Raw genomic sequence first — 41,258 nt, 5'->3', positions numbered from 1 at the left:
CGGAGGATCCCGTGATTCATTCCACCTCTCTGACCAAGTTTCGTAGACTTCGTCTAGTGGATAAGACGGTTGCGTTAGCATTGGAACATGAGGTGTTGGCAAGCCATACCTTAATCTTGGATGCCACCCATTCGGCGTCCCGTTTTCATGCGAAAACAGCGAAAGAATATGTACAGGAGAAATCCAAGTCATTACGAAAAACAGTCTATCAGTATAAGGAAACCATCAAAAAGCAGTTCCCAACCAAGCCAACGACCAACTCACTAGAAGATGAAATTACATATACCAATGCTTTACTTGATGTCATCGATCAAGAAGATAACCTAAAAAAGATGCCTGCCATTAAAGAGAAAATGAATAGGGTAAAAGAAGTCATCGATGATATTGAAGAAGAGGCGAATTATGGTGGAGATCCCGATGCGCGAAAAGGTTATAAATCAGCAGACTATTCTTTCCTAGGATATAAAACACATATGGCCATGTCGGATGAACGAATTATAACAGCAGCGGTGGTAACATCTGGTGAAAAAAGTGACACGAAGTATTTAAAGGAATTGGTGGAATCAAGTAAAAAGAGTGGGATGAAGGTAGATACGGTTTTAGGAGATACGGCTTATTCTAGTAAGGAAAATATACAGTACGCAAACGAACAAGAAATGAAATTGGTATCTCGTTTACACCCTGTGATAACCAATGGAAACCGCAAAGAAGGAATGGAATTTGAATTTAATAAAGATGCAGATAAGTATGTATGCCCTGCTGGACATTTAGCGACAAAAAAAGCCATTAAAAAGAGAAAAGATTCTTCTCAAAATCCCCAATTGAAATATTATTTTGATGTGGAGAAGTGTAAAGTGTGTCCGCTACGTGAGGGTTGTTACAAGGAAGGAGCGAAAACAAAAACCTATTCGGTAACGATCAAATCTAATGAGCATATCGAACAGGAGAAATTCCAAGAAACAGAGGAATTCAAACGATTAGCTAAAGAGCGATACAAAATCGAAGCAAAAAATAGTGAAATCAAGCACAGACACGGGTATGAAAGAGCAAATTCCTCGGGTCTATTTGGAATGAAAATTCAAGGAGTAACCACGATATTCGTGGCCAATATGAAAAGAATAATCAAACTAATGAATGAAAAGTAGGTGGTAATACCCTACAAAATAGAAAAAGAGGAGTGATTTTCTCTCAAAAGTTACGAAAATTACTCCTCTTTTTCTATTTTATTTTTAATCTTTTAAAAAATATGAGGTTTTTCAGCAGCCTCGAGAAGGAGCTAGGCGAGACCCCACAGGGAGTGTCAACGACCGAGGAGTCTTGCCAGTTCTCCCGCAGGAAAGCGAGTTGTTTCAAAGCCACCCCTATCCCTTATATGGTAACGAACCCCATGACCTCGGAATTGGGTCTTCAACAATCCTGCTACGTTTGTTTAAGTGCATTTCTTCAAAATCTCTATATCAAGTTTTACATATAACCTAAACTGCCTAACAAATTGCATATCAATTTGTTAGGCAGTTTAGGTTATATTTTCTTTGTTTGAGATAGGTAACGAAACCCCTTAGAACTCATCGTTACATTATGAATTAAAATTCAAAGCCCAGCTACCTTTGCGCATAACTGGTTCTTTCGTTCCGTCTTCTAAAATGCCATCAATATCAATCTGGTCAGAACCCATCATAAAGTCCACATGACTCAAACTATGGTTCACCCCGTTTTGATCTAACTCATCTTCACTCATATCAGATCCACCCTCCACATTATTCGGATAAGCTTTTCCTAGAGCTAAGTGACATGAAGCATTTTCATCATAAAGTGTATTATAAAAAATTAATCCAGATTGAGAAATTGGTGATTCATGAGGAACAAGGGCTAGTTCACCAAGATGCTTAGAGCCTTCATCCGTATCTAATAAGTGCTTCAACGTGTCTTCCCCTTGCACAGCTTTGTAATCGACGACTTTTCCTTCTTTAAAAGTCAGAGTGAAATTATCAATTACGTTTCCACCATAATTGAGTGGCTTCGTGCTTGAAACAGTGCCATTAACCCCATACTTATGAGGGGCAGTAAACACTTCCTCCGTTGGCATGTTCGGATTAAAGTTAATCTGACCGGTTACGGTTTTAGCGGATCCACCTTTCCAAACATGACCTTTTGGCAGCTCTACTTCAAGGTCCGTCCCTGGAGCTTTATACACAAGCTTATGATATTTCTTCTTGTTTAAAAATTCACGCGCTTGACGTAATATACGATTATGTTCTTCCCATGCTGCCAAAGGATCCTCTTGATCTACACGAACAATGCTGAAGATCTGCTCCCATAGTTTGTCGACAGCTTCTTCTACAGTCTCATCTGGAAAAATCTTTTGAGCCCAAGCAGGGATTGGAATACTCACGATTGACCATTGAATCCGATCATTCATCGTAAAGTTACGGAAATTGGTCATCGCTTCTGAGCGAGATTTGTTAGCTGCTGCAACTTTAGCTGGATCAATCCCTTTTAGTAAATCAGGGTCTGTTGAACGAACAGATAAAATAGCCGCTCCTTCTTCTCCAAAATAATCAAACATTTTCTGTTGCCATTCCGGTACTTCTTTTAAAACCTCCACATCAGCATATTCATAACGCAAGCGTGTCAGTTCATCATCGCCCCAGACGATGTAAACGTCTTTTGCACCCGCTTCATATGCTTTCTTTGCAATAATACGTGTGAATGGTGCACCTTCTACAGTAGAATTTATCATCAAACGTTGATCTTTTTGCAAGTTAACACCGGTTTTAAGTGCCAGTTCTGCATACTTTTCTAACTTTTCTTGGCTAGGAAATTTCATGTGAAACCCTCTCCTCTTCATTAAATATGTGCATGTATCCGTTATCAATTATTTCATAACTTCAGTATGAATACAAAAGGAAACCTGAGCAAAAATACCGACAAATCTGCTCAGGTTTAACATCATTCATTTTCTATTTCTTCAACTATCGTTGATAATTCTTCCCAACGCTCCATCTTTTGTTCTAATTGAGTTTCAAGAGATTCCTTATCATTAGATAGCTGTTCTACCTTACTATAATTAGTTGCTGAAGCTACCATTTCAGAATCAATACCCTCTATTTGTTCCTCTAATTTTGAGATTTCATTTTCAATGCCATCCCATTCTTGTTTTTCTCGAAATGATAACCGGCGTTTTCGGTTAGATCGGCGAGTTGATTCTTGCTCAGAATCTAATTCATTTGAGCTTGTTCTTTCCATTTTGTGTTGTTGGAGATGATCCAAATATTCTGAGTAATTCCCATAGAAACGTTCAGTACTACCTGAACCATCAAAAGTTAATAGCTTGTCAACCACTCGATCTAAAAAGTAACGGTCATGGGAAACAGTAATAACAACACCAGGAAACTGATCTAAATAATTTTCTAGAACACTTAACGTTTCGGTATCAAGGTCATTGGTCGGTTCATCTAGAAACAACACATTTGGTTCTTCCATAAGAACGCGTAATAAATATAATCTTCGACGCTCTCCACCTGATAGACGTTCGATATAAGTCCACTGCTGAGATCGAGGAAATAAAAATCTCTCCAACATTTGTTCAGCCGTGATCTCATCTCCATCTGCTGTTGAAATAACCTCTGCCACTTCTTTAATGTAATCAATCACTCTAAGAGAACCATCTAAGTCTTCATGATCCTGCGTATAATAGCCTATTTTAACAGTTGATCCTATTGTAACCTCGCCAGCATCAGGTATAAGTTGTTCTGCCATTATATTAAGCAAGGTCGTTTTCCCTGAACCATTCGGACCGATGATCCCAATACGCTCCTCTGGAACGACTAAATAGTTAAAATCATTGATCATTATATTCCCATTAAAGGCATGAGATATTTGCTTTAATTCAATGACTTGTTTTCCTAATCTTGTTGATCCAATCGCCATATCAACATTCTGCTTTTTCGTTTCGTAACTTTGCTCCTGCATCGTCTCTACACGCTGCTTTCTTGCCTTTTGTTTCGTCGTTCGAGCTTTGGCCCCACGCCTTAACCAGGCAAGCTCACGTTTGAGTGCATTTTGGTGTTTTTGCTCTGCTTGATGCTCCCATTCCTCACGATCAGCCTTCTTTTCAAGAAACGTTTCATAATTTCCCCCATATATGTGTAAAGTTCCACGATCTAATTCATAAATTAAATTCGTCACTCGGTTTAAAAAGTACCGATCGTGTGTGACTACCATTAACGAACCTTTATATTGAGCCAGATACCCTTCAAGCCATTCAATTGTCTCATTATCAAGATGGTTGGTCGGCTCATCTAATAACAAAAGATCCGCAGGTTGAATTAGTGCTTTAGCAATCGCCACACGTTTCTTTTGACCACCAGATAACTCCCCGATTTTTTTATCGAATGATTCAATTCCTAATTTAGTCAATATGGTTTTTGCCGTAGTATTTGCTTCCCAAGCATTTTTTTCATCCATTTGTTGCTGTAATTTCAACATTCTTTCCTGGACTTTTGTGTTCTCCGGTTCATTTTCAAGCAGTTGCAGCACCTGTTCATATTCTCTAATAGCTATCATAATATCTGAATCGCCATAATAAATTTGCTGTAAAACAGTTAAATCGGGATCCAGCAAAGGTTCTTGAGATAAATATTCTATTGTAAAGTCTTTCGCATGCTGTTGAGTTCCAGAATCACCCGACTCAATATTAGCTATAATCTTCATCAAGGTTGATTTTCCCGTTCCATTAACCCCAATCAGACCAATTCTCTGACCTTTCGAAATCGTGAAAGATAATTTATCAAATAACGTTTTATCTCCATAACTCTTACTTATATTTTCAACAGATAAAATACTCATCCTGCACACCCTTTTATCATCAATCTACATCTACTTTATCATAAGATGAAACTTCATACAGGGGGAAGGGTTTTCTACCTGATTGCTAGGTTGACGAATCGGACGTTTTCGTACGCTTAAATCCTTCGATTGCTCCTATTTAAATATAAAAAAATCAACACTGCTTTTTTTAAAGTAGTGTTGATTCCTTATAGTTATGACTCTTTTTCGGATGATTGCTCACGTTTCCAATATTCCATCCCCGTTACCCCTGGCAGGTGATCACGGTAAAATACTGGATCCTTCCCTTGTTTTCGTTGGATTCTATAATCTTTTAAGGCGGCATAAGCAACTTTAGATAACATAAAGATCGCAAACAAGTTGATTAATGCCATAATCCCCATAGTTAAATCAGCAAGAGACCATACGAACCCAAATTCTGCTATTGCACCAAATAGAACCATAGCTAAAACTCCTATACGATATATGAAAATATTAGTGGCACTTTTTTTTATAAACTCAATATTTGTTTCTCCGTAATAATAATTTCCAATAATAGAACTAAACGCAAATAAGAAAATGGCTATCGCTATAAATATAGCCGCCCATGTCCCTAACTCTGTTTCGAAAGCTAATTGAGTGATTTGTATTCCCTCAAGGTCTGTATTCATATATTCACCAGAAAATAGGATGATAATGGCTGTAGCACTACAAATCATTAATGTATCTGTAAATACCCCAAGAGTCTGGATTAAACCTTGCTTTACAGGGTGTGTAACCTCTGAGGTAGCTGCAGCATTTGGCGCACTCCCCATCCCCGCTTCGTTTGAGAATAAACCACGTTGAACACCAATTAAGATCATTCCACCAAAGGTTCCTCCAGCAAATTCCCTAAAACCAAACGCTCCTTGGAAAATCATTGCGAACATTTCTGGAATTTGAGCTATGTTACCAAAAAAAACATAAAGAGCTAAGATAATATAAAAGAAAGCCATAACCGGTATTACAATTTGTGTAATTTTAGCAATTCGTTTCAGTCCACCAAAAATAACTATAGCTACTATCGCAGTTAATATGAGACCCATAGCCCACTTTCCTATATTAAAAGATTCCTCAAATGCTAAACGAATCGTGTTTGACTGGACAGAACTGAAAACGAGACCATATGTAAACGTAATGGTGATCGCAAATATAATTCCTAGTTTGCGATTATTCAAACCTTTTTCCATATAGTAGGCAGGTCCACCTCGGTACTGGTCTTTTTCAGGAATTTTATAAATCTGAGCTAATGTACTCTCAATAAAACTGGAGGCTCCACCGAGAATAGCGACCATCCACATCCAAAACACCGCGCCAGGTCCACCGATAGAAATAGCTGCAGCTACACCCGCAAGGTTTCCGGTTCCAACACGTGAAGCCGTACTAATTGTAAAGGCCTGAAAAGGAGACGTTCCCTTTTTCCCTCTTGCTGAAATTGAACGTTTGTCAAAAAGAACGCGAAACATCTCAGGAATGTAAGTAAACTGCGCAAACTTTAATCGAATACTAAATAATAGACCTAAACCAAGTAATACAAAGATTAGTATGTATTCCCAAACCAAATCGTTTAAAAAACTTATGATAAATTCCAATTCGTACACCTCCAAATTATATAAAAAGATCCTTTTGCAAACTTCATTCCCTTCACTCACAGTATTAAAACTAGCCTCCCTACCACGAACAACTTTACCACCTTACGGGAATAGATCAACCAATATTTCAGTTTATAATTCTCCTGATTTTATAAAAACATTAAAAAGATGTTGACTTCTGTTTCAATTTCAGTAAAATATTAAATGATATTGAAAATCATTTTCAACTATCAAAAATACATATGAGGTGATTAACATGAAGAAATGGTTTTTGTATAGTTTCCTTCTGATTTGCTCAGTTTCTTTAGTTGCGTGCGGAAGCAACAAGGAAGGTAATGCTTCTTCCGATTCAAATGGTGAGGGTAAAGTCGCAACTGGAGAGATTAACTTATATACAGGGCGCCATTACGACACAGATCAGGACCTGTATGACAAGTTCACTGAACAAACAGGTATTGGAGTAAACGTGATAGAAGGTAAAGATGACGAGTTAATTGCTCGGATGGAACGTGAAGGAAAAGCATCAGAAGCAGACCTTTTAATTACAGCTGATGCCGGGCGATTACATCGTGCAAAAACTCAAGAGCTCCTGCAAGAGGTCGATAGTGAAGTACTGTCTGAAAATATTCCAGACAATCTTCGTGATGAAAATAATGAATGGTTTGGTCTAACAAAACGCGCACGTATCATTGCTTATAATAAAGAAACTGTTAACCCTGAGGATATTAACAACTATGCGGATTTAACTAAAGATGATTGGTCGGATAAAGTGCTCATTCGCTCCTCCCAAAACATTTATAACCAATCTCTAGTTGCTTCTTTGATCGCATTAGATGGAGAGGAAGAAGCTAAAGAATGGTCTCAAGGGATTGTAGACAATATGGCACGTGATCCCAAAGGCGGTGACCGTGATCAAGCAAAAGCCATCGCAGCCGGCGAAGGTGACGTTGCCGTTATGAACACGTACTATCTTGGAAAGATGTTAAATTCCGAAGATGAACAAGAAGTTGACGTTGCTAAACAGTTAGGTGTAATTTTCCCTGATCAACAAGGAAATGGCACCCACATTAACATCAGCGGAATTGGAATGGCTGCTAGCAGCCAGAACACAGAGGAAGCTCAAAAATTCATGGAATTCTTAACAGAAGAAGAATCTCAAAAACAATTCGCTGAAGCCAACTATGAATATCCTGTAAATCCAAATGTTGAACCGACAGAAATTCTAAAAGAGTGGGGAGAATTTGAGGAGCAAGACTTAAACCTAAGTGAGTTGGGTGAAAACAACAAAAATGCAATTAAACTTATGAATGAAGTAGGTTGGAAATAACCCAACCTTAAAATGCCCCCTCTTAAGGTAGAGGGTGGCATTTTGGTATATATACAATTAACTAGGTGATATGCGGTATTTTCCTACATTTCAGGGTTTATCAATAAAAGGACGTGTCGGCTTTGAAGCTGTTTCGAAAACTACCAGAGTATATGAATACTTGGTCATTACTTAGTATGATTATCGTGGTCCTCATTTTACTACCCAATCTAACAATATTAATCAACTTCTTTACACAACAAGCAGAAAACTGGGCGCATATCCAAGAGTTTATTCTTCCTAATCTTATTAAAAGTACAGGTTTATTAATATTATGTACTGGTATCCTAGCGATTATTATTGGTACCAGTCTGGCCTGGCTAGTTTCAGCTTATGATTTTCCACTTAAAAATTTTTTCAAGTGGGGGTTAATCCTACCACTAGCCATACCACCCTACATTGCAGGGTATACGTATAACGGAATTCTCAATTATACTGGGGCTATTCAAACCACACTTCGTAACAAGTGGAACATTGAAATTAATCAGACCTATTTTGATATTTTAAACCTGCCGGGGGCAGTGTTTATATTCACACTATTCCTATTCCCCTATGTGTATATGATTACTAGAGCCTTCTTACAAAACCAATCGGCATCTCTAATCGAAAATGCACGATTACTCGGTCGAGGTCCTTTGGAAATTTTTTTTCGTGTTGTCTTACCTATTTCAAGAGGAGCTATAGTCGGTGGTGTCAGCCTTGTACTTTTGGAAGTTTTAAATGATTACGGAGTCGTTCAGTATTTTGGAGTCCCAACATTCAGCACAGCAATTTTTCAAACATGGTTTGGCATGGGTGACTTAAATGCAGCGATTAAGCTCTCTGCGACCTTGATGTTCATTGTCTTTGCTATTCTTGTATTAGAAAAATTTCTAAGAGGTCGTAAAAAATATAGTTATACAACAACTAAAATTCGTTCCCTACAACCGATAAAATTAACAAGATCCAAAGCATGGACCGCTTTCAGCTATTGCACTTTTATATTTTCGCTTGGTTTCCTTATCCCACTTGTTCAACTCATCTCTTGGATGTTGTTAACTTATGAGAAAATAATATCCCTTGAGTTTTTAGAACTTATTTGGAACTCACTGCTCGTATCCATTGTCGGTGCAGCAATGATCATTGTTTTTGCGGTGATTATTGCTAACTTCGCAAGGATGCACGAAAGCTTTATATCAAAAGCCTCTGCAAGGATAACGATTCTCGGTTATTCCATTCCCGGTGCCGTAATCGCTGTCGGTATTAGCACAGTTTTCATTCAAATAGATAACCTGCTCTTTGAATTTTATGGGCTGATTGGACTGGACGCATCATTATATATAAGTACAAGTCTATTTATGTTAATATCTGCTTATGTAATTCGATTCCTTGCTATAGGATACAATTCCCTCGAAGCAGGATTCGATAAAGTTGGAAATAAATTCACCGAAGCCTCTCGAATGCTCGGAATGAATATAACAGCAACTTTTTTCAAGGTAGACTTAAAAATGGTTAAAGGCCCCCTTATAAGTGGGTTTATCCTCGCATTTATTGAGATCATTAAAGAACTTCCACTTACATTAATCTTACGGCCATTTAACTTCAATACGTTATCAACCAAGGCTTTTCAATACGCAAGTGACGAACAAATACATGAAGCTTCACTTGCTTCTATTATGATTGTCATTATTAGTGCCCTTGCCATTTATATTTTCCATCAAGTTTTAGAAAAGGAGTCGAACTAACATGTTCATTCAAATCGAAGACCTCTGTTTCAACTATCGGAATGCCAAAGAAAATATCATCCAGAACTTTAACTTATCGATAGATCAAGGTGAGATCATCTCTATACTTGGGGAAAGCGGAAGTGGAAAAAGCACAATTCTACGTCTCCTATGCGGACTTGAAACCCCGAGTTGCGGAACTATTAGAATTAGTAACAACATCATGACCGACGACCATCACTTCGTCCTCCCAGAAAAGCGAGGGATTGGCATTGTCTTTCAAGATTATGCCCTCTTTCCTCACATGACTGTTTCCGAAAATATTAAGTTCGGGTTAAAAGGGTATGACCGAAAAGCAAGAAAAAAACGCATTGAAGAAGTGCTCGATCTCGTGAACATGATGAATTTTATGAAACGTTATCCACATGAGCTTAGTGGTGGTCAGCAACAGAGGATTGCCCTCGCCAGAGCGCTCGCTCCAAAACCAACCCTGCTATTACTCGATGAGCCATTTAGTAACCTCGATGCTGACTTACAAATCAAAATACGTAGGGAATTGAAAGACATTATAAAAAAAACTGGTACCACTTCGATTTTCGTTACACATGATCATGAAGACTCCCATGCAATCGCCGATCGAATCATTACAATGCGAGACGGTGCTGCCTATGACTGGGAATCCATTTGTACACTTCGTAGAGAACAAGAACACCTCGTCTAATTTGATTCGCAAACGTTCGTCAAAGCTTTTTATATCCTAGGCGATTTACAACTTCTAAAATAATATTAAACATATTAAACAACGATGATGGTGAGCAAACGGCTCATCATCATCGTTGTTTAAGGTATATTGATGTGGAGCATTCGTGTCTTCTAGGCCACTTTCGCTTTTCTTACTTCCAAGGGAGTTTAGTTCCGAACATTTCGGCGAGTTCTTTTGATTCTTTTCGTCTATTTCTTCGTTGTTCATGGCGTTTTTTGGCGCCGTCGTGTAGCCATTTTTCTTCATCTGATTCAGGATAGACGGGTGGTACTTGAGCCGGTTGATTATTTTCATCTACTGCGACCATGGATAAAAATGCAGTCGTACAAAGTTTCCGATCTCCAGTAAGTAGGTTTTCTGTTACTGCCTTTACGAAAACTTCCATAGAAGTATTATGAGTGTATGTCACAAAACCTTCTAGACAGATAGTATCACCTTCAAAAACGGGTTGGAGGAAGTCAACGGAGTCAGTAGAAGCTGTAACGACAGGCTTGCGACAGTGGCGAACGGACGCAATGGCTGCGACATCGTCTATATAAGCCATCAATTTGCCTCCGAAAAGTGTTCCATGACTGTTTGTATCTGGTGGAAGTACATGTGAATTTTTAACGGCTAATGAATCTATGCATGGTTTAGCGTCCATAATCATCATTCCTCTCTTTCTTATGGAATCGTTCTCTAACTATTGTATCATTAATTTTCTTGCTCAAACCTTTTCGGTAAACTAATTTCAAAAGTAGCCCCTACACTTCCAACATTATTTTTAGCACGAATCGTTCCACCACTCCGCTCAATAATCGCTCGAGAAATGGCTAGTCCTAATCCTGTTTCTCCGCCTTTTCCTTTAATAAATCTTTGAAAAAGCTGAGGCATTAATTCGTCTGGTATACCTGATCCATCATCAACAACTTGTATAGAAATAGTTTCTGAAGATACTTTAGATACAATTTCGACTTGCTCCTCAGCATGTCTTACACCATTCCCTATAATGTTAATGAATGCTTGCAATACTCGTTCAGGATCGACATAGCTGTAAAAATTTTCATCTGAATGAAAATGCAATTTAATACCTTTATCATTTGCTAAAGGAAACAAGCGATCTTTTGCTTGTCCTGCTAATTCTACGAGGTTCACCTCTTTTGGTTGATAAACGTCTTCACTACTATCTAATTTAGCTAATAAAATCATTTCGTTGACGATTTTTTTCAACCGCTCCGTTTCACTCACCATTACGTCTAATCCTCGATCTGCATCATGACCTTTAAAAATACCATCGCGAATTCCCTCGGCATAACCTTGAATCGACATAAGAGGTGTTTTCAATTCATGGGAGGCATTTTGGAAAAACTGCTTCTGACTGTTGATATAACGTTCTAGTTCTTCTGCCATATGACGCACACTTTGCTCAACTTCTTTGATTTCGCCACTTGATTTGACGGGTTTAACCTGGTCAAATTGTCTTTTTTCTATTTTCTTAACTTCTTGTTTGAGTCGGCTTAATGGAGTTACTAAACGATTGGTCATGAAATAACTCACACCTAACGCTAGCAACAATCCGATAATGATAACGTAAATCATCCGTTGCGCAAATGCATTCTGAACAGCCTGTAAATCATCTAACGGTGTAGCCATGACTAAAATACGCTGGGAGCTATTTGGCGCGAAGGGAATAGGATAAACTACATAACTTTCCCCCTGACTTTCCCACACCTCTTCACTGGCAAGTTCATCTTCAAACCTCTCCATCCAATCAACCGCTGTTGCAGAAGGTAACGTACTGAACAAAACTTCTTCTTGTCTCAAATCAAAAAGTAATAGCGGATAATCTTGATCTTGAACGAGGCTAGTAAGCTGAGGTAATCTAACGGACGGATCTTGCTCCTGGGATATTTGGCTTAGTAACTGTGCCCGATCTTCTAATTGTGCACGTTCATCCTGTATGAGCATGTCCATAAGTAAGGAATAAATATAAAAGCCTGTAATTGCCATTATGATAAGAATTAGTGTAGCAAACGCTGCATTTAACTGAGATTGTAGTTTCATGAAGAACCTCTGTTAGCACGAAGACGATAGCCATGTCCCCAAACTGTTTCAAGTGGTAACTCTTTCATTTTTTTTCGCAATCGTTTGACGAGGTCATCCACCGCACGATCACTTCCAAAATAATCCTCACCCCATACCTTCACTAATAACTCTTCCCGACTATACGCACGGTTTTCATGCTGTGCTAAAATCTTTAATAACTCATATTCTTTTGTTGTTACTTCTACTTCATTGCCTTGAAAGTAAGCACTACGTTCGGTCTCGTTTAATCTTAATTCCCCTGCTTGAATTAGCTCATTTTCTTCAGAAGGCTCTGTTTGCATGACACTCCAACGTTTGAGTTGTCTTTTGACGCGCGCTACAAGTTCGCGAGGACTAAAAGGTTTCGTTAAGTAGTCATCCCCACCAAGTTCAAGACCTAGAATTTTATCCACTTCTTCATCTTTAGCCGAGATAATAATAATAGGAACTTCAGACGATTGCCTTATCCTTTTACAGAATTCGTAACCATCAATCCCAGGAAGCATGATGTCAAGAACCCATAAATCTGGAGGAGATTGTTGAAAGACTTCCCACGCTTTTTCAGCTGTATCCAAAGCCTCTACTTGATAACCTTCCTTATCTAAGTATGCTTTTACGATGTCACGTATATTCGCATCATCTTCAACCAAACCGATACTCCGCTCCATAAAAAGACCTCCTTTCTCCATATAATACTTGTACCCATTTTCGCATATTTTCATGTGCTAATGGTGCTTTACACACTTTTTACATACTTCCTCCAAAGTCTTACCATATCTGATCAATATACTATAAATTGTACAGTCGTTATCCAATAGATTGTGGCATTTGATCAATTTTAATTAAGAAAGGGGTCTTTGATCACAAATGAATGATGAGCAAAAAACAATAAAACAAAGTAAAAAGCGATCAGGTTTTGCTTATGGTGTTTTAGGAGCTATTCTTGCTACCTTTTTAATAACAGCCGTTTTTCAATGGAAGGGAATTTCGATCACGATAAATACAGACGAACCTACTGCACAAGCAGACGAACTAAACATTGGCCAGAATCAAGGTAATGTAACTCAGGCCATTAATGAAACATCAGAATCAGTTGTAGGAATAAGCAATAGCCAGCAAGGAATTCAAGGAAGCCAAAAAGCCGGCACTGGATCTGGGGTCATTTATAAGAAAGATGGCAATCAAGCTTTTGTCGTAACTAACCATCACGTTATTGAAAATGCCTCCTCCCTTGAAGTGATATTACACGATGGGACAAAAGTTGAAGCCGAAGTAAAAGGTAGTGACCCACTGACAGATCTAGCCGTTTTACAAATAGATGGCGAACATGTAGATAAGGTTGCGAAGTTAGGATCAGCTCAAGATGTTGAAGTTGGTCAAACAGCCATAGCTATCGGCAACCCACTCGGCATGAAATTCGCCGGATCAGCCACAAAAGGAATAATTAGTGGTCTCGAACGTAATATCCCAGTAGATATTAATGGAGACCAGCAGCCAGATTGGCAAACCGAAGTCATTCAAACAGATGCTGCCATTAATCCCGGCAATAGCGGGGGAGCGCTGATCAATTTACAAGGGGAAGTCATAGGTATTAACTCTATGAAAATTGCCCAAGAACAAGTAGAAGGCATTGGTTTCTCTATCCCAATGGATACAGCAAAACCGATCATTGATGATTTAGAGAAAACTGGAGAAGTAACTCGCCCATACATGGGTGTACAATTGCAGGACGTAAGCCAGATTCCTAGTCCAGTTCTTGAAGGGGAATTGAATTTGCCTAATGATGTTACCCAGGGCGTACTCATAGGCAGTGTGGAAGAAGGCTCTCCAGCAGCTGATGCCGGATTAGAAAAATATGATGTGATTACTAAAATTGACGACGAAGAAGTTGACTCACTTATGAGCCTTCGCCAGTATTTATACAATGATGTTAAAGCTGGTGACCAAATAAACTTAACTATTTACCGTAATGGTGAACCGACGGAAGCTTCGCTCAAGCTTTCCTCCCAATAATTATATTAAAAATATAACCTCTCTTATTTGAGTGTCCTACAAGCTTCGGCTTTAGTGACACTCTTTTTTTATTCAATGATTTAAGTGCGTGTTCAAAAAGACGCCAAATTAGAAGCAAGAAGGTCGAGGCGGCGAAGAGATGCGCCGCTTATCATTTAGTGACTTTTCGAACATCCTCTTTAAGGTTTTGTATAGGTCATTACAAAGTGCAATACTGCTATAGATTCCTTGGGATTAATATACGCATGCTTTCGGTCGCCATTAAATTTTATAGAATCATATTCAAAAAGATGGTAAGTATCATCTTCCACCTTTACCTTTAACTCGCCCTCCATTACAGTAACGTACTCAAAAACTCCAGACTGATGGGCATCTGGCGAATATTCACTTTTAGGCTCAAGAAATGCTCTGTGTATTTCTATTGAACCATAATTTGAAGTATCAAATATGGGTTCTAATGTGCAGACCTCATTAGCACTGATTATTTTATTTCCCATGTTCTTTCGAGAAATCAATACTTCCTGGTTTTCATTAAGCAATGCGGAAATCGGGATGGTCAGACCATTAGCTATTTTCCAGATAATGGTTAGTGATGGGTTGGCTTCTCCTCTTTCAATATTCCCTAAGGTTAATTTGCTTACTCCTGTCATGTCTGCTAGTTCTTGCAAACTAACATTACGTTCCTTCCTTAGTCTTCTTAGAGTTTCTCCCACTTGTTTAGCTAATTTCTCAGCTTCAGTCATATGATGTTTATTATTCATGAGACAATCTCCTTTTAATTTTTGTACACACCAATCAGATAATATATAGTATAGTGAACTTATGGTTAATTATATCATACCTAATATTAGGTCAGAAAAGGTGTGTAGTTATGATAGAACTATTCATTGGTATTTTAGCTTCTATGTTTTTCGCTGTCACTTTTATATTAAATCGTTCCATGGACCTCGCAGGCGGAAGTTGGATGTGGAGTTCGTCATTAAGATTCCTATTTATGTTACCTTTCTTACTGTTAATTGTACTGTTCAGAAACAATCTGAAACAAGTGATTTATGAAATGCTGAAACAACCTTTTCAATGGTTAGGGTGGAGTTTCATTGGTTTTGTTCTATTTTATGCTCCTTTAACCTATGCAGCTTCCTATGGCCCCGGCTGGTTAGTTGCAGGAACTTGGCAAATAACCATTGTTGCTGGGACGTTATTAGCTCTGTTATTTTCCAATACCAATTTGGAACAATCTGGTCAATTTAAAGTCAGGAACAAAGTACAAGTCAGAGCTCTTTGTATTTCTTTACTCATATTATTAGGAGTCATTCTCATTCAACAGCAAAAATCATCAAGTTTAACTTTTCACGACTTGACGGCTGGTGTTTTACCCGTTGTATTTGCTGCATTTGCTTATCCTTTAGGTAACCGTAAGATGATGGAGGTCTGTGGGGGAAGGTTAGATACATTTCAAAGAGTATTTGGCATGACATTAGCTAGCATTCCTTTTTGGTTAGTTATAAGTATTTTCGGCTTTATTAAAGTGGGTTCTCCTTCTTCAGAGCAACTCTTACAATCCTTCATTGTAGCTGTCTGCTCGGGAGTTATAGCCACTACTTTATTTTTTATAGCTACGGATAAGGTGAGAGATGATCAAGGGAAGTTGGCTGCTGTTGAAGCAACACAATCCATGCAAGTTTTATTTGTGATTATTGGAGAGGTTCTACTTTTATCAACACCTTTGCCAAGTGGTTTGGCTTTGCTTGGTCTGTTTATTATAATATTAGGTTTGATTCTTCATAGTTATTTTTCAAAAAAGGTAACCACGAAAAAAATTAAAATACAATGGCAAGAAAGAAAAAATCATGGGTGAAATTTAAAACAAGACTCGATTCTGAGATGATTGTGTGGAAAAAGAGGCGGTGGGGAAGGGGGTATTCATCTATTTCAACCTTGCAGAAAACGATAAATTGGTGAGACCCCGAAGAGCTTTAGGGGGGCCATTGAAAAACTAATAATTTAAGAGAATAAGAACCAAACCAATCAAAATATAGCACAAAACAAGGGAACAACCTAGATATTTGTAGGTTGTTCCCTTGTTTTTACTTTGTAAAGCTACTGAATTACTTAGCGATCCTAGAATAACGTCGCAAATGCCCTATAAAATTGGGGATAATAAACGAGCGACGGCCTCTTTAAACCTAATCCAAAGAGAACGCTTTTTATAAAGTTTATATGTTAGTTCTGTAGAATCAACTGTATCTTCGTGAAAACGATCCGCTAGCTCATGAGCAATGTCTGGATGATAAAGAAATGCATTCACTTCAAAATTAAGACGGAAGCTTCGTACGTCAATATTAGCAGTTCCTACTGAAGCAATATTGCCATCAACCACAATCGTTTTGGCATGCAAAAAACCTTTTTGATACACATATACAGTTGCTCCAGCCTTTAATAAGTCACCAATGTTTGAAAAAGTGGCCCAGTAGACAAACGGATGGTCTGGCATTCTCGGGATCATAATACGAACATCGACTCCCGATAATACCGCAATCCGCAAGGCATCAAGCAAACTATCATCTGGGATGAAGTAAGGCGTCTGAATATAAATATATTCTTTGGCAGAAAGAATCATCTTGATATAACCATGTTTAATTTGTTCCCATTCTGAATCAGGACCACTCGAAACAATTTGCATGGCGACATCACCTTCAGCTTCCGCCTGGTAATAACGTTCCTCGTAATGTATATCCTGAGAAGAAGCCTGGTTCCAGTCAAGAATAAAACGGGTTTGCATATTATTAACCGCCCCACCCTTGACTCTAAGATGTGTATCACGCCAATACCCGAACCGTTTACTAAAGCCTAAATATTCATCTCCAACATTAAATCCACCGATATAGCCCACTTTCCCATCAATAATCGCTAACTTTCGGTGATTTCGATAATTAATTTTCATATTTAGTTTTGGAATGAGTGGAGGGAAGAATGACTCAACTACCCCTCCTGCTTCTTCAATAGACCTTACAAATTTTCTACTAATCATGCGAGAACCCATATCATCATACAAAAGCTTGACCTCTATATTTTGCTTTGCCTTGCGAATCAAAGCTTCCGCCAATCGTTGACCGAGTTGATCATCCCTAACAATATAGTAAAGCAAATGAATATGGTCTTCCGCTTCCTCGATATCTTCTAGTAGAGCATGGAATTTTTTTTGACCGTCTGTAAATACTTCTACTTCGTTGTCCTGAGTAAGTAATGCATCATTATTTTTTAAATGCATAAAGATTAAATCTTCATATGTAACAATGTCTTTATGCAGAACCGTTAAGGTACGATCCTTGATTGCTCGCAGCTGATCTTGAACAGCTGTCAGCAATCCAAGACGACTTTTCTTATCCCATATAAAAATTTCTTTATTACTTAATCGACGTCCAAATACTAAATATAAAAAGAATCCGGCTACCGGTATAAATAGTAAAACCATCAGCCAAGCCCAAGTGGAACTTGCATCTCTTCGTTCAAGGAAAATAATTGCGAGTGCCAGAAGAACGTTCAAAACAATGACGGTACTAAAAATATATGGAATAATGTTCAACTTAAGGCACCTTCCTTTTCTTAACGACTATCTCCTGTCCACTATAGCATAATCAACAAAAATCCATACATAGCAAAACTTCAACTAGAAAAAACCAAAAAGGAGAAGATTCCATGAACCCTCTCTTGGTTAATTACGAATCGAGTAATATACCTTTTTTAGCAAGTTCTTCCACGGCATCATGCAAAGCTTCTTGTTGACTAGCCGCAATCGTATGTGTATGTATTCCTCCCGTTAACTCAAGTAAGAAGGTAGCTTCTGAAGACTTCACTCGTTCGATAAACTTTTTTACATCACGGCGATTGGAAACGCCCAGACGAGCTTTTAAGTCACCATAAACAGGATGTTCTACGATAACATCAAGAACATGAACACCATGATCAACAAGAATATTCAATTCTTCTTCCGTTTGCTCAGCTTCATGACGACACACAATTGACTGTTTATAGGGCAAATGATCGGTTGAATCTGTTATATAAACATACCCCTGACTTGTAGCTATAATTGGTTCTCCACTTGCCTTTAATAGCGAGACATCACCAACAATAACCTGTCTTGTCACTTGCATTTGTTCCGCAAGTGAACTTCCCTTCAAAGGTTCGTTGCTTCTTTTTAAATGAAAAAGAATTTGTTCTCTTCGTTCATTGGCCTTTATTTTTGAATCGCTCATTTCTATACTCCTTCGTCTATATTCCATGTCACTATATTACCATAATCACGTATAAATATAGCCGTTTAACTTCCACTGTTCCACAGAAAATGTACTGGTGCCTAATGAAGTAAACAATATATCACTATCTTCTAGTTGAGGATAAATTCTACTTGTGAATACTTCTTGTCCGTCATTCACAAAAATCTCAATGGATGAAGTATCAATAAACAAACGAAGCTCTTTTAAGTCGTCTTTAATGACAGTACGGCGAAACTCTGTCTGACTTTTATCTTCTAAATGTGGGCGTGACAATGTAAGAGTATTATCACTTTTTTTATAACTGAACGATACGTAATGAAAGATTTCTAGAGCAAACTGATCTTCCAACTTATCAAATTCAATGTTCAGTTCAATCGGTCTGCCTTCAATTCCTCGAATCGCCTTTTGATCGTTTGAAATCGAAATTTCAGAATGAAGCAAAACGTTCCCTCTCATTTCTTCTAATTCTGACACAGGTTTTTGAATGATTTGAGAACCATTCCATTCTAAAACACGAGGTATAGTTAATCCGTGAATCCAATGATTAGCAATAGTAGGGTGTGCTTGTTCATATTGATCTGGCACGCCCATCCACCCAAACAATATTCGACGTTCTTTTTCATCAAGCATCGTTTGTGGCGCATAAAATTCAAACCCTCGATCAAGCTCCTTGAACTCTCCATGTTCTAAACGCGGCTCGTCCTTGAATAATTGACCAGCGAAATAGCCGCTTTGGTAAGTATTTTGATACTTCATACCATCAGGCTGTAATCCTTGAGGTGATACAAGGAGAATGTCTTTATCCTCTAGTTTAAAAACATCTGGACATTCCCACATATACCCGAAATCACCCAACTTGTTTTCATATGAACCAGCAATAGGTCCAACAAACTCCCACTCCATTAAGTTATCCGATCGGAATAAAAGGACCTTGCCTTGTTTAGATTGATTTTTGGCTCCAACTACCATCAGCCACTGCTCTTCACTTTTCCACACTTTAGGATCTCGAAAATCACTTGTGTAGCCAGCTGGCACATAAGCTACAGGTCCTTTTTTCTCAAAATGCACTCCATCTGTTGAAGTAGCTAAACATTGGTACTCCTCGTGCTTTCCCTGTTCGTTAAATACATTTCCTGTGTAAAAAAGGTATAGGGTGTCTTGATAAGCAATTGCACTTCCGGAGAAGCAACCGTCTTTGTCAAACCATTCGGAAGGTGTTAGAGCAATACGTTCATGCTTCCATTGAACCAAGTCCTTTGAAACATAGTGCCCCCAAAACTTTTCCCCGTGGTCCGTTTTAAACGGCATCCATTGATAAAAAAGGTGGTATTCTCCCTTCCATTCGATTAAACCGTTTGGGTCATTCATTAAACCCACTGGCGGCATATGATGAAATTTTAATCGATAAGGGTCAGCGTTCACCTCTTTTTGATGTTTTTCTATTTCGTCTAACGCTGAATTTCTTAACTGGTCATCTATTGAAGACATATTTGGCCTCCTTCTATTTAATGGTAAGACTGTATTAAATTTTGTTGTTGATTTCTGTTACAAAAAGTATTGATTTCTTTATGAAGTACATTGCTTATTTTATTCCGTTAAAATCCCAGATTATTTAATAACAAGAAGTTCCGTTTGCCGTATGGAGTTTGGGAGGGCAGGGAAAACAGCTCGCTTTCCGCGGGCAGACGCCGAGCCTCCTCGAGCTTCGCTCTCGGGGTCTCGTCTAGTCCGCTTTTCCCGCAGGAGTCTCCCAGTTTTCCCTGCCCTCCCTGCTTCATATTTCAAGAACGGACCCGAGTAGCAGGCCTTCATCCATTCATGAAACCAGAGGATAAAAGTGCCGTTATATCAATGGCTACGTGCCGACTTCTAAGATTCGTGGTGTTTCGTAGCTCTTCTTCATGGCAAGGTGGTCGGGGGAAATGATGAGACCCTTCTCCCCATACCAATGACGGAACAGCGACATAATCTTGGAATCGAGTGTTCCACTATCCTACCCTATAACAGAATAAGCTTGACTCTTCATTTGGTGAATTTTAATGGTCATCGCTTTAATTGTGTAACTGGTAACACACAATTCTAATATCTAAATCTGGCCATCACATCCGTTTTGTATCAATTTATCTAAGTGACTCAATAGATCTGTGTGTTGGCAATATCCACTTTATGTAACAGGATTCAATTGGCTTTACAACAGATATCTTATACTTTAACAGGGACGAGAGAACGGTAACGACTCCGATGGAAACATACGGCAAGGGGCGGTGGGAAAGGGGGAGACTCCTGTGGGATACGCGGGTTAGATGAGACCCCGGAAGGCGCCAGCCTGAGGAGGCTCAGCGCACGCCCACGGAAAGCGACTCCTTCCCCACCGCCCCTTTCTCCACACAATCATCTCGGAAACGAGCCTTCAACAACCTGCCCGATGGTCAAATAAACCTCCGCCCTTAAATCGGTTATATAGAACTATTACGCTTAACATAACCAATGGTAAAAGAACCTAACGTTTCGGTAACGTCAGGTTCACAAATGTTAAACTATGTTTATTTCGTTTGTAGGGTCATAATATTGGTTTCTCCTGCTTTAGCTGCCTCTTCATAAACAGGTTCAAAACTTTCTACAATATCATCGTAATTTGTAATAACGATTGGGGTGATCGTACTTTTCGCTTTTTCTTTTACTAAATTAATATCAAATGTAACTAAAGGATCGCCAGCCTGTACCTTGTCACCTGTTGTTATGTGACCTTCGAAGCCCTCTCCTTCCATCGCTACTGTTTCGAGTCCAATATGGACTAAAACTTCGACACCTGATTTTGTTTTAATTCCTACTGCATGATTGGTTGGGAAAAGTTGGACTATCTCTCCATCTATCGGGCTTACTACTTGTCCATTATCAGGTTCTATCGCTACCCCGTCACCCATCATTCGCTGGCTAAAAACAGGATCCGGTACGTCATCTAGAGATACAACTTTACCACTTACAGGAGCAAGGATCTGTTCCTCCACACTTTTTTTACCAAATAGTTTCTTAAACATTTATATCCTCTTCCTTTCAATGTCTCTTGCCTATTTTACTAAAAAAATCTTTATCTTCCAACTTCCCTTAATTGGTAACGATAAACCTTAAGATATGTAGAGCTGGATTTTCCATCCAGCTACTCATCTATATTTTTGTTAAACGATTTAATGATTGTTCTAAGTCTAGCCAGATGTCTTCCCATTCCTCTAGTCCGACCGATAGTCGTAGTAAGGAATCATCAATTCCCATTTTGATTCGTTTACTTTCAGGAATGACGGCATGGGTCATTGTGGCAGGGTATTGTATTAATGTTTCAGCATCTCCAAGACTAACAGCAATCTTCACAAGGTTCAATGAATCCATCATGCTCATTACATCTTCCTTCCCCCCTGTGAGTCGAAAAGAAATTATACCGCCTCCCATACTCATTTGCCTCTGTGCTATGGTTCTGTCAGGATGAGTCAGATCATTCGGATACAACACTTCTTTTACCATAGAATGCTGTTTTAATTTTTCAACGATTTTCTCAGCACTGCTACTATGTCTCTTCATCCTAATTGGTAATGTCTTCATTCCCCGGATTAACAACCAAGCATCAAAAGGTGACATGATGCCCCCCATATCCTTTTGAACCCTCAATACTAATTTTTCAATAAAAGATTTCTTTCCAACTACTAATCCACCGATCACATCACCATGTCCACTTAAGTATTTTGTAGCGCTATGGACAACAATGTCTGACCCAAGGGATAGGGGTTGCTGTAAATAAGGCGATAAAAATGTATTATCAACAATTACAGGAATTTGATACTCACGAGCAACTTTAGAAACCATTGCTATGTCAATAACCTTCATCGTTGGATTTATAGGAGACTCGATAAAAATACAAGCAGTTTGTGGTTTAATCATAGACCGTAATTTTTCCACACTACTCATGTCGCAAAAATCATGAGTGATGCCGTATTTCTCCTCTAATAGTTCAAGCAAGCCATATGTGCAGCCATATATTCCATTTGCACAAAGAATTTGATCTCCTGTTTTAGTAAGTGAGGTCAGTACTGCGGAAATGGCCGCCATTCCTGAAGCGAAGGCTAGCCCTCTTTCCCCTCCCTCAACAGCTGCTATTCGTTCTTCCAGTACGTTAACGGTTGGATTGCTTAAACGCGAGTAAATATATCCCTTTTCTTCTCCTGAAAATCTTCGCTCCCCTTCTATAGCCGTTTCAAATGAGAACGTAGATGTTTGAAATATAGGTGTGGATAGACTTCCATGATGTGAATTGTCTTTCGTTCCTCCATGTATATACTTCGTATCCTCTCGATAGTTCATCTCAATTCCTCCTCCCCCTTCATCTTATGCAAAGATAACTGTTCGCTTGTAACCGTTATATTATTTTTCTGCAAAAAAAGAAGAAGGAATAACCCTTCTTAGTTAGGAAGTATATTCTATTTCTGCTTGATGGTTCGATCTCTTCTTTTTACCATGAAGCCACATGTATAGAAACACAGCACTAAACACGACAAAAGAACTATTAAAATATAGGGAAGAAAAACCAATTCCTGTTGCGGCCACTCCTACAATATAAGATCCAAACCCAACACCAATATCAAATATCGTAAAAAAGGTAGCAGTAGCTGACCCTGCTCGCTCAGGTACTTTTTGCAAAGCAATTGTTTGCATACTAGGTACCATTGTCCCCCACCCCAGTCCAATTAATCCACCAGAAACGAGTAGCATAATCGCTGAGTTTGCCATGCTTAACACAATTAAACCTATCCCAAAAGTTACAATGGCCGGAATCACAATGACATTTTCACCATATTGATCAAACCAGCGACCTGTAAACGGACGTGAAATTAATAAAACAATGGCATACACCATAAAGAAATAGCTTGCTGCTTGTCCTAATCCTAAGTCAGTGGCGTATACAGATACGAAAGATAACACCCCAGCATACGCTAATGCAACAATCGCACCTGTCACCGCGATAGGGATTACACTTTTCTCAAATAAACCATCTAGTTTAGGGATAACACTTCCCCGGTCTACAGTAGCTCCAGTGCGGGTTCCGGGAACACGGATGGTCACTCCTGTAAGCAGAGCAACTACTGCGGCTATTGCACAACTTAAGAACATGATGGTGTAGTTAAATGACTGGAGCAAGGTTAACCCAAGAAATGGACCAATCACCATAGCAAAATTCATTGACATTGCAAAATATCCCATGCCTTCTCCTTTTCGTCGATCAGGTATAACATCAGCCGCTAACGCTCCTAAAACGGTTGTAGCCATTCCAAAGCCTATACCGTGAAGAAAGCGAATAAGGAGAATAAATGGTAAGGCTTCCGTTAGAAGGTACAAAGCAGAACTAACGAAGAAAATGATAAGAGCTGTAATAAGAATCGGCATACGCCCCAAGTTTTCTACCCAGTGTCCTGACAGCGGCCTAATTAAAATAGCTGATAAAAGAAATATAGTGATCACAAGGCCGGCCGCTCCTTCACCTGCTCCCGTATCAATAATAAAAATAGGCATCGTAACAAAAAGTAAATAAAAAACGAGAAATACAAAGAAATTACTCAGCCATACATTCACAAAACTCCATGTCCATAATTTTTCATTTGTTGTGTTCAATTTACTTCCCTCCTTGCTTGCGTATTATTGAGGATAAGAGGAGAGTAAGTTGATCTAGCTCTTGTTTACGATCCGACCCAAATTCTTCTATTAAACAATCCTCCGCTTGCTGAATAGCACGTTGCCATCTTGTATAATTAGCTTTTCCCTTAGACGTGAGGACTATATTATTGGTGCGTTTATCTATACTGCTAAACTTATGAACATAACCAAGTTCTTCTAATCGAGTTAAAGTTCTCGAAAGAGGTGGCGCCTCAATATTTAACTGTGCCTTTAACTCTGACTGCGTCATTTGTTCATTTATATGAAGTTGAAAAATAACAGACCAGTGAGACATAGAGATATTCTCATCTTTTAAGGCTTCATTTAAGTATTGATTCACATCTCGTGATAGTTGTTGAATATGATGAAATACTAGTGATTCCATTGGTTCCTACCCCCCCCAATCATTACCTAGGTAATGATTATTATAAAAAAATAAGCTCACCGAAGCAAGCTTTGAATATTATAACAGTTCTTTTTATAGGGGTCTATTTAATTTCTTCTGCTGATGCAAAATGATCATTATACAATTGCTCTGTCCAAGCGATCGCCTGACCATAAATCTCCAATAATTTACTTACTGAAAGCTTAATATCATGAATCTGCGGCTCTATTAAATCGAAATCTGCCTTTTCTACAGCAATAACAAGATCTAGTATGAAACGGTGCGTATTTTCTTCATGATTCAGTGCTCGTTTAATTTCAAAGTCAAGCGGCAAACTTTCAATTACTTCATTTTTAGGTCGTTGCATTATCTCGTCTATGGAAGACATCAAACCTGTTAGAAAATACTCCTCACCTAAACGGTTGTGACCCAGACTTATTCCTATTTGTTCACACATCTTAGCTCGTTGCAAACTTAATTTCATCGCTTCCTGTGAAGCCGGACCTGGGCCGCCTTCTTTTACAGAAAATACGTACAACCATTTTCGGAGAGGTTCGAAACCAAGAATCATAACTGCTTGTTTAATTGATTGAACAGGCTCTGAAAGTTGGCAGGAGAAATTAATAAGACGTAACAGCTTGTAGGTGAGAGCTAAATCACCTTCGAATATTTTAATCACTTTATCCTTATTAATTTGGTCATCTTTAACGGCAAGTTCTTTGAGAACTTGAAAATAAGCTGTACTATATATCGGAAGATCTACGGCAGAAATAACAACAGGCCTACTATAGTAGTAGCCTTGAAACAGTTCAAATCCTTCCCTCACACACTGAAGGTGCTCATCGACGGTTTCGACCTTCTCTGCTAGCAAGGTTATACTTTTACCTTTGACAATTTCGTTGATTTCTGCACGATTTTGACAGGAAGTTTGACGTATATCTACTTTTATAATATCTACATACGTAAGAAGTTCTTGAACATTGGTATGCTCTAGGCTAGTTACATCATCTAAAGCAATGGAAAACCCTTTTTTCTTTAATTGACGGCAGACATCAATTAAATCCCCTGTCCACGAGACATCTTCAAGAATTTCAACAATCAATTTATTAGGATCGAAGTATTCAGGAATTTTTTTCATCAAAAGTTACTCTGTAAAGTTAATAAAGCATGGTCGATTATGAGACAAACGTTCAATGCCAATTGTAATAAAGCTATTAATTAATACTTCTTTAGTTGCTTTATTACCATCAGTACAGGGGAATGTATTGTCTTTACTATTCCGATATAAAAGTTCGTAACCGTAAATATGATGTTGAGAATTGAATATTGATTGTCTAGCAACAAAAACTTCCACTCGCACTCCCCCATTTCCATCGACTTCATCTGTACAAGTATACTATACATAAAGCATGATGTTAATCTCACTTACATGATATCCCCTTCTTAGGACAAACTGTAGAAAAGCGCCCAATAGGAGGATGACAATGGACAAAAAATTGGATTGGACCCACCCAGAACCCTTATGGAGGAAGAATGATAACCTTCCTTCTTTCGATAGTCTAAGCGAGTCAGTTGATACAGAAGTAGCGATAGTGGGAGCTGGAATCACTGGAATCACGACCGCCTACTTGTTGGCAAAAGAAGGAAAGAAGGTCACATTAATAGATGCTGATCGCATCTTAAACGGTACCACCGGACATACAACAGCCAAAGTAACGGCCCAACATGGATTAATTTATAATGAATTGATAGACCACTTTGGTGAAGACCAAGCATCATTATACTTGCAAGCTCAAACGGATGCCATTAAATCAATAGAAAACACTGTTCTAGATCTGAATATTGATTGTCAATGGTCAACACAGGATGCCAAACTTTTTGCTACAACACCCGAAGGAGCAAAAAAACTTGAAAAAGAAAGAGAAGCTTACGAGCGATTGGGAATATTAGAAACGGTCACAAAATCCCTGCCATTCGAAGCAGACTCCACAGCCGTTTTATCCATGCCAAACCAAGCACAGTTTCACCCTCTGCTTTATTTATCTGCACTTATTGATGAATTCATAAATTTAGGCGGGAAAGTTTATGAAAATACAAAAGCCACTAAAGTTAAAGAAGAAGATCGTGTGGTAATTGAAACAGAGCAAGAAGCTTCTATCTCTTGTGAAAATCTTATCATCTGCACACACTTTCCCTTTCATGATGGAAGAGGCTTTTACTTCAGTAGAATGTATGCTGAACGATCTTATGTCATTGCTATTGAACCTGAAAAACAATGGGAAGGTGGCATGTACCTATCTGTTGATGAACCCAAACGGTCTATTCGCTCTGCAGAGTATGAAGGAAAAGATATACTTTTAATCAGCGGAGAAAATCATCGCACGGGAGAAGGTGGCGAGCATTCTTTCCATTATAAAGCTCTTGAGGAGTTTGCAAGTCGGACATTCGGAATCAAGTCCAAACTATTCCAGTGGTCTGCTCAAGATTTAACGACATTAGATAAACTTCCTTATATCGGCCCGATTCAAAAGGAAAATAAACGAATCTATTTAGCCACAGGGTACAGAAAATGGGGAATGACCAACAGTAGGGTAGCAAGTGAATTGATCACTGATTATGTTATGGGACGTGAGTCTCTTTATCATAATTTATTCACTCCCTCAAGATTCAAAGCAGACCCTAGCATGAAGGCATTTATGAAGAACAATTTGAATGTCGCATCTCATTTCATGGAAGGTAAACTTGAACTTGTAGGTACACGACCTGAGGCCTTGCTCAAAGGAGAAGGTGCAGTCATCCAGTGGAAAGGGGAACGGGCGGGCGCCTATAAAGATGATTCTGGAGAATTATATGTATTAGATACCACCTGTACCCATATGGGGTGTGAAGTGGAATGGAACAGTGGTGAACACAGCTGGGATTGCCCTTGTCATGGTTCACGCTTTTCTTATGATGGGCATGTTATGGAAGGTCCAGCCAAGCAACCCCTTAAGAAGATTGCGTATAGTGATACAAACGAAGTCCGACATCTTCCTGATACTGAAGAAAACTATGATGAACAAACCGATCACCAATAAGGCGGCAATTTTTAACACTGGCTTTCGTCACCTATCGCAAACATTAAAAATGTAATATAAAACGCCCAACAAATTGTATGCTAATTTGTTGGGCGTTTTTTGTTGGTGTAACAGTATTTCATTTATAATATACATTAAAATTGGAGTGTAATTTGTACCTCTATTTGTTATATGACAATAGCCAGTGTATGTCTAATTTTAACCTAAAAATTCGTCTGCAAATTGACCTACATAAATTCACCAATAAATATTCCGTCATCGGTAGGAGGAGAAGGAGGTCGGGGAAATAACTCGCTTTCCGTGGGAGTACGGTGAGCCTCCTTGGACTTCGTCCTGCGGGGTCTCACCATGTCCTCTAATCCCACAGGAGTCACGTCATTTCCCCGACCCCCTTGCCATGAAGAAGAGGGACGGAACATCTACTAATCTAAGAAGTCGGCACGTAGCTATTGTTTTAACAGCATGTTTATCCTCTATTTTCATTATGAATGCCCCCTATTCGGGTCCGTTCGTGAAAATAAAGCAGAGAGGAACGGGAAAAGCGGACTAGACAAGCCCCACAGAGCAACGTGAGGCCACCAAAAAGTCTTTACAAAGAAAAATACAATGAGACCACCCACTATATCGATGTTTGTCTTATTTATATTGATTGATTTAGTTCTTTTTCTCTTATATTATCAATTTTTCAGTGTCTCAACGATTCTCTCGCATAAGGCGTTTTGCCCACGTGAAGTAGCTTAACCGATGCTTCCGTTCTCCTTACGAAAGCAAGAAGGTCCGGGAAATTGTGAGACTCCTGTGGGATGTACATGATCGGTGAGATCCCGCAAGGCGTAGCCTGAGGAAGCTCACCACATACCCACGGAAAGCGAGTGATTTCCCGGACCTTCTAACGCCATTCTTTGTAACGGAAACCACTGTAATGTCTCGAAGCTGTCTTCCACAGTTTTAAACATTTCCCTTTCCTTCACCTCTTTATTTGGCTAAAATTACAATAGTGCAGAGGAGAGGATTTTGAATCATGATCGATGAAAATAAATTAGGTGTCATGTATACTACAGGCGCCTATATCCTATGGGGATTCTTACCTATCTATTGGAAATTACTACAGCATATTTCCCCTTTTGAAATTTTAGCCCATCGCATCGTTTGGTCAGCTGTGTTTATGGCTATCATTATTTTTTTATTAAAAAAGAACCGTCGATTTATTGAAGAAGCCAAACAAGTATGGCGAAATAAGCGGAGTCTTATCGGGATAACACTAGCTTCGATCATGATTAGCATAAACTGGCTAACATACATATGGGGGGTAAATAATAACCATGTAGTTGAAGCCAGTCTCGGATATTACATTAATCCTCTAGTCAGTATACTTTTAGGGATGATCGTTTTAAAAGAAACATTTTCACGGCCGCAGTGGATTGCTTTTCTATTAGCTGGTAGTGGGGTCACCTATATGACTGTCAACTTTGGCTCGGTGCCTTGGATAGCGTTATTGCTTGCTTTTAGTTTCGGAATGTATGGATTGCTCAAAAAGTTAGTTCCTCTAAATGCGATGTTTGGTTTAATGATCGAAACGTTAATTGTTTCTCCAATCGCCTTAGTCTATTTACTCAGTATTCAAAATTCTATCCAGCAAGTTGAATGGCTAAACTGGACTACGGTTCTTGTCTTTGGAGCTGGAATAGCAACAGCCATACCATTGCTTTTATTCGCTGCTGGTGCCAAGCGCATTCCACTATCAATGGTTGGATTTTTGCAATATTTTGCTCCTACAATTATGTTATTTCTCGGGGTATTTATGTATGATGAGCCCTTCACAGAAGTTCATGCCGTATCCTTTTCACTAATTTGGGCAGGTTTAGCCGTCTACACGTTCTCACGAGTGAAACGTCTTAGAAAATACGAAATTAAAGCAAGTTAACCCATATAAAAAAGAAAAGATGATCGGGAGAAATTTACGAAATAGCATACTAATTATGCTATTTGCTATGTTGATTTTTTAGACCAAGTAGATAATTGTAATTTCATGTTAAAATAATTGTAGAATCTGTGAAGGATTGTTGAAAACTCAATTCCGATATGATTGTTGGAGAGAGGGTCGTGTGGGGAAGGAGCCGCTTTCCCACACGACCCTTTCCGTATATTTTCCATCAGAATCGGTTCAACGGCCTTATCTAGAGATGTGAGAAAATGAAAGTGGATAAGTTTGCCTCATTGTTTCTTCTTAGCCAAACTATAGACAATTATAGTAAACGCCTGTGTTATAAGTTATTGTCTAGGCTCCTCCTGCAATAGAGCGCCAGCTACATCATACCCTGATATGAAAGCACTCTCCATGCGCGTTCTTCCTGATGAGTCGTCTGGACGAAGAAAGGCATCTCCGGCAGTGTACAGAGTTTGTTTTTTATTTAAAATACAATAGGAGTGCGGATAAGTGCTGACTGCCTGTGCATACTTCCAAAGTTTCAACTGTTTTGAAACAAGGTTTTCATAATTAAAATAGTCTGTGACCTTTTCCATAACCTTAATTAATATTCCCTCATGGTCATAGTGGTCAGAGGACCATTTTGCCGTCATATAAATACTTACTATCACGTCTTTAGATATTCCTTTTTTATAGTGATCAACCACTCTTTCCACCCCATGCGGAAGTGAATGATCCAAGTGACCTGATAGCGGCAAAGAAGTCATTCCATCAAAGTGAAAAATACCCACATATGTAGGTTGAAATTTAATTTTTCTTAATGGTTCAATATAATCATCAGAAACACCGCTACCTTTTAAAAGTTCCAGTGTTTGTGGAACGGGGGTTGTAACGATGACTTTGCGACTCCTCCATGTAGACTGATCCGTCATTTTTAACTCGTACTCCCCTCCTTTTTCCAGAATGCTAGCTACTTTTGCATGTAAGTGAACATTTATACCTTGAGCTATCTGCTGGGCTAGACGATTCATTCCGTTCACAGCTGTATAGCGCGGATAATCATTTCCAAACCAGTGCTTAATCCAACCACTTTCTAGCCAATGATCGACTTCTTTTTGTAATTCTTTTGTTCGAACAGTGAAAAATTGTGCACCGTTGTCTGCTTTCCCTTCTGCTACACGTCTCGTGGCCAGTCGTCCACCCACACTTTTCCCTTTATCAACGAGAACTATATCTTGTCCAAACTGTTGCAACCTTCGAGCAGCAGTGATTCCTGATATACCTGCACCAATAATCGTGACATCATAGGTTTTAATACGCTCATCCCCTTTGATCATCTTATTCACTCTATTCCCCTTCTTCACAAAAAAATACCCCAAATTAATGATAGGAATCATTAAAAATCGAATCGACTAGGCTACCGAAATCTAAGCACTACTTTCGCTAGTAGTGACTGTCTAACATGTACGTCATAACTCCTATTTAACGACTTAAGATGCCTATTGCCTCTTTAAACGAATGTGGTTTTCTGCTTTCGTTCCTTGGCTAGTGCGGCCTATTTAAGAATATCATTTTCGGAAAATTACTGCTGTATCATTACGTGACTACCTATATTTTAATTTCTTGTTTCTTATGAAAATTTTACCACTTACAAAATTTAAACCGTAGAGCTTAACGTTGTAAAGGCACACAAAAACGCTTGGGTTTAAATACAACCCAAGCGTTTCGTGTGTAATTTATTTGCTATTTACATTATTGTTGAACCTGATTTTTAATGTTTTCTCAACAGTATCGGAACAATTTAGCCCAAATGGCTGGTGTTTCTTAATCTTATTATTCTTTTACAATATTTACGCTTTCTTTTTCTTAAATTTACTTAGAAATTCATAAGCAAGCGGTACAATAAGGAGCGTGAGTAACGTTGAGCTGGCTAGTCCACCAATTACGGTTACACCTAAACCTTTACTTATAATTGATCCACCTTCAAATCCTAAGGCTAATGGTAATAACGCTCCAATTGTAGCAAGAGCTGTCATTAAGATCGGACGAAGTCGAGTAACTCCAGCATCTAGTAGAGCTTCCCGTGTAGACAATCCTTCGTTCTCTTTATGAATGACTCGGTCAATTAACACAATAGCATTTGTTACTACTATTCCGATCAACATAAGTGCGCCTATCATAGCAGAAATGCTTAGAGTTTCTCCACTTACTAGTAAACCGAGCACACCACCAATAATTGTAAATGGCAACGAGAACAGAATAGCAAGTGGCGCAAGTGCTCCTCCAAAGAAAACTACTAGTACCAGGTAGACAATTGCAATCGCAGCCAACATAGCTAACCCAAGCTGAGTGAACGATTCTTCAATATCTTCGGTTACACCGCCTAACGTGATCTCCATTCCTGATGGTACTTCAATACGGTCAATTTCCTCTTGAATTTCAGTAGAAACTGAACCCACATCGTCTGTTGTTACAGAAGCACTAACACTTGCATAAACTTGGCCATCTCGACGACTAATTGTGTCGGCGGTAGTTCCTTCTTCCACATCGACGACTTCACTGATCGCAACTGATCCACCTGTAGCAGTTTCTAGTTTATGATCTGTCAAGTCTTCAATTGCTTGATATTCTTCCTCGTCAGAAGCTACATAAACATTCAGTTCTTCTGATTCTTCCGTAACAGTCGTTACAACTGACCGTTGCGGATTTTGATTTAACTCCATTCCTACCTGACCTGCAGTCAAGCCTAATTCACTTAACCGATCATGATCAATAACCAGTTGGTATTCTTCGTATGATTCAGAAACACTGGAATCTATACTCGTCAAATCATCCCTATCATTTAGAATGGATTGAACATCACCAACAAGTGGTTTGATTTCATCTATGTCTTCTCCATAAATTAATAGTTCAACCGCACTACTTGAGCCTGTTGATGAGAAATTCTGAGAGGCCCATTCTCCTGTTTCAGTTTGCTCCTTCAAGTCTTCAATTACTTATTCACTTTCACTTGCAAAGTTTTCCGTATCACTAGCATATTCCACGTTGAAGGCTGCTTGGTTCGAAGCTCCCGGGCTCATAGGGTTTTCTCCCCCAACAGAATACTGAATGTTCTCAGCACCGTCTCTTCCTTCAAAGTATTCTTGAGCTTCTACTGCAATTTCTTCTACATCTTCAGACGTCTGCCCTGGCTCTGGACTGTAAGTTGCCATAACAACCTTTTGCTCCTCGGCAGGTAGAAAACTCACCCCTACTAAAGGTACGAGAGCTATACTTCCTACTAAAATACCTATTGCCACCACAGAGGCAATAATCTTATGATTTAGTGTTTTGGTTAACACTGACTTATACCAGCTACCTAGTTTACCTCCAGATTCATCATGCTGCGTCTTCTTAATTTTTGAAGGCTTCAGTAGCGAATGAGACATCATTGGCACAATAGTTACAGCTACTATAAGTGATGCTAATAAAGCAAACACTACAGTTAAAGCAAATGGCAAGAATATTTGCCCTACCATGCCTTCAACTAAACCTAATGGTAAGAACACAGCAATCGTTACAATTGTTGAAGACAGTATTGGCATAAACATTTCTCTTGTCGCTGATCGCACGAGATCTTTACCTTTTAATTTCTCATCCGGTAGCGACATTCGCCTATATATATTTTCAACCACAACAATTGAGTCATCAACCACACGGCCAATAGCCACCGTCATAGCACCCAGTGTCATAATGTTCAATGTAATGCCCATTTGATTTACTACAATAATCGCCATTAATAATGATAATGGGATAGAAATAACTGAGATTAATGTCGTTTTTACATTTCTCAAAAATAAGAGAATGACAATAACCGCAAACAGCCCACCAAATAGTGCTTTATTTAACATGGTGCTCACAGATTCCTCGATAGGCTCGCCTTGGTCGAAGGAACTAATAAATTCAATGCCATTCAGCTGTTCTTCAAATTCAGCTGTCTGGTCTTTCACCAAATTAACAACATCAACTGTATTGGCTTCTTGAGACTTAACAATTTGCAAGGAAATGGAATCTTGACCATTAGTCTTAGAAATTGATTCCGTTTTCCCAATCACTTCAATTCCAGCCAGTTCATCAAGGGCTACAGTTGGAAGATTAGCCTGCGCAACTTCCTCTGTACTTGGAACCTCTGTTGTACCTTGCTCAGCTGGCATTTGTTCATTACTAGAAGGAGCTTGTTGTGATTGACCTTGACCCTGTGAAGAAACAGCAGGAATTTGCAGATTACCCAATTCATCAAGGCTTTCTAACTCTCCATCAATCACTACCGACTTTTCCGTTTGATCAAAATTATATAAGCCAAGAGGTACGGACACATCAGATCCTTGGATCATCTGTATAATCGTATCCTCTTCCAAGCCGTACTCAGCTAATGCTTCTTCATCAAAATCAAGTACAACTTCCTGTACTTGTTGTCCTGATACTTGCACATTAGCAACACCCTCTACCCCTTCAAGAGAAGGAACAACTTCATCCTCAATTGTCGCTGTTAGTTCCTCTAAGGATTGACCCTCATTAATTGCACTTAGACTCAATACGGGGAAGGCATTAAAATCTAAGCGGGAAACATCTGGGTTATTAACCTCTTCTGGAAGCGTAACTTTTTCAACTGCTTCGTTTAATTCATCTTCTGCTTCGTCTAAACTTTTACTAAAGTTATATTCTATTTGAAGATTTGAAGCGTTTTGGTAAGAAGTTGAATTTACTGTGCTAACCCCACTTAAGTTACCTACTTGTTTCTCAAGTGGTTCAGACACTTCATCCGCTACCTCTTGCGGTGTAGCACCAGGATAAGTAGTAGAAACTGTGATCACGGGAGGTTCTATGTCCGGGATGGTTTCTAGTTTCATATTTAATCCTGCATATAAACCTGCTATGGTTATAATAATGGTTATCAACCATACCGCAAATTTATTATTCATTGAAAAATTAATAATTTGCTTCATTTTTGTCCACCTTCCAATATTGACCGATTAGTCACAACAACTTACAATATAAATGACCGATCAGTCATGAGTCAAGGAAAGTCTAAGTTTTTCTTTATTAAGGAGCCATATAACATGGAAGATAAAACAGTCTTTATTATTAATAAGGCGATCAAACTCTTTGCTAAAAAAGGTTTCAGTAGCACATCTGTTCAAGAAATAGCTAATGAATGCGATATTTCAAAGGGAGCTTTTTATTTACACTTCAAATCAAAAGATGCTCTTTTATTTGAAATTTTCAACCATTATTCTAAGGAAATACAATATAAAGCCGACGAGATACAAGCTATGGGGCTTGATCCACGGACGAAATTCACAAAACAGCTCATCGTTACTTATCAAGAGATTATTAAACATCGTGAATTCATCATTATGCAGATTCGAGAGCAAGCCATCCCTTTTAACAAAGATATTGAAGAATTTATCCAGCATATGAGATTTAATTCCCACCTTTTTTATAAAAGGAACTTAACTGCAATATACGGAAAAGACATTGATCCGTACATTTGGGAAGTTACGGTTTTGATGCAGGGAATGTTTAAGACTTATTTGGACCTTATCATAATTGAAGACGTGCAATTTGATATAGAGGAGTTATGCGAGGCAATCCTAAAACGCACGGATTTTCTCGTTGAAGGGTTTAAAAAATCGACTGACCAACCGGTCATAACCGACCGACTCATGAGTGAGATTATTCCAGAAAATTACTACGACAACCAACTGAATGAGATCGTCCAATCACTTAAGGGGAAGCAAACCCAAAATACTGAGTCAGAAATTGATGTTACCATTTCTGTACTCCTTGAAGAAATTGAACGTCAAGACCCACGTCCAGCTGTCATCAAAGGGATGCTAACTAACCTTGAAGGATTAGATATTTTCAAAGGAGTTGCGGGACAAATCCGCACCTTTTTCCAGTTATAATTAAGCGTAAGAAAAGGCCCTCTTAGTTATTGAATGAGGGCCTTTACGTAAAATAACAATTTTTAGTTTTGCTCTTCCTCCATGATCTCATCTAAAATCGGATACACTGACTCGACTCCTTCCTGTGCCACCAAGCATGCCACTCCTAAAGGTGTTGACCAGAAGGAATCTGGTATATAGGGATTTTTAAGTCCTGCTGGTTGAAAAAGCGAACGGTAAATACGGTTTAAATGGCTTTCGGTTTCCCTTGGATCTTTCTCTTTCTCACCTCGTGCCATAAGAAAAACATAACGCATCGACTGAAATAAATTATCTCCAGGCATAAATGTATATTCTTTAAAAAATTTAAGTTGTTTTTGAGCTTCCTCTTTTAAGCCGGATTTAACAGCTAAATCATCAAGGTGTTCATATAAATGTCGATATACTTGTTGGAAAACCCTTCTTTTTTCATCTTGCATCACTTTGTCTGTGTAAATGTCCTGCAATTTAGCAAAAGCTACTTCCTTTGTCCATGTCATGCTTTCCCTCCTTCATTAGTAATGAAATCCAAAGTTTTTGGCTTCATATTCCACTGAACCATATAGCTCAGGTGTTTCTTCGGAATGTTGTTTAAGTACATCAGGTAAGTGCTGCACTACTCTATTCCAAACCATAGGATTGGCAGCCATTGCTTGAAATAGAGCTGATTCGTTCGCAGACCAAGGTTTTCTTGTTTGAATATAGTCTAACGTTAATCGGTAACCAGGTCCAAGGTTCTCATCGCGTCGCTTCTGAAATTCCTTCATAACCCCTTCCCATGATTCACCTTGATCCCAAGCTTTAATGGACTTTGCAAGTAGAGAAGATTGCATCAATGCGTCATTGATTCCTAACCCTGTACTAGGGTCTTTGCTATGGCCCGCATCTCCTATCAATGCCCAACCTTTTCCTGCAGCCTCTCGAAAGAAGTTAGGAACACCCGGTGTACCGATAATCCTCCCTTGCAAGGTTGCTTCTTCTAAACGATCACTCATTCCATAAAATTGACGGTAAGTTTCCTCAAACGATTGTGGTTCTTTCGCAAATTTATTAAATTCCTCCGGACGAACTTCTAGCCCTAAACAATCGATCCCTGGTTCCATCGGAAATAAAAAACCAATCCGCCCCTCATTCAAGAAAATTTCAGTGGTAGGTTCCATAAGTGGCTTAACATTAAAATAATACCCGTAAAAGACTGGCCTCACAGTAGAATATTCCCCATATTTCTTAGCTCCTACCCACTTAGCAACCGAAGAGTTTTTACCATCTGCTCCTACAGTAATAGGAGCCTTGATGGTATGCTTACCCCCTCTTTTATCAACTGCTTCCAGTCCACACACTTCACCTTGCATCCCTTTTTTAAGCAAGCTAATCACTTGATATCCTTCTAAAAGCTCCACATTTTCATAACTTATAGCCTTATTAATTAACACATGGTCTAAATGGTCGCGTCTCGGGGCCAAGGTATAAGACTCACGGGGCCCTTCGATGAAACTATCAGCTATATATGTACGCATTCTTTTAATCTTCCTTAAGCCTGTAGCTTCAACTTCATCTAATACATCTAACTGTTTCAAATAATGGAGGTGCGAGAGGTGGTGTGTAGAAAGTGTATCACTTGGAAATGATGACTTATCTAACATTAATACTTTTTTGCCCATTTCACCTAATAAAATGGCTAAGCTTGCCCCAGCAACTCTTGCACCAACAATAATGACATCCACTTGTTGTTTCATATCATTTACCACACCTTTATTTATTTATAGGTAGGGAGATCCCTGCTAGAATTGAAGTGAAAATAAAGAGGAGGGGTATTTGCCTGCATCAAACGAATTAACCATAGAGGATTATCACTTTTTAATTCTATGTATAGCGTAACGTTTCAGCAAGTTTTATTCCATAAAAAAACTCCCGATCCGGGAGTTTTTCTAGAAAATTAACCATCTCTCATCTTAAAATTTCATCTCCTCTTCTACTTCGTGATTTTGGTCAAGAATTTGCACACGACTTGGCTTGTTTTGCTCCGCCATTTCTTTTGCCTTTTCTACAGCTTTATCTCTTGCATCATATTCATCAGTTGGAGCAACATCTTCTATTTTAACTATCCAACCTGTAACATCTTTATTTGGTGCAACGCTATATTCCTTCATGATTTATCTCTCCTTCTACTTTGTAGTCTTGATGTGTATTTTCCCACTGTTTTTCAAATTCAAACGTGGACATTATTTTACAAATAGTTTGACATTATATTCGTGTCATTCTATAATTCGTAACATACCTTAAATGACACGCCAACTGAATAACTCTTATCTAGAGTGGCAGAGGGACTAGGCCCTGTGACGCCCGGCAACCTTCAAGCAACGGCTTGAAAAGGTGCTAATTCCTACAGATCTTTATGATCTGACTGATAAGAGGAGGAACCTAACCAACCGCCCTCTTCTTATTAAAGAAGAGGGCTTTTCATATTTTCTACATTAGGAATTTAAATGAGAAATAGGAGGGGGGACCGTACATGTCAACTAAAAACATTATAGATCAAAATACTAAAACTAAAATTTCGATTGGAAGCTTTGCCTTAGAATCTGGAGGGACACTTCCTGATGTTGAGTTAGCTTATGAACGGTTTGGTCCTAAAGATGCCCCTGTCGTTCTCATTTGCCATGCTCTAACTGGAAACCAATATACTATTGGTTCTTCTGAAAGCCCTGGGTGGTGGTATGGCCTTGTTGGGGACAATTGTCCAATTGACACCACCCACTTCCAAGTGATTACCTTCAACGTACTGGGAGGATGTCATGGTTCTACAGGTCCAGCAAGTTTTAATCATTTAACACAGGATACTTATCGATTGGATTTTCCAAAGATTACGATCCGTGACATGGTTCACGCTCAGTATAAAGCATTACAAAAACTTGAAATTTATGAGGTACATGCCATTGCGGGTGGGTCACTAGGCGGGATGCAAACCTTTGAGTGGGGACTTCTCTACCCAAATTTTATGAAGCAATTGTTTGTTTTAGCTGCAACTCCCTACTTGAGCGACTATGGAATTGCTTTTAATCATATAGGAGCACGAGCTATTCAAGATGATCCAGCTTTCAATAAGGGAAATTATGATAAAAATGAACAACTTCAAGGGTTTGAACTTGCGAGAATGACAGGTATGGTTACGTATCGAAGCGGAAAGATTTTTCAAAAAAGATTTGATAGAAGTCACAATGAGTCCCATTATGACATTCAATCTTATATGGATTATCAAGGGGAAAAAATTAAAGAGCGATTTGACGCCAACAGCTATCTGTATTTATTAGAATCTATGAACAATCACGATATCAGTCGTGGTAGAGGGACATTACAAAATGTAGCTAAGCAATTTCAGGCACAACTTTACACAATTAGCTTCCAACACGATTTATTATATCCCAAAGAGTTAATAGAAGACTTCAGTGCTGACGTACCTAATAGTCAACACCATCATGTCCAGACAGATTACGGTCACGATGGCTTTCTAGTTGAATTCGATCAATGGGGTCTATGGATTCAAGAAAAAATCAACCAAGGAGTAGTGAACAATCATGACAATTAGAGTAGCATTATTAGGATTTGGAACAGTCGGTCAAGGAGTTTACGAAATCCTTCAAAATAAGCAGAAACAATTAACAGACTTAATAGGTGAAGATGTAGAGATATGTGGTCTATTAGTTCAAAACAAGCTTAAAGAACGCGCCATTTCCGATTATGTCTTTATCACAGACAATTTTGAAGATATAATCAACCAAAACCCGGACGTTATTTTTGAAGCAATTAACGGTGAGGAACCTAGTCATTCTTACCTGAAGGAAGCATTAGACAAAAACATACACGTGGTCACTGCCAACAAAGTTATGTTTGCTACATATGGTCAAGAACTTCTTGAAAAAGCCGGAAAGTATACAAGTATCGGCTATGAAGCAACCACAGCATCCGGAACACCAGTTATTGGAACGTTAATGAACCTACTTCAAGTCAATCAAATCACAAAAGTTGAAGCCATTCTCAATGGAACTAGCAATTATATTCTAACGGCGATGCAAGAGGATGGAAAACCATTTTCCGAAGCACTACAGGAAGCACAGGACAAGGGATATGCAGAGGCAGACCCGACCAATGATATTGAAGGGTACGATGCCTTTTATAAGTTAATGATAGTAAGTCAGTTACTTTATAATAGACAACCGCTTTGGTCAGAAGTCCCACTTCAAGGTATCTCCCATATATCAGAAAAGGATATTACTAAAGCAAAGCAGCAAGGAGAAAAATTTCGTCACGTGGCCACTCTCGAATTAGTGAATGATAGCATTCAAGCAAATGTCCAGCCCATTTCACTCCCATCCAGCCATGGTTTATATGCGATTGACGGGGTTGATAATGCTATTGATGTCACTGGCGACTTAGTGGGTTCTGTAACGTTACGAGGACCTGGAGCAGGTAAATTGTCAACTGCTAGCGCAATGGTGGAAGACTTTGTACGTATTTTCCAAGCATCGCCAGTCAAACAACTAAGTTAACTTCTAAAGAAATGGCTCTGTTAAAGTTGATTGTTGATATGTGATAAAATCGAACAATCGTTCTATGGTAAGGTTATCAAACATAAGTGGGTGATGACTGTGAGAGCAACCGATATTCTTAAAGCCATTCAAAAACTGAGTCTTAAAGAAACGGGCCGTAATCTGTAAGACTCATTTTCGAGATAACTTGGATCCGTTGCCAAAATCGATGAGGGCGGCTACGGAAACAACTTGCTTTAAGTGGACGAACGCCTGTTTTTCCGGAGGGAACCTCGCATATTTTCTTTTTTTATTGTTCAAAGTCCTTAATTTCATACAATGAACTTTAATTGTGTTATTTACATCTTCAATGTATCCGTTATTAAACGGGTATATAAATGACTACAAAACATGTGTGACCGTCATTTAAAATGAAACAGTTTCTGCTAAAATATCTGACACACTTTACTGGAAATTATCATCCCCATTTTATAGTGAATTGCAGCCTCTAATAACAAAACATTTGTTAATCATTGTCCTGATTTATACGGTGGTTTCCGTTACAAAGGATGGCGTTAGATATGGTGCTTCAAGTGAAAAGCATTCCTTACGAGTGAGAATTGTGCTGGAAGGTGCATTCTTGCATATCGCTTAAAGCTTCGGATTATTCAATAAAAGAATCGTGGACGATTACAATTAAACTAACGAAACCGTATTGTTGAAGACTTGAATTCGATATGTTTGTGTGAATTTTGGGGCTGCGGGAAACGGTTCGCTCCGCCCCTTTACCATATAAGTGTCTCGATACCACTTCAAGAAAAGGCAGCCATTCCTAAGTTTGCATGCAAATCTTGATAGCGGGCGGTCCTATTAAAATCCTTGATAAAGAGAGGTTCATTGCAATAGAACACGGATATTGGAAGATAGTCCTTCTGGGAAAGGGATTCGTTTCTTACACATCGAATGGGGGGGGGGAATCTCCCCGTTTCCTAGCCACCCATCCTTTGCTTTTAATGAACGGCCCTACTGCCATAAG

30 protein-coding genes, 1 pseudogene and 1 riboswitch are annotated in these 41,258 nt (G+C 38.8%); of the genes and pseudogenes, 11 read left to right on the top strand and 20 right to left on the bottom strand.

Translation table 11 applies throughout. The features are described from left to right. The coding region (locus ACFQIC_RS16110) for a transposase (protein ID WP_390217416.1) at positions 1–1,145 on the top strand (1,145 nt) is incomplete at its 5' end. Positions 1,146–1,576: 431 nt separating this feature from the next. Here the strand turns inward: ACFQIC_RS16110 and ACFQIC_RS16105 are convergent. From ACFQIC_RS16105 to ACFQIC_RS16095, 3 genes are all read right to left on the bottom strand, one after another. Beyond that, on the bottom strand, positions 1,577–2,827 hold the full coding sequence (locus tag ACFQIC_RS16105; RefSeq protein ID WP_204710369.1) for an aminopeptidase: 1,251 nt from the start codon (positions 2,825–2,827) through the stop codon (positions 1,577–1,579). A gap of 122 nt (positions 2,828–2,949) precedes the next feature. Continuing rightward, the gene (locus ACFQIC_RS16100; RefSeq protein WP_204710368.1) at positions 2,950–4,848 is read right to left on the bottom strand and encodes an ABC-F family ATP-binding cassette domain-containing protein; all 1,899 of its coding nucleotides are present in this window, start codon (positions 4,846–4,848) and stop codon (positions 2,950–2,952) included. Between the two features lie 194 nt (positions 4,849–5,042). Next, positions 5,043–6,458 carry an alanine/glycine:cation symporter family protein gene (locus tag ACFQIC_RS16095; RefSeq protein WP_390217414.1) on the bottom strand — a complete coding sequence of 472 codons (1,416 nt, stop codon included), beginning with the start codon at positions 6,456–6,458 and terminating at the stop codon, positions 5,043–5,045. A 256-nt stretch (positions 6,459–6,714) separates the two neighbouring features. Here ACFQIC_RS16095 and ACFQIC_RS16090 point away from each other — a divergent pair, with 256 nt between their 5' ends. The 3 genes from ACFQIC_RS16090 to ACFQIC_RS16080 all read left to right on the top strand — a co-directional run bounded on the left by ACFQIC_RS16090 (position 6,715) and on the right by ACFQIC_RS16080 (position 10,248). After that, entirely contained in the window at positions 6,715–7,785 is a 1,071-nt protein-coding gene (locus ACFQIC_RS16090; RefSeq protein ID WP_204710367.1) for a Fe(3+) ABC transporter substrate-binding protein, read from the top strand. Positions 7,786–7,937: 152 nt separating this feature from the next. Next, positions 7,938–9,548: an ABC transporter permease gene (locus ACFQIC_RS16085; RefSeq protein WP_204710378.1), complete on the top strand. Its 1,611-nt coding sequence runs from the start codon at positions 7,938–7,940 to the stop codon at positions 9,546–9,548. 1 nt (position 9,549) lies between these two features. After that, positions 9,550–10,248, top strand: a complete 699-nt coding sequence (locus tag ACFQIC_RS16080) for an ABC transporter ATP-binding protein (RefSeq protein ID WP_204710366.1) — start codon at positions 9,550–9,552, stop codon at positions 10,246–10,248. 172 nt (positions 10,249–10,420) lie between these two features. Here ACFQIC_RS16080 and ACFQIC_RS16075 read toward each other — a convergent pair whose 3' ends face one another. Genes ACFQIC_RS16075 through ACFQIC_RS16065 form a run of 3 tightly spaced genes read right to left on the bottom strand, consistent with a single transcriptional unit; the run spans position 10,421 to position 13,022 of the window. Continuing rightward, positions 10,421–10,933: an acyl-CoA thioesterase gene (locus ACFQIC_RS16075; protein ID WP_204710365.1), complete on the bottom strand. Its 513-nt coding sequence runs from the start codon at positions 10,931–10,933 to the stop codon at positions 10,421–10,423. Between the two features lie 50 nt (positions 10,934–10,983). Continuing rightward, complete coding sequence (locus ACFQIC_RS16070; RefSeq protein WP_204710364.1) at positions 10,984–12,333, bottom strand: sensor histidine kinase; 1,350 nt, start codon at positions 12,331–12,333, stop codon at positions 10,984–10,986. After that, the gene (locus ACFQIC_RS16065) at positions 12,330–13,022 is read right to left on the bottom strand and encodes a response regulator transcription factor (protein WP_204710362.1); all 693 of its coding nucleotides are present in this window, start codon (positions 13,020–13,022) and stop codon (positions 12,330–12,332) included. The genes ACFQIC_RS16070 and ACFQIC_RS16065 overlap by 4 nt, the downstream gene beginning before the upstream one ends. A gap of 199 nt (positions 13,023–13,221) precedes the next feature. Between ACFQIC_RS16065 and ACFQIC_RS16060 the strand changes: the two genes are divergently transcribed. Beyond that, positions 13,222–14,367: a S1C family serine protease gene (locus tag ACFQIC_RS16060; protein WP_204710361.1), complete on the top strand. Its 1,146-nt coding sequence runs from the start codon at positions 13,222–13,224 to the stop codon at positions 14,365–14,367. 179 nt (positions 14,368–14,546) lie between these two features. Here the strand turns inward: ACFQIC_RS16060 and ACFQIC_RS16055 are convergent, their stop codons facing one another. Continuing rightward, positions 14,547–15,128: a helix-turn-helix domain-containing protein gene (locus ACFQIC_RS16055; protein ID WP_204710360.1), complete on the bottom strand. Its 582-nt coding sequence runs from the start codon at positions 15,126–15,128 to the stop codon at positions 14,547–14,549. A 110-nt stretch (positions 15,129–15,238) separates the two neighbouring features. On the opposite strand from ACFQIC_RS16055, the gene ACFQIC_RS16050 reads away from it, so the two are divergent. Continuing rightward, positions 15,239–16,225 carry a DMT family transporter gene (locus ACFQIC_RS16050; RefSeq protein WP_204710359.1) on the top strand — a complete coding sequence of 329 codons (987 nt, stop codon included), beginning with the start codon at positions 15,239–15,241 and terminating at the stop codon, positions 16,223–16,225. 285 nt (positions 16,226–16,510) lie between these two features. On the opposite strand, the gene cls is transcribed toward ACFQIC_RS16050, so the two are convergent. The 8 genes from cls to ACFQIC_RS16010 all read right to left on the bottom strand — a co-directional run bounded on the left by cls (position 16,511) and on the right by ACFQIC_RS16010 (position 25,864). Next, entirely contained in the window at positions 16,511–17,953 is a 1,443-nt protein-coding gene (cls, locus tag ACFQIC_RS16045) for a cardiolipin synthase (protein ID WP_204710358.1), read from the bottom strand. Between the two features lie 133 nt (positions 17,954–18,086). Then, the gene (locus tag ACFQIC_RS16040; RefSeq protein ID WP_204710357.1) at positions 18,087–18,623 is read right to left on the bottom strand and encodes a transcription repressor NadR; all 537 of its coding nucleotides are present in this window, start codon (positions 18,621–18,623) and stop codon (positions 18,087–18,089) included. A 45-nt stretch (positions 18,624–18,668) separates the two neighbouring features. Beyond that, positions 18,669–20,132, bottom strand: coding sequence for a glycoside hydrolase family 32 protein (locus ACFQIC_RS16035; protein WP_204710356.1), 1,464 nt, complete (start codon positions 20,130–20,132; stop codon positions 18,669–18,671). A 1,055-nt stretch (positions 20,133–21,187) separates the two neighbouring features. Continuing rightward, positions 21,188–21,682 carry a PTS sugar transporter subunit IIA gene (locus ACFQIC_RS16030; RefSeq protein ID WP_204710355.1) on the bottom strand — a complete coding sequence of 165 codons (495 nt, stop codon included), beginning with the start codon at positions 21,680–21,682 and terminating at the stop codon, positions 21,188–21,190. A gap of 127 nt (positions 21,683–21,809) precedes the next feature. Next, on the bottom strand, positions 21,810–22,994 hold the full coding sequence (gene megL / locus ACFQIC_RS16025; RefSeq protein WP_204710354.1) for a methionine gamma-lyase: 1,185 nt from the start codon (positions 22,992–22,994) through the stop codon (positions 21,810–21,812). Positions 22,995–23,096: 102 nt separating this feature from the next. Continuing rightward, the gene (locus tag ACFQIC_RS16020; RefSeq protein ID WP_204710352.1) at positions 23,097–24,299 is read right to left on the bottom strand and encodes an MFS transporter; all 1,203 of its coding nucleotides are present in this window, start codon (positions 24,297–24,299) and stop codon (positions 23,097–23,099) included. Position 24,300: 1 nt separating this feature from the next. Next, complete coding sequence (locus ACFQIC_RS16015) at positions 24,301–24,726, bottom strand: MarR family winged helix-turn-helix transcriptional regulator (protein ID WP_204710350.1); 426 nt, start codon at positions 24,724–24,726, stop codon at positions 24,301–24,303. A gap of 103 nt (positions 24,727–24,829) precedes the next feature. Continuing rightward, positions 24,830–25,864: an EAL and HDOD domain-containing protein gene (locus tag ACFQIC_RS16010; protein ID WP_390217410.1), complete on the bottom strand. Its 1,035-nt coding sequence runs from the start codon at positions 25,862–25,864 to the stop codon at positions 24,830–24,832. Positions 25,865–26,210: 346 nt separating this feature from the next. Between ACFQIC_RS16010 and ACFQIC_RS16005 the strand changes: the two genes are divergently transcribed. Next, on the top strand, positions 26,211–27,803 hold the full coding sequence (locus ACFQIC_RS16005; RefSeq protein WP_204710349.1) for an FAD-dependent oxidoreductase: 1,593 nt from the start codon (positions 26,211–26,213) through the stop codon (positions 27,801–27,803). A gap of 1,021 nt (positions 27,804–28,824) precedes the next feature. Further along, positions 28,825–29,727: an EamA family transporter RarD gene (gene rarD / locus ACFQIC_RS16000; RefSeq protein WP_204710348.1), complete on the top strand. Its 903-nt coding sequence runs from the start codon at positions 28,825–28,827 to the stop codon at positions 29,725–29,727. Between the two features lie 347 nt (positions 29,728–30,074). Here rarD and ACFQIC_RS15995 read toward each other — a convergent pair whose 3' ends face one another. Together ACFQIC_RS15995 and ACFQIC_RS15990 are read right to left on the bottom strand one after the other, a co-directional pair. Beyond that, entirely contained in the window at positions 30,075–31,067 is a 993-nt protein-coding gene (locus tag ACFQIC_RS15995; RefSeq protein ID WP_390217418.1) for an NAD(P)/FAD-dependent oxidoreductase, read from the bottom strand. Between the two features lie 513 nt (positions 31,068–31,580). Beyond that, positions 31,581–34,715: pseudogene (locus ACFQIC_RS15990) on the bottom strand (efflux RND transporter permease subunit). 114 nt (positions 34,716–34,829) lie between these two features. On the opposite strand from ACFQIC_RS15990, the gene ACFQIC_RS15985 reads away from it, so the two are divergent. Beyond that, positions 34,830–35,678 (top strand): TetR/AcrR family transcriptional regulator, encoded by an 849-nt coding sequence (locus ACFQIC_RS15985; protein WP_204710347.1) that lies wholly within the window; start codon positions 34,830–34,832, stop codon positions 35,676–35,678. 62 nt (positions 35,679–35,740) lie between these two features. Here ACFQIC_RS15985 and ACFQIC_RS15980 read toward each other — a convergent pair whose 3' ends face one another. The 3 genes from ACFQIC_RS15980 to ACFQIC_RS15970 all read right to left on the bottom strand — a co-directional run bounded on the left by ACFQIC_RS15980 (position 35,741) and on the right by ACFQIC_RS15970 (position 37,846). Further along, on the bottom strand, positions 35,741–36,196 hold the full coding sequence (locus tag ACFQIC_RS15980) for a hypothetical protein (protein WP_204710346.1): 456 nt from the start codon (positions 36,194–36,196) through the stop codon (positions 35,741–35,743). A gap of 15 nt (positions 36,197–36,211) precedes the next feature. Next, on the bottom strand, positions 36,212–37,432 hold the full coding sequence (locus ACFQIC_RS15975) for an NAD(P)/FAD-dependent oxidoreductase (RefSeq protein WP_204710345.1): 1,221 nt from the start codon (positions 37,430–37,432) through the stop codon (positions 36,212–36,214). Between the two features lie 216 nt (positions 37,433–37,648). Further along, on the bottom strand, positions 37,649–37,846 hold the full coding sequence (locus tag ACFQIC_RS15970; protein WP_204710344.1) for a DUF2188 domain-containing protein: 198 nt from the start codon (positions 37,844–37,846) through the stop codon (positions 37,649–37,651). A gap of 153 nt (positions 37,847–37,999) precedes the next feature. After that, positions 38,000–38,110, top strand: a riboswitch (SAM riboswitch). 98 nt (positions 38,111–38,208) lie between these two features. On the opposite strand from ACFQIC_RS15970, the gene metX reads away from it, so the two are divergent. Together metX and ACFQIC_RS15960 are read left to right on the top strand one after the other, a co-directional pair. After that, a complete protein-coding gene (gene metX / locus ACFQIC_RS15965) occupies positions 38,209–39,282 on the top strand; it encodes a homoserine O-acetyltransferase MetX (protein ID WP_204710343.1) in 1,074 nt (357 codons plus the stop codon). Continuing rightward, entirely contained in the window at positions 39,272–40,243 is a 972-nt protein-coding gene (locus ACFQIC_RS15960; protein WP_390217407.1) for a homoserine dehydrogenase, read from the top strand. Before metX ends, ACFQIC_RS15960 begins: the two co-directional genes overlap by 11 nt. Positions 40,244–41,258: the final 1,015 nt, after the last annotated feature.

Origin of the sequence: Halobacillus seohaensis (assembly GCF_042663045.1) — a bacterium.
GTDB lineage: Bacteria > Bacillota > Bacilli > Bacillales > Halobacillaceae > Halobacillus_A > Halobacillus_A seohaensis.
Note: the sequence above shows the minus strand (reverse complement) of the source record. Positions and strands in the feature narration are given on the sequence as shown.

What these genes read in the sequence shown, in the direction of transcription:
- ACFQIC_RS15960 (WP_390217407.1), top strand. Translation starts at nt 39,272, where the DNA reads ATGACAATTAGAGTAGCATTATTAGGATTTGGAACAGTCGGTCAAGGA.
- ACFQIC_RS16055 (WP_204710360.1), bottom strand. Translation starts at nt 15,128, where the DNA reads ATGAATAATAAACATCATATGACTGAAGCTGAGAAATTAGCTAAACAA.
- ACFQIC_RS16050 (WP_204710359.1), top strand. Translation starts at nt 15,239, where the DNA reads ATGATAGAACTATTCATTGGTATTTTAGCTTCTATGTTTTTCGCTGTC.
- ACFQIC_RS16030 (WP_204710355.1), bottom strand. Translation starts at nt 21,682, where the DNA reads ATGTTTAAGAAACTATTTGGTAAAAAAAGTGTGGAGGAACAGATCCTT.
- ACFQIC_RS16010 (WP_390217410.1), bottom strand. Translation starts at nt 25,864, where the DNA reads ATGAAAAAAATTCCTGAATACTTCGATCCTAATAAATTGATTGTTGAA.
- ACFQIC_RS15980 (WP_204710346.1), bottom strand. Translation starts at nt 36,196, where the DNA reads ATGACATGGACAAAGGAAGTAGCTTTTGCTAAATTGCAGGACATTTAC.
- ACFQIC_RS16085 (WP_204710378.1), top strand. Translation starts at nt 7,938, where the DNA reads ATGAATACTTGGTCATTACTTAGTATGATTATCGTGGTCCTCATTTTA.
- ACFQIC_RS16080 (WP_204710366.1), top strand. Translation starts at nt 9,550, where the DNA reads ATGTTCATTCAAATCGAAGACCTCTGTTTCAACTATCGGAATGCCAAA.
- ACFQIC_RS16070 (WP_204710364.1), bottom strand. Translation starts at nt 12,333, where the DNA reads ATGAAACTACAATCTCAGTTAAATGCAGCGTTTGCTACACTAATTCTT.
- ACFQIC_RS16035 (WP_204710356.1), bottom strand. Translation starts at nt 20,132, where the DNA reads ATGTCTTCAATAGATGACCAGTTAAGAAATTCAGCGTTAGACGAAATA.
- ACFQIC_RS15970 (WP_204710344.1), bottom strand. Translation starts at nt 37,846, where the DNA reads ATGAAGGAATATAGCGTTGCACCAAATAAAGATGTTACAGGTTGGATA.
- megL (WP_204710354.1), bottom strand. Translation starts at nt 22,994, where the DNA reads ATGAACTATCGAGAGGATACGAAGTATATACATGGAGGAACGAAAGAC.
- ACFQIC_RS16065 (WP_204710362.1), bottom strand. Translation starts at nt 13,022, where the DNA reads ATGGAGCGGAGTATCGGTTTGGTTGAAGATGATGCGAATATACGTGAC.
- ACFQIC_RS16040 (WP_204710357.1), bottom strand. Translation starts at nt 18,623, where the DNA reads ATGAGCGATTCAAAAATAAAGGCCAATGAACGAAGAGAACAAATTCTT.
- metX (WP_204710343.1), top strand. Translation starts at nt 38,209, where the DNA reads ATGTCAACTAAAAACATTATAGATCAAAATACTAAAACTAAAATTTCG.
- rarD (WP_204710348.1), top strand. Translation starts at nt 28,825, where the DNA reads ATGATCGATGAAAATAAATTAGGTGTCATGTATACTACAGGCGCCTAT.
- ACFQIC_RS16015 (WP_204710350.1), bottom strand. Translation starts at nt 24,726, where the DNA reads ATGGAATCACTAGTATTTCATCATATTCAACAACTATCACGAGATGTG.
- ACFQIC_RS16060 (WP_204710361.1), top strand. Translation starts at nt 13,222, where the DNA reads ATGAATGATGAGCAAAAAACAATAAAACAAAGTAAAAAGCGATCAGGT.
- ACFQIC_RS16100 (WP_204710368.1), bottom strand. Translation starts at nt 4,848, where the DNA reads ATGAGTATTTTATCTGTTGAAAATATAAGTAAGAGTTATGGAGATAAA.
- ACFQIC_RS16105 (WP_204710369.1), bottom strand. Translation starts at nt 2,827, where the DNA reads ATGAAATTTCCTAGCCAAGAAAAGTTAGAAAAGTATGCAGAACTGGCA.
- ACFQIC_RS16075 (WP_204710365.1), bottom strand. Translation starts at nt 10,933, where the DNA reads ATGGACGCTAAACCATGCATAGATTCATTAGCCGTTAAAAATTCACAT.
- ACFQIC_RS15995 (WP_390217418.1), bottom strand. Translation starts at nt 31,067, where the DNA reads ATGATCAAAGGGGATGAGCGTATTAAAACCTATGATGTCACGATTATT.
- ACFQIC_RS16090 (WP_204710367.1), top strand. Translation starts at nt 6,715, where the DNA reads ATGAAGAAATGGTTTTTGTATAGTTTCCTTCTGATTTGCTCAGTTTCT.
- ACFQIC_RS15975 (WP_204710345.1), bottom strand. Translation starts at nt 37,432, where the DNA reads ATGAAACAACAAGTGGATGTCATTATTGTTGGTGCAAGAGTTGCTGGG.
- ACFQIC_RS16005 (WP_204710349.1), top strand. Translation starts at nt 26,211, where the DNA reads ATGGACAAAAAATTGGATTGGACCCACCCAGAACCCTTATGGAGGAAG.
- ACFQIC_RS15985 (WP_204710347.1), top strand. Translation starts at nt 34,830, where the DNA reads ATGGAAGATAAAACAGTCTTTATTATTAATAAGGCGATCAAACTCTTT.